Below are 57,671 nucleotides of genomic sequence, written 5' to 3'. Positions count from 1 at the left end.
AACACCCCATAAACTTAAAGTCAAATCCTGACTTGTATCAGACGTTCAGCTCTGCTACAATAAGAAACAAAAAAGCAGAAAGGACTTTTATTATGAAAAAAATTGCAAGTTTTACCATAGACCACATCAAGCTGCAGCCTGGCATTTACGTTTCCCGTAAAGATTACCTCGGCGATCAGGTCATTACAACTTTCGATATCCGCATGACTTCCCCAAATGAGGAACCAGTCATGAACACAGCCGAACTCCACGCTATGGAACATCTGGCAGCTACGTTTCTCCGCAATCATGCTGAATTCGGTCCAAAAGTAATTTACTGGGGTCCGATGGGCTGCCGCACTGGAAACTATCTTCTGCTGGCAGGCGATTATGAATCCAAAGATATCGTCCCTCTCATGACTGAGATGTTTGAATTCATCCGGGATTTTGAAGGTGAGATTCCGGGTGCTTCCGCAAAGGACTGCGGCAATTATCTGGATATGAATCTCGGTATGGCAAAATATCTTGCTGACAAATATCTGAAAAATGTTCTTTACGATATCAGGCCAGAACGTCTGACTTATCCGGAATAATCTTTCAATATCGTTACTTAGTAACATAAAAAAAGCTGAACTTCTGATCTGAAGTTCAGCTTTTTTGTAAAATATCTTACTACTGGGCTGTGGTCTGTGCTGCTGCATCTGCAGTGGCAGCTCCTGCCGGAGCTTCTGTAGATACATACTGTGCATTCACATAACCTGTCTGGTCATTGATGCTCACCTCTACCCATTGTCCATCTTCGCTCACACCTGTACTGGTCAGCTGCTGTCCAACAAGTGTTCCTGTAATGATATCCGCATCTGTACTGCAGTCAGAGCGTATGTTTACACCCTCTACAGCATAATAAGTTCCGCTTTGTTTTATGATATTCACACCACTTGCTGTCTGAGCCATTTCTACCGCCGGAGTTGGTGTTGCTTCCGGAGTCGGGGTTACTTCTGGTGTAGGTTCCGGGGTTGGTGTCGGAGTTGCTTCAATCACAGTCACAGTAGAGTCTTCTCCTCCCGTGCTATATCCACATCCGGATGCCACAACAGCCAATCCGGCCAGCACGATCAGTAATCTGGATTTCTTCATAGAAATAATTTCCTCCTTTATAACGCATAAGCCTATCAACACTATACCCCAATTCCGCTATATTATGCAAGTCTTTTTTTGTAGTCTCCTCTGTCTGTAACGACTTCACAGCCAATCCGCTCCATCCGTCTGCTGAGACACATTCTGCATTCCGCAGCTTCGTCACCTGTGCATATTTTTCCATCATACAACATGTATTTTTTTCTGACTGAAACAGGAGAAAGATTCGGCATCACAACATTGGCACCTGACAAGACACCCATTTCTCTTCCTCTTGGATGAATCGTCCCAAGGGCAGTCGTTGCAGGAAGCAGCACATTCGGGAGCATCAGACGCAACAATGCAAGATAAAACAGTGTATCATCCAGCGTTCCACTTCTTTCATTGCAAAATGGGGTATCCTGATGTGCAATAAACGGCCCGATTCCAACCATTTCCGGATCAAGCTCCTTCAGAAACAAAAAGTCTTCCACGAGGTCATCCACTGTCTGTAACGGTGAACCCACCATGAATCCTGCTCCCGTCTGATAGCCCAGTTTCTTAAGTATCCGAAGACAGCTTTTGCGGTTTTCTCCGGACATTTCCAGCGGATGAAGCCGCATATAATGACGTGGATCAGCCGTTTCATGTCGTAACAGATACCTGTCAGCCCCTGCCTCTCTGTATGCACGGTAGCTTTCTTCTGATTTTTCTCCTATGGAAAGAGTCAGTGCGCAATCCGGATATTGTTCTTTAATCTTTCGTACGATCTGTACGATCCTGTCATCTGTAAAAAAGCCGTCCTCGCCGCCCTGTAGAACAAAGGTACGAAAACCAATCTCATATCCCTGCCTGCAGCATTCCAGAATATCTTCTTCCGTCAGTCTGTAACGCTGTGCATTCTGATTGCTCCGACGGATTCCACAATAATAGCAGTCATTTTTACAGTAATTGGTAAATTCGATCAGACCACGTACATAAATCTTATTTCCGTACACTTCCTGCCGGACCTGATTTGCCAGCTCCCGTGCATACTGGTCTGTCTCTTCTGAACGATTCGCCAAAAGTCGGTGAAACTCTTCTGCAGTCAACATCTGTTCATGATGCAGTTTATCAATTAATCTTTTCATGTATTCTCTCCAGCAGAAATATTTACATTTGTTTTTTTCCTCTGGCAATATATTTTCCGAGTTTTTCTTTTACCAGCTGACCATCGTCTACCGCCAGATTACCTCTTAAAAATACTTTATCAATTCCGCAGCGCAGTCTGAATCCTTCAAATGGATTATTATCAGTGTTATAAGCATGTGTGGCAGCAGATATCACACTTTCTTTTTCCGGATCCAGTACTACAATGTCTGCATCACTTTCTGGTGCAAGCACACCTTTCTGAGGATAAACGCCATACAGTTTCGCCGGATTTTCGGATAAAAGTTTACACATCTGTTCCTGCGTAATCCTGCCTTCTTTTACCCCATATGTATAAAGTAATGTTCCACGTGTCTGAACTCCCGGAAGTCCTCCCGGAATCTTTGTAAAATCATCTTTGCCCAGAGCCTTCTGCGCAAGTGTAAAACTGCACTGATCCGTAGCTACTGTCTGGATATCTTCTCGTGACAACGCTTCCCACAGACAGTCCTGATCTTCTTTTTTGCGAATCGGAGGTGCACAGACATAAACAGCTCCCTGAAAATCTGGTTTCGCATACACACTATCATCAAGTAGCAGATACTGTGGACATGTTTCTGCATATACTTCCTGTCCGTTCGCTCTTGCACGCATAACTTCTTCAAATGCTTTTTTATTTGTAAGATGTACTACCATCACCGGTGCATCTGCCTCCTTGGCAATCACGAGCAGACGGTGAACAGCTTCCGCTTCCATCGTATCCGGACGCACCAGTGGATGATTTTCCGGTCCAAGTCTTCCCTCTTTTTTTGCTTCTGCGATCAGCGCATCGATCACGCCTGCATTCTCGCAGTGCACACCTGCAAAACAGCCACATTTTCCAAGTTTTTTCAGGATTTTATACATATCGCAGTCATTTACGATCATTGCCGGATATGTCATATACAGTTTGAAACTGGTGATTCCATGATCGATCATGTCCTGTATTTCCTGTTCTGTCTTTTCATTCCATTCCACGATTGACATATGGAAAGAATAATCACAGGAACATTTGTCATCTGCCTTCTTATGCCATTTATCAAGACCTTCCTTCAGAGTGTGTCCACCCTTATCCTGTGATGCATAATCAATGACAAATGTAGTTCCCCCGAGAATCGCTGCTTTTGTTCCAGTCTCAAAATCATCCGCCGTTACTGTACCTGCTACTTCCAGATCAAAATGTGTATGACCATCTATGAAACCTGGAAAAAGGAGTTTCCCACTGACATCGATTTCCTGTGCATCCTTGGATGGAAGATTTTTCCCAACCTGTACGATTTTTTCTCCTTCTACCAGAATGTCCAGCTGCTCTGATTTTTCGCCTGTTACAACCGTTCCGTTTTTCAATAAATATTTCATAGTTTTCACCCCCAAAAACAAATCCTTGTTTATGATATTAAATATATCATTCTTCCGCCAGAGCATCAACTACTATCTATGCATCCAAAAATATTTCGAACAATTTTTTTAAGGCATGCTTAATTTTTCTTTGAAAAAACTTTATCTCAAAAAAAATTTATGTTATATTAGTAATAATAACAATACAAACCACAACATGGAGGAGGAATAATAATGGGACGGCTGACTGTATTAAAACAGATTGCAAGAGATCTTGCTTCTCAATTTGGTCCTGATTGTGAAATCGTAATCCACGATCTCAAAACCAACGATCCGGAACATTCCATTGTCTATATCGAAAACGGTCATGTTACCGGAAGAGGAATTGGTGATGGTCCTTCTAATGCAGTTTTTGATGTAATCAGGCATAACAACAAAAAAGGAAGCGACTCAACAGACGAGATTCAGGATCATTCCGGATATCTGATGAAAACCTCTGACGGTAAAATTCTAAAATGCAGTACTTCCTATATCCGCGACGATGATGGCACCTTGCATTATGTATTTGGAATCAACTATGATATTACAAAGCTGACCATGATCGAAAGTGCACTGCACGCTCTGGTCACTCCCGTTAATAAGGAAGAAAAGCCAAAAGAGATCACCCACAGTGTCAATGATCTGCTGGATCATCTGATTGAAGAATCCGTAGCTCTGGTCGGAAAACCAGTCGCTCTGATGAACAAAGAAGACAAGGTGACTGCAATCCAGTTCCTGAATGATTCCGGTGCTTTTCTGATTACAAAATCCGGCGATAAAGTAGCTAATTATTTCGGTATTTCCAAGTACACGCTGTACAGCTATATTGATGTAAACAAATAATCTTTTACAACAAAAATCCGCTGAATATCATTCTCAGATGATATCCTGCGGATTTTTTATTGATTATTTCGTTGTTTATTTTCTACTGTGTCTGCTGATTCAGCAATCGTTTGATGACATCAATGGTTTCCTTGATACCATAATTCGCACTGTTGATACAAAGGTCATAATTTTCCGGTTTTCCCCATTTCTCTCCAGTGTAAAATTCGTAATATTTTTTGTGCTGTTTATCCATCTTCTTCAGGAAACGGACAGCCTGCTTCATATCCATATTACGAACATCCATAACATGTTGTGTGCGTACCTGGAATGGTGCGCTGATAAATATACTGATATGTGGAATATGGTTATTCTTAAGGATTGCATCTGCACATCGTCCCATGATCAGGCAGTCCTCTGTTCTTGCCAGTTCACAGATCAGATCGCTCATATTAAAGAAGACCGCATCCTGCTTGGAAAGTCCATGATAACGATTCAATTCTTTCAGTTTCGTCTTCAGGCTCTCATGCGTTTTCTTTCCATACTTATTGAAATCCGTAAAATTCTCTTTATCCTGAACATTATCTTTTTCTGCTTCCAGGCGTTTCATAACCTGGTCAAAGATTTCCACATCATAATAGTTAATTCGCAGTTTATCAGCAAGTTCAAAACCAATATCATTTCCTGCACTTCCCTGTGTACGGCTGATACAGATAACCAAATGGTCATTTTCTGAGATTTTCTCTCTTCTGACAGCCAGATTCAGTGCTGCTCTCTCTGCATCCAGAATATCCGTAGAACCAAACATGTTTGGAAGCTGCTCAATTGCTTTGAGGATCTCATCATACTCCGTCATCAGGCGGCTTTTTTCTGCCGGATCTTTAATCGTACGAGCCATATTACTGATCAGTGCAAGTTCACTTCGAAGAAGATGTCCGTCCGGTTTTGTATACATCAGCATACTCAACGTACGGATCGTCGTATCACGGTTTCCGGTAAACGTACGTCCAAGAGAAGATCCCAGAACACGATATACTTCTGCATCCAGATCATAAATACGATTGGCAAGTTCTGTATATATTTCACGATTGATATTTTCTGACATAACTCTCCCCCCTTACATAAAGAACACAAGCATATCCAGTATAAATACCGGAACAAGGAATACCAATGACCAGCCTATGTATCCGAAGAAGGACGGCATATTGACACCATTCTCGTCAGAAATAGATTTTACCATAAAGTTCGGAGCATTACCGATATATGTGTTGGCTCCCATAAATACCGCACCACAGGAAATCGCAGACAAAAGTTTGACCGGAACTGTGCCAAGACTTGTTGTAACTCCATTCAGGAAACCAAGGGTTCCTGCCGTGGTAAGAAATACCAGATAAGTTGGTGTATTATCCAGGAAACTGGACAGTGCACCGGTTGCCCAGAACATTTCACGCGGACTGGAAAGTCCGATATGAGGTCCAAGTGCTTTCAGAAGCATCAAGGCCGGTTGCATGGTAATAAAAATACCGATAAACAATACCGCAACCTCCTGGATAGCCCCCCAGGTAAAATGGTTTCTTCTACGGATGCTCTTATCCGTTGTTTTAAATGACAGAAATGCAGCCAGAAGGATCATAACAATCTCTATCAGTGCCGGGAATGTCAGTGTCACTTCACCGAAAATGTGGATTCCCATAACTTCTCCTGCCGCATTCTGGAACGCAGAAAGTCCCGGAAGTACCCCGCTTAGGATAACCGCTGCCACGATCATCACCAGGAAGATAATATTATGCAGTCCTTCAATATGAAATTCTGTACCAGGTTTACTGATATCCGGTTTACGTCCCTGTGCAATGTCTTTACGATATGCCAGCTTATCCACATGATAGAATACAAACAGCATGATCACCATGTTGAAGAGCAGGACCGGTAACAGATGCAGACTCCAGAAGAACGGTACTCCTCTCATAAATCCCATAAGGAGCGGCGGATCACCGATTGGTGTCAGACATCCACCCATATTAGATACCATAAAGATAAAGAATATCATGATATGGCTTTTTCTCTTCCTCCAGGAATTCATCTTGATTACCGGTCGTACCATCAGCATACTGGCACCGGTCGTTCCGATACAGCTGGACAAAAGAGTTCCGAAAGCGAGCAGGCAGGCATTTACCCTCGGAGAGCCTGCAAAATCACCTTCCATGGTAATATTACCCGAAACACAGAAAAGTCCGAAAAGAAGAACAATAAAAGTAAGATAATCATTTACAATACATTCAAGAACTGTCTCTGTTGCTTTGCCTGTACCATAAACCACTGCAAACGGAATCACCATCAGCAGAATCCACATAAGTACCACATGTGGCTGATGTGCTTCCCACCATTCAGCTTTGATCAGCGGCATCACGGCGATGCAGAGCAGCAGCCCCGCAAAAGGAATGCACAGCCATACCGGCACCTGAGTGGTTGTTTCTCCACTTCCTGCTGCCCAGACACCTGTCGGACACATCAGAAGCATGGACAGAAGCATTCCAAAAAATGTTACTGTTTTTTTCAAAGATGTCACCCCCACGTTTAGTTTTCAATCAGTGGAAATTATAACATACCTGTTGCAAATTACAATTGCACTTTCGTTCAATAAATCCTGTATCTCTCCTGTTCCTTTTGTGCATTTTTCCTATATATTGTATTTTTATTAGTGCATTGTTGTACTTCTGTAAAGTATTTCTATATCAATTTGTGCATTTTTGATGCAAATTAACTGTTTGTATAAAACAAAGTTTTTTTGTATTTTTATTCATAAATTAAGCCAACGGGCAAGTTCCCCGCTGGCTTAATTTTAGTAATCGCTGCTGGATCCCGAAAAACTCTCTCCACCACTTGAAAAGCTTCCTGAATCATTATTATCGTTTTTGACTTTTGCAGTCTGGCTTACCGTCTCATACAGGAAAATATCATGTTTTTCGCTCAATTCCAGTCCACTATCCGTCGTATATTCACTGGCATCCGGCTGCTGCACACGTGTTTTCATCTTACGTACCTGATACCAGGTGAGAACTCCCGTTGGAATGATCATGATCACAAATGCCATGAGAAGATCTTTCACGAACCGTCCGCCAACTGCTTCATCACTGAGATCCATCAACCGGATATTCTCTCCTTCCGAAATGCGGTCAAGTCCCGCCTCCAGATCATGAATCAATGACTGATATCCACCGAATGGATCATCATCCTTAAGATATGTCTTACATTTATCCAGCATTTCATCCTGGATTCTCGTAGAAAACTCATTCTGCGTGTCTCCGCGGAATACGATCGTAATGTTTCTGACACCCGGCTGATGGAAAATACACATACCTTCATGAGTATCTCCATAACCAATTTCATTAGCCTGCATAAATTCCGCAGCATACTGACGATAATCTTCGTCCTCTCCCACATCCTGTGAGATCCAGAGAACGGCATCATATCCATATGTATCATATATAGTCGCAAGTTCATCATTAAGCTCTGTGATCTCATCATCACTCAGAATCCCGCAATCATCAAAAACCCAGGACATTTCTCCATTTTCATCTTCCTGTGCCGTCTCTGTCTCAGCACCTGCATACACCACAGCCGGTGAAAGCACACCAAGGCTCATCACAAGCAGTGATCCGCTTAAGATAAGATTCATTTTCTTCATTCAGATCACCCCCATAAATCGCAGTGCTGTAACGATTGCTGTCATAGCAATTGTCAGCGGGATATGACATTTGAACCAGTATTTTACTGCCAGATCTTTTCCCACCGGAAGGTCACCGATCAGACGTCCCGTCTGTCCATTCATTGCAAACGAATATGTTTTTCCATTCCATTTTGTATTCAGAAACCATACCGGAAAAAGGCCATATTTTACCTCGCCTTTATTCGTTACAGTAACCTTCTCCTGCTTCGGCGTAACAGTTGCATATCCTTTTACACTCGCTTCAAAACAGTCTTTGACGCTCTGTTCCATACGTTCATAGACACGTCCGGTCAGTTCATCCGGTTCCTGATCATATTTATCTGCCATATATCCGGACAGGTAGGACATATTAAATTCTGTCAGATCCTGATACTCATATGGTTCGATTGCCTCCATCATGGTATCATCGATTGCCTTTGAACCATCCACTGGTATTTTTCGGAAGTTTATCTTTCCGGCACGGGCAACATGATAAAACCTGGTTGCTGTATAGTTATAGTCATCGTCTTCCCATACTCTGGTTTTTGTCGCCTCATAGCTGAATCTTCCTGCAGTATCCAGATCAAACAACCAGAACGGTACATAAACTGCCCTAATCTCTTCGAGATGATTTTCATCTTTAAATACTTTCGGAAGAAGCGGTTTTCCTTCGTAATGTGCCTTAAGTGCCTGTTTCGCTTCTTTTTTTGATTTCATAAACGGAATGATGTAATCCGGACGATAACTGTCTTTAAACTGTTCCGGCATGATCATTGGATTGTCACAATACGGACACACCGTTGATCCTGTTGTCTTTTCGGCCAATATTTCAGCTCCACAGGACGGACAGTTCCACACTGCCATATTTGACTTCTCATCTGACTGCCACTGTTCCGGTTCAAACCCTTTCCATTTTTCGGTCTTATCTTCTTCTACCGTATCCTGCTGTTCTGCCAGTTTATCCAGTTCTTCCAGCGAATACGTACTTCCGCAAAATTCGCATTTCATCTTCTGTTCTTTACTGTCAAACGTAAGTCCAGCCGAACAGTTTGGACATTTATAGTTTAATGTATCCACCCGGTCACCTCCTCAGGTTATGGTCTTGGTCGTCCACATTCCGAACAGAATTTACCCGTATTAGCAGCTCCACAGCTGCAGGTCCACGGTCCTGCCGGACGCGGCTGTCCGCACTCTGAGCAGAATTTACCTGTATTAACAGCTCCGCATGCACATGTCCATCCACTGCTCTGCTGAGACTGTGGCTGCATCTGCGGCTGTGCCTGCTGCCCCATTGCAAACAAATTCTGTGCATTCACTCCACCGGCATTAGATGCCATATTCATACCTGCAAACGCCATTACCGGAGCGGCATTCTGATTAGATGCAGCTGCCTGCATAGCACTTGCCTGCGCTCCTACCATATGTGCTGCTGCCATTGTCGGATTACGGAACGCAGCATTTCTCTGCAGTTCTTTGATCATCGCTTCATCTTCTTCGGATGCTTTCACACTGGACACACCAAGTGAAACAATGCAGATACCTCTTAAGTTATTCCATTTTTCAGTAAGTACCTGATTCAGTGCATCAGAAAGTTCCTGTGTATGTCCCGGAAGTGCGCTGTAACGGATACCCTGTTCCGAAATTTTCGCAAAAGCCGGCTGCAATGCGGTCATAAGCTCACTCTTCAACTGACCGTCAATCTCTTCCCGTTCATAATCCTGTTCTACATTACCACATACATTTGTATAAAAAAGAATCGGATTGGCAATTCGATAGCTGTATTCCCCAAAACATTTAATAGAAATATCAATATCCAGTCCGATATTGTTGTCCACTACACGGAAAGGAACCGGATTCGGTGTTCCATATTTATTTCCCACGAGTTCTTTTGTGTTTACAAAATATACTCTCTGATCTTTTGGTGCTTCTCCACCAAAAGCAAAACGCTTGCCGATCTGTTGAAAAACACTTTTGATTCCCTCGCCCAGATCACCACAGAAAAGAGATGGTTCTGTAGACATATCGTAAGTGTATTCTCCTGGTTCTGCACAGACATCTACAACTTTTCCCTGTTCTACGATCAGCATACACTGTCCGTCGTTCACTGCGATTACAGATCCGTTGGATATGATATTTTCTGATCCATGTTTGTTTGATGATCTCCCAGAAACTTTTTTATGTGCTTTTGTAACCAGCACATCGGCTGGCATAGCCTCACAGTAAAAATACTCTTTCCACTGATCTGCCAGTACCCCACCGGCTGCTCCAACTGCTGCTTTGATCAATCCCATACGTAATTCCTCCTTTTCTGAAAACTGCTCTGTATCAGAGCTTATTATTATGAAAGTTTATGTATAAACAGACCGCTTCGAAGTTTCGGTTCAAACCAGGTAGATTTCGGCGGCATGAGTTTATTTTCATCTGCAATCTGCATCAGATCTTCCATTGCCGTCGGAAACATGGCAAATGCAACTCCACCAGTCTTATCTGCAATCTCGGCAAGTTCACTCAACTTATGGCTGCCACCTACAAAACGGATTCTCTGATCCGTACGCGGATCACCAATGCCAAGAATCGGTGTAAGAACTTTTTTCTGAAGGATAGACACATCCAGCTGACCTACTACATCTTTCTTCTCATAAACATCTTCCCATGCTTTTAAATGATACCAGTTTCCGCCCACATACATGCCCATGCAGTGTTTTTCTACTGGTTTACACGGGAATCCCGGCATGATCATAAGTTCAAAATTAAATTTCAGACTGGCAATAAAAGCATGTTCATCCATTCCATTCAGGTCATGCACCACTCTATTATATGCAAGGATTTTGAGCTGATCATATGGAAATACTACAGAAAGGAAATAATTAAATTCCTCTGTTCCATCATAATCCGGATGCTCTTCTCTTCGTTTAAGTCCCACTTTCACTGCCGATGCTGCTCTGTGATGTCCATCCGCAATATATATAGACGGGATATTTTCAAACTGCTCACGTATCGTCTCAATCTCCTCATTCCCGTCGATCACCCACACGCGATGCCCAATTTCATCATCTGCAACAAAATCATATACTGCTGCGTGAGATGTTTTCCATTGTTCCATCAAATCAAGCAACTGCTGTGGATAGCGGCACGCAAGATAAATCGGTCCAGTATTCGCATCACACACATCTACATGACGGATACGGTCCTGCTCCTTATCTTCTCTGGTAAGTTCATGTTTTTTTACGATTCCCTTCATATAATCATCGATTGAACAGCATCCAACCAGACCTGTCTGTGTCTTTCCCTTACGGGTAAGTTCATAAATATAATAGCACGGTGTTTCATCCTGTTTCATCACACCATTTTTTTCCATATTCAACAGATTCTGTCTTGCGCGTTCATATACTTTCGAGTCATACAGATCTGTATCATCCGGCAGATCCATCTCAGCACGATCTACGTGCAGGAAAGAATCAGGATTTTTATCTCCAATCGCTTTCGCCTCTGCACGATCTACCACATCATATGGAAGTGCAGCTACATCTGCTGCCTTCTCCGAAACAGGACGCAATGCCCGAAACGCCTGAAAAATAGCCATATTCATTGTCTCCTTTTCTGTCTCATCACTTATGTATAAAGATAGTTTCATCTTATCACAGCAATTGTTTATTTTCAACAAATGACACTTTTTTTTTGGTGTGCTAACTTTTTTTGTAAAAACCTAAAAGTTTTTGTATTTTCTCTTGCAAATTTACATATTTATGATATGATAGTTTTAGAAAGAAAAGAAAAATTATGAGTTCAAAATAAATTTTTTAAGGAGGGTTTTCAAATGACAGAAGGTTTAAAATGGACTGTCAATCACGTTGCCAGATCTGACGACAAACATCTCGAGTTAATGTCCGAAGAGAACGTAAAAAAGGCCAATGAATTTCACAAAAGTTTTCCTCAATATACAGTAACTCCTCTTCAGGATCTTGCTGAACTGGCATCCTATCTTGGTGTTAAGAGCATCCATTGCAAGGATGAGTCCTATCGTTTCGGACTGAACGCCTTCAAAGTTCTTGGTGGTTCCTACGCAATGGGACGTTACATAGCAAAAGAAGTTGGGAAAGATATCAGCGAACTTCCATATGCGGTTCTTTCTTCTGAAGAATTAAGAAAAGAATTCGGACAGGCTACCTTCTTCACAGCAACAGATGGAAACCACGGACGCGGAGTTGCATGGGCTGCCAAACGTCTCGGACAGAAAGCAGTTGTCCGTATGCCAAAAGGAACAACGAAAACACGTTTTGACAACATTGCTAAAGAAGGTGCGACTGTTACCATCGAAGAAGTTAATTACGATGACTGCGTAAGAATGGCTGCAGCTGAAGCCGCCAAGACAGAGCATGGCATCATCGTTCAGGATACTGCCTGGGACGGATATGAAGAAATCCCGTCATGGATCATGCAGGGATATGGAACTATGGTTATGGAAGCTGACCAGCAGCTCAAGGAAGCCGGAATCGACCGCCCGACACATGTATTTGTCCAGGCAGGTGTTGGTTCTCTTGCAGGCGCTGTCGTTGGTTACTTCGCACATAAATATAAAGAAAATCCACCAGTAATGGTTGTCTGCGAAGCAAGTGCTGCTGATTGCCTGTACCGTTCTGCTATGAAGGAATCCGGTGATCTTGTAAACGTAGGCGGTGACCTTCAGACGATTATGGCCGGTCTCGCATGCGGCGAAGCAAACACCATTGGATGGGATATCTTAAGGAATCACGTTTCTGTGTTTGCATCCTGCCCGGACTGGATGAGTGCCAAAGCAACACGAATCTATGCGAATCCGCTCGGTAATGATCCGCATATCGTTTCTGGCGAATCTGGTTCTGTTCCGCTTGGTCTGTGCTTCACTGCCCTTCACGATGAAGATGCAAAAGATCTCAAAGAAGCTCTGAAACTGGATGAAAACTCCAACGTTCTCGTAATCTCCACAGAAGGTGACACCGATCCGGTTCGTTACCGCGAGATCGTATGGGATGGACTGTACGGAACAAACGAATCTTTAAGCAAGTGATGATACCAGGGGCAAAAATTTCAAATGATGTTCGTGCTTGCACGATAAAGCATTTGAATTTGGGGACCTCCAAACATGAGGAAGTAGCGATTTACATAGTAAATCAGCGGATTCCGAATGTTTGAAGGATTGTGGGAGCAGTTTACTGCGGAACAATCCGTAAGTATCATCAAGTAATCAAAAACTCAAAAATTATTTCATATACATGGGAGGAACTTTAAAATGGATTACGGCAAAATCAAAGAAGCTGCTCAGAATTATCAGGAAGATATGGTCAAATTCTTAAGAGCAATCGTTAAAAATCCTGGAGAAAGCTGCGACGAAAGAAAACATATCGAAACAATCGAAGCTGAAATGAAAAAGCTGAACTTCGATGAAGTAACTATTGATCCACAGGGTAACGTCATCGGTTACATGGGATCCGGTGATAAGATTCTCGCTTTTGATGCCCATATCGATACGGTTGGTATCGGTAACATCGAAAACTGGAACTTCGATCCATACGAAGGTTACGAAACAGAAGAAGAAATCGGTGGACGTGGTGTCTCTGACCAGTGCGGTGGTCTCGTATCTGCTGTATACGGTGCCAGAATCATGAAAGACATGGATCTGATTCCGGAAGGATATAAGATCATGGTAGTCGGAACGGTTCAGGAAGAAGACTGTGACGGTCTCTGCTGGCAGTACATCATCAACGAAGACAAGATCCGTCCGGAATTTGTAGTTTCCACAGAGCCAACTGACGGTGGTATCTACAGAGGTCAGCGTGGACGTATGGAAATCCGCGTAGATGTAAAGGGTGTTTCCTGCCATGGTTCTGCTCCGGAACGTGGTGACAACGCCATCTACAAAATGGCTGATATCCTTCAGGACGTACGTTCCCTTAATGAAAACGATGACGCTGACGAAACAGAGATCAAAGGTCTTGTTAAAATGCTCAATCCAAAATTTAACCCTGACTGGGAAGAGGCTCGTTTCCTTGGACGCGGTACTGTAACTGTATCTCAGATTTTCTACACCTCTCCTAGCCGTTGTGCAGTAGCTGACTCCTGTGCGGTATCTCTTGACCGTCGTATGACATTCGGAGAAACATGGGAAAGCTGCCTGGATGAGATCCGTGCACTTCCAAGCGTTCAGAAATACGGTGATGACGTTGTTGTATCCATGTATAACTATGATCGTCCTTCCTACACAGGCTGCAAATACGAAATCGAGTGCTACTTCCCGACATGGGCTATTCCGAAAGATCACAAAGTAACAAAAGCTCTTGAAGACGCATACAAAAACCTGTACGGTGAAACCCGTCTTGGAAATGCTGAAACAGAAGAAATGCGAAAAGCACGCCCACTTACAGATAAATGGACATTCTCCACAAACGGCGTATCCATTATGGGACGTAATGGAATCCCTTGCATCGGATTCGGTCCTGGAGCAGAGGCACAGGCACATGCACCAAACGAAAAGACCTGGAAAATCGACCTCGTAAGATGCGCAGCGGTTTATGCAGCTCTGCCTGCTTCTTACTGCAAGTAAGAAAGAACAACAAAGAACGGGATTCTTTGAACTTATAAAGGACGAAGTCCTTTGAACCTTGCAAAGGGAGCGAAGCCCCGCTCCCTCTGCACACCCTTGGGGCTAAAAGCACAGTAGTAATACACTGTCAGATCAGAAGGATATTAACTTAACTAATTATAAGCTCTTTGTGTTGCAAGTATAAACTAATAGATAATTAGCTGCTACAGACAGAGTGAACAATATCTATAATGCTTCAGGCCGTAAGATGAACAAATAGTCAATAAACGAATAACCACACACGAAATGTGCTAATTAAGGCGTTTTTTCTTCTCAGTGTGGGGAATAAATATTTCATAAGGTGATGATCTGAGACGGCCGGTACTTAGTGACCGTATTCTGGTCACTTATGTACCGCTGCCAGTCGAAGTCAGCGAGAGCGTGTCACCGTTGAAATATTTGATTCCATCACACGTTAAAGAAGAATAATCTTAGTCACACATTTCCCACAAAAAGGAGAAAAACATGAAAACTTTACAGGATTACATCGACAAACTCAACAAACTTAACTTCAAAGAAATGTATAACAACGATTTCTTCTGGACATGGGACAAAACCGACGAAGAACTCGAAGCAGTATTTACCGTAGCAGATGCACTTCGTTTCATGAGAGAAAACAACATTTCCACAAAAGTATTTGAAAGTGGTCTTGGAATCTCCATCTTCCGTGACAACTCTACACGTACCCGTTTCTCTTTCGCTTCTGCCTGCAACCTTCTTGGTCTGGAAGTACAGGATCTCGATGAGAAAAAATCGCAGATTGCGCATGGTGAAACTGTTCGCGAAACAGCAAACATGGTATCCTTCATGGCTGACGTAATCGGTATCCGTGATGATATGTATATCGGCAAAGGACATGCATACCAGAAAGAATTCATGGATGCAGTTACTGAGGGAAACAAAGATGGTATCCTTGAACAGAGACCTACTCTTGTAAACCTGCAGTGCGACGTTGACCATCCAACACAGTGTATGGCTGATATGCTTCATATTATCCATGAATTTGGTGGTGTAGAGAACCTCAAAGGCAAAAAAATCGCTATGTCATGGGCTTACTCTCCATCTTACGGCAAACCGCTCTCTGTTCCTCAGGGTGTTATCGGTCTGATGACACGTTTCGGTATGGACGTTGTTCTTGCTCATCCAGAAGGATACGATGTAATGCCGGAAGTTGAAGAAATTGCTAGAAAGAACGCAGAAGCAACAGGCGGATCCTTCACAAAAACAAACAGCATGGAAGAAGCCTTCAAAGATGCTGATATTGTATATCCAAAGAGCTGGGCTCCTTTCGCTGCTATGGAAAAACGTACCAATCTCTATGCAGAAGGCGATTTCGAAGGAATCGACAAACTTGAAAAAGAACTTCTTGCTCAGAATGCCGAACACAAAGACTGGGCTTGCACAGAAGAACTCATGAAAACAACAAAAGACGGAAAAGCTCTCTATCTGCACTGTCTGCCAGCTGATATCACAGGTGTAAGCTGCGAAACAGGCGAAGTCGATGCATCCGTATTTGACCGTTACAGAATCCCGCTTTATAAAGAAGCAAGCTTCAAACCATATATCATTGCAGCTATGATCATGCTTTCCAAATTTGAAAATCCGCAGGATATCCTGAAGAAACTGGAAGTAAAAGCTGCACCAAGAATCATGAAATAATTTTTTATCGGGTAGGTTTTTACAATGTATAAAAGAAAAAGAATTGTGATTGCTCTGGGCGGAAACGCCCTTGGCAATACACTCCCGGAACAGATGCAGGCCGTCAAAACCACAGCAAAAGCCCTGTGTGATCTGATCGAAGAAGGGCATCAGGTTGTTGTTGTTCATGGAAATGGCCCACAGGTAGGTATGATCAACAATGCCATGGCAGCTCTTTCCAGAGAAGACGCAAACCAGCCAAACACGCCTCTCTCCGTCTGTGTTGCCATGAGCCAAGCATACATCGGATACGACCTGCAGAATGCGCTTCGTGAAGAGCTTCGCAAACGCGGATTTATGCGCACACCGGTCGTAACTGTTGTTACACAGGTACGTGTCGATGAAAATGATCCGGCCTTCCAGAATCCAAGCAAACCAATTGGACATTTCATGACCAGAGAACAGGCTGAACATGCAGAAAAAGCATATGGTTATGTTATGAAAGAAGATGCCGGTCGCGGATACCGCCGTGTCGTTGCTTCCCCGAAGCCAGTTGAAATCGTAGAACAGGATGCGATCAACAGTCTTGTAGATGCAAACAAAATTGTTATCTGCTGCGGCGGTGGAGGAATTCCTGTCACATTACAGGGCGACCACCTCAAAGGTGCATCAGCTGTTATTGATAAAGATTTTGCAAGTTGCTTACTCGCTAAAGAACTTGATGCCGACATGCTGATCATCCTGACTGCCGTTGAAAAAGTTGCCGTAAACTTCGGTAAGGAAAATGAGAAATGGCTGGATGAGATGACAGTCGAAGAAGCCCAGAAATATGTAGACGAAGGTCAGTTTGCACCAGGTTCCATGCTTCCCAAAGTACAGGCGGCCATGGATTTTGCCTCTTCCAAAGAAGGACGCTCTGCCATGATTACGCTTCTCGAAAAAGCCAAAGACGGTATTCAGGGCAAGACCGGGACTAAAATCCATATTTAAATATCAATGCCATGATATAAAAAAGTAGTATAATCTGGTCAAAAAAACAGATTATACTACTTTTTCTCTTTTAGCTCTGGCAGGATTGTGGCAATCATTGTAATATTCAATCCAACAAAAAACCACAAATAAAAGCCACAAAAAATCATATTTTTTTCTTGTGTTTCAACGAAAAAAAAGGTATAATTATATTAATATAAAAATGTATAAAATCATATTTTATATAATGATTGATGGAGGTATTATGGCTGAGAATTATAATGGCATGGCAGTTGGTATCTTTGAACTTGACAGTCTTGCTGCCTGCTTCGTAGCACTTGACGCTGCTTCCAAAGCAGCCAATGTAAAAATTCAGAATGTTGAGCGTAATCGTCTTGGTGCCGGTGCATGCGTAAAAATGCGTGGATCTGTATCCGATGTAACTGCTGCAATGGATGCAGCCCTTAAAGTAGCTGAGCCGCTGACAAAGATTTTTTCTCATACGATCATTGCTTCTCCTGCTCATGACACAGAACCGGCTATGTATATGACAGCAGGTAAATAATAACCCTGAATATTTGATTAAAGTGAGGATCATACTATGAAATACGGAGCATTCGGATTAGTTGAAGTATTAGGAAGCTGTAATGCAGTCATGGTCATTGACCAGATGCTCAAGACAGCAGACGTATCTTTTCGTACCTGGAACGGCAAATGCGGTGGACATGAAGTTGTTTTTATGAGCGGTGATGTATCTGCTGTTACTGCTGCTGTAGAGTCTGTAAAACAGAATCCACCATGCGACATTATTCTTGCGGCAGTGATCTCCAATCCTTCTGAAGAAACTGTACGTCTTGTAGAAGAAGATGCTGCTACTCATCATTTTGCATAATCATTGTTTATTCAGAGACCTGTCTGTATCAGGTCTCTTTTTTATTTCATTGCCAAAAAAGCAACAAAAAACCACATCGAAAATATCACTAATCCGATGTGGTTTTCTGATTTAAAATTTCATAGGAATTTCCTTAGCGATTAAACACTGCAATACCAAGACCCTCTTCACGTACTACAGTCCACATAGCCTCATTGATCTCCTCTAATTTATATCTATGTGTAATCAGTTTATACAGAGGAAGTTTCATTTCTGCTGCTTTTGCCAGGAAATTCATGCAGTTTTCATAATCTCTTGCTGCATAAAATCTTCCACCAGCCGGCATGCTGTCTTCAAAATATCTCGCTATAGGAGTTCTTCTCCATCCACAAAGAAATCCCATTTCGCAAATGCTTCCGCTGTTTTTCATAAATCTTCTTGCTACATTTCTTCCCATAGGCGAATCTGTACAGATAAATACTGCATCTGCCATATCACCTGCTGCTGCACGAATCTTGTCCTTCACACCTGCAACACCATTTTTTCCATGGGAACCAATAAATTCCCATGCTCCAAATTCCATTGCACGAGATTTTTCACTTTCTTTGTCAATTACAATAATTTTATTGATTCCAAGTGTTTTTAATGCAGCCACGGTCAGAAGACCTTCCATTCCACATCCAAGTACAACTGCTGTTTTATCAGCATCCAGTTTACACATTTTGGACATGCGTTCTACTTCTGTATAAATAGAAATACTTCTCGTGATCAGCAGTCTGGATTCCAGATCCAGACCGTTTACCTGATATACCTGCTGTCCGGCCGGCAATACGATGTAATTTGCAAACCATCCATTCGGTGCAACTGTATTTGCCTTTCTGCCGCCATATGTAGAAACACCACCAAATCCGGCTTTCTTTGCCGCAATGACTTTGTCTCCTACTTTCAGGACATTTCCTTTGGCATCCTGAAGATTCTCACTTCCAACCTTTACGATGATACCGGTTCCTTCCTGTCCCTGTGCAGAAGAACCTGCTGCTCTTCTTTCTTTCAGAAATTCCGTAACATCAGAAGGAGAAATCATGCATCCCTCCACACATACAAGAATTTCTTTTGGTCCGACTTCCGGAAGAACATAATTTTTGATCATATAATCTTCCTGAGAATCGAGAACCGCTGTTTTTCCAACTTCTCTTCCAGTCAGTGCCGGTGTTTCCTCTAATACAAAGGTCGTTTTCGGCTGCACCGGTCTGGAAGGAGTATCTATCTCAGACAGAACCTGCTTTACAATTTCGTCAATCTTTATATCCATCTTCTATCTCCTTTGCCATAGACTGCTGTTCTTTCCATTGTTGGAACACCATGAAGCAGCTTATCTATTTTTATCTTCACAACAACCTTACGATAAGATGTCTGTTCTTTCTCGTGGCAACATGGTTTATGTCCGTCATCCGGATAAACCAGATAAAACATTCCCGGTTTCATCTGAATTCTGTTTCCACACCCGGAAAGCCACTCAATATCAGCTTCCGGATCATAAGGAGTCTTTACCGCCAGATCTGCCCGGTCTGCATATTCCCACATTTCAGATCCGTCCAGAAGGATCTGTACATCCAGGTAATTACGATGTACCTCAAAATCTGCTTCTTCGAAGCTTCTTGTATTCCCTTCCTGTACAAAAGCAAATCCTTTACCAACCGGATATTTGCCCGGAGGAAGCTGTTCTTTCTGAACACGTTCCGCAAAACGTACGGCATCCCATAATTCCGGAACACTTCTCTGGTAACAACGGAAGCGTTCCAATCGATCCATTATCATTATCGCCAGCTCCTGTCTCTTTATAAAAGTTCCAGATCTCTCATTTTATTGTAAACATTTGCCTTCGCTGTTGCATCAAGTGAAAGTGCAGGAAGTCTTTCCTGACCATCATGATGCAGCACTCTGTAGTACATAGCCTGTTTGCAAGCCAGGAACAAAGGTGTGCTATATGCATAGATATCCATTGCCTCAACCATTTTGTTGAACCATTTTGCAGCTTCATTAAAATCGCCGCGTTTTGCACTCTGATACGTATTAACCGTATATTCCGGTGCAAAGTTTGCAGTTGCATTGATGAATCCATCCACACCACATACCAGTAGACCCATTGCCTGATTTTCATATGCTGAAAATACAGAAAAGTCCGGATTAATTTCTTTTACTTTCTGCATGCTGAGTACATGATTGAAATCTGCAATCGTATCTTTGATTCCGACTACATTCGGGTTTGCTTTTACAATTCTGGCTACAACATCTGCATTGAAGCAGTATCCGGTAAGATCCGGGAAGTTGTAGATAATGATCGGCAGCGAAGTATGAGAAGCAACATATCCAAAGTATGCTTCAACCATGTCTGTACTGTATACACTGAAATAAGGGTTGATCAGAAGTACTCCGTCTGCACCGGCCTGCTCAACAAATTTCAACAGATCCATCGTATTTTCCAGACAGGTATCTCCGACACCAACGATTACATTTACGCGTCCATTTACATATTTGATCATCTCATTGATGAAGTTTTTCTTTTCTTCAACAGTCATGATACTGAACTCACCGGATGTTCCCAGATAAGCAAGACCATCAACACCTTTTGAGATCAGAAAATCTGCCTGGCGTTTGCTGGCTTCAATATCAACCTTGTGATGTTCGTCAAAAATAGTGATCACTGGTGGATTCACTCCGCACAATCTTTTCATTTTAATTCCTCCTTATAATATCCCAGATCTCTTGACAGATCACGGGCTGTTTTTAACATTTCAGTTTTTAAAAGTTCCTTTTTTTCTACCATTCGCTGTTTCAGACCAGATACACTGATCGCAGCTTTCATATGGCCGGTATTGTCATAGATTGGCACGGCCATACACCACAGTCCCTGTTCAATCTCCTGATTATCTACTGCATATCCCTGGTTGCGGAACTGTGCGATCTCCTTCTTAAGTTCCAGTTTGTCTGTAACCGTATGCTCTGTAAATGCTTTCAGTTCAATGCGGTCAATAATCTGAGAGCTTTCTTTTTCCGGAAGAAACGCAAGAAATGCTTTTCCAAGTCCTGTACAGTATACAGGTTTTCTGGATCCAATACTCGCATTTGTGGTAATGGTACGTTCACAGTTTTCTTTCGCAATATAAACAATCTCATCACCGGAAAGAACTCCAAGGAAACAGGTTTCTTCCACTGTCTGCATAAGTTTCTTGAGATATGGCGTACCGATCTTGTTCAGATCAATTCTGGATGCGGCAACTGCACCAAGGCTCATCAGTCTGCCTCCAAGATAATATCTTTTCTGTTCATCTGCTGACAGATAACCATTCTCTTCCATCGTCTGCAAAAGTGCAAGCGTACTGCTTGGAGCAAACCCCAGAAGGCTGCTTACTTCTTTATTCGTCAGGCCCTCCGGGCTTTGTTCCAATAATTCAAAAATCCTAAAAACTCTTTCCGCTGATTTAACTGCCATAGATCTACCTGCTTTTCTTTTTTTCATACGTAACTATTTCTTCCGCTCTGAATAGTTACTCCTACTGTTTATTATACTACAAAGAAAATCTTACTGTAAACTGTTTACACAGGCTATTTGCTGATTAATCTGTTTCACAGCAGTTTCTTTTATAAAACAGGAGCCCACGACGTATGTCTGAGGACTCCTGCTTGAATTACATCTGTTTATTAGAACAGGCAGGAAATACATCCTACTACAATGATCAGAATGATTCCGACTACAGACGCAATAGCCTGTCCCAATGTATAAGTCTTAACGCCACCTGATAAATTCAGGCCGGCCATATTGGAAACGATCCAGAAACCAGAGTCGTTTACAGTTGCACCGAACAGTGCACCGTCAAGGCAGGCAAGAGCCAGGAATACCGGGTGACATGCAATTGTTGCAGTAACACTCTGCATGATCGCAAATGTTGTCAGTGATGCTACTGTACCGGAACCGGTGATCTGACGGAATGCCATACCGAGGAACCACGCAATGAACAGAATCAGTGCTGTATTTCCTGAAATACCGGAAACAAGATTTTTGATCGCATCACTTACACCTGCTGCTGTAATAACAGCTGAGAAGGAGCCGCCGGCACCAGTAATCAGGAATACCATACCTGCTGAATGCAGAGCATTGGCAGCTGATGCTTCTGCTTTCTTGAGGCCCATTGTCTTCATCGCAATGATCATTGCCACAAGAGTACCACAGAGCATGGATGTCGTCTTCTGTCCCAGGAATGTGAGCCATGCCGGAGTGCTTCCGACCGCTCCAACAATTGTATTCAGAAGGATCAGGACGATCGGAATGATAATTGGAAGTAAAGATACTCCAAAGCTCGGAAGTTTTTCCGGTAATTCAAGTTCATCTACGTTCAGTCCGTTACCGTTTTCATCTGTTTCTGCATTCCAGAGACCTTTTTTCATGAGCATGCCATGAATAGTAACAGAAATGATCATCATCGGGATACCGAAAAGAAGACCAGCTGCAATCATGACACCAAGGTCAAAGCCGAAGTACTCCGGTGCAACCAGAGGGTTGGGAGTAGGAGGCACCAGAGTATGTGCAATACCAGCACCAATAGAAATTGCCCCGACAATGTATCCAATTCCTTTGTTGAGCTTTTTCATAAGAGCTACACCAATTGGAATGAGGATAACGAATGTAACATCGAAAAATACCGGGATTGACAGGATAAATCCAGCAAATCCTACAGCATACATAGCATATTTTTCAGGGAACAGAGACACCAGCTTATCTGCAATAACAGTAGCTCCGCCGGTATCACTTACAAACTGTCCAAGGATGATACCAAGACCGATCGGGAAACCAATGCTTCCCATCATGTTTCCAAAACCATTGTTGATAACTGTGATCAGACCGTTTGTTACTGTTCCGTCCGCTGCTGTAATATCATTGAGCGGCACCTTGGTCAGTACTCCGAGAAGCAGAGAACCAAGAATAAGTGCGATTGCCGGATTCATTTTCACTTTTGTACAGAAAAGAACTACAAGAGCGATAGAAATGATCAGGCAGATGATTAAATATGTTGCTGACATAATTTTCCCCCTGCATTAGCTTCATGCTAACTTCTATAAGTTTTTTTATTACAATCTTAAATTATAATCTTGTACCTTTTTTAACCTCAACAAGTGTCTTATCTTTATTCAGTTCAACACCAAATCCAGGTTTGTCGCTGACTTTCAGTTTACCGTTGACTGGCATTGGCTCGTCTTTCAGCAATGGATAATACTGCGGAACAACCTTATCAGCTTCAGGAGCCATCATCAGGCACTCTGTGATCGGTGAGTTTGTCTTGGTTGTAACGTAATGATAGCTGTATGTACCGCTTCCATGAGGAATGACATACTTTCCATGAGCTTCAGCCATATTACCAATTTTGATAAGTTCGGTCATACCACCGCACCAGCCAACATCCGGCTGAATAACATCAAGGTCACAGTCCTCGATCAGCATACGGAATCCGAATTTGCTTGCCTCATGCTCACCACCGGTTACCATGATCTGGTTGCCGGCTGCTTTCTTCAGATCTCTGTATGACCAGTAATCATCCGGGTTGAAACATTCTTCGATCCAGTTAAATTTCAGATCAGCAGATGCCTGCATGAGACGTTTTGCATACTGAAGATCCAGTGCCATCCAGCAATCCCACATCAGAAGGAATTCATCACCGCATTTTTCTCTCATATCAGCTGCAAGTTCAATGCTCTTTTTGAGTCCTTCCATTCCATCAGCCGGTCCATATACAAGCGGAATCTTTCCACCTACAAATCCCATTTTCTTAGCAAGATCCGGTCTCGGGCCAGTAGCATAAAATGTAAGTTCTTCACGAACTTTACCACCCAGCATTGCATATACAGGCTCTTCACGAAGTTTACCAAGAAGATCCCACAGTGCAAGGTCGATTGCAGAGATTGCGTTCATTACAACACCTTTTCTTCCATAGTAAAGAGATGCACGATACATCTGATCCCAAATCTTTTCAATTTCATTTGCATCTTTACCAACTACGAAACGATCCAGATGATTCATAACCAGCCATGCTGCCGGATATCCACCTGTTGTGATACCAAATCCTGTTACTCCGTTGTCTGCTTCTACTTCGACAACCAGAGTCTTTAATGCGTTGATACCAAAGCTTGTTCTTGTAGCTTTGTACTCCGGATAGATACTCATCGGAGTTGCAATCTGTTTTACGATCCAGTGCTCTGCGGACTGGTCATGGTAGTCAGCTCCACCGCCTTCAACTACATACGCTCTGATTGCTGCAATTTTTCTGCCCATTAATGCCATTGAAAAATACCTGCCTTTCATATATATTTGTTTTTTATTGATTATTAGTTTTATCCGGTCCATGTTTCAATTCATATATGTGAATCGGATTCTTGTTTTATGAATTCATCATACACTCTTTTCCAGTTATCGTCAATATCCTTTATTATTTTCTATATTTTATTCAAAAATAATTTTCTTTTTTTGTACAAAATAAACAGTACCTGTCTATTGATTTTTGCATTTGCATCAGGTATTCTAGAGAAAGATTTGTATTAGGAAGGGGTATTTTCATGTTTATCTTAATTTTTAATCAGCTGGTAAAAATGCTGATTATCCTTATCGTTGGCATCGTCTGCGTAAGAATCGGGCTTGTTTCCAAAGAAGGAAGCAAAACCATTTCCAATCTTCTGCTGATGCTTGTTAACCCGATTCTGATCATTATGGTCTATCAGACCGACTATGATCCCATTCTCGTAAAGGGACTTCTGTTTTCTTTTGTCGCCGCATTTATCTCTCACATCCTTGCAATCCTCGTATCCAAACTCCTGTTTCGTGATAAAGAGGATCCCAATAACATGATCAATCAGTTTGCCGCTGTATATTCCAACTGTGGCTTTATTGGTATTCCTCTGATCAACAGTGTTCTCGGAAGTGAGGGTGTTTTCTATCTGACCGCATACATGACTGTATTTAACATTCTTACATGGACGCATGGACTTTCTCTTATGAAAGGTCACTTTGATCCAAAGCTGCTCAAAGAGGGGCTGACTGCCCCAATGGTCATAGGCACTTTTATTGCTATGATCTTATTCTTTACACAGATACATATTCCAGACACGATTGCAGCATCCATGCAGTACATTGCCGATATGAATACTCCTCTTGCCATGATGGTTGCCGGTTTTTCTGTTGCAAATTCGGACATAAAAAAGATCTGCACAAATGTACAGATCTATCGTATTGCTCTTACAAAACTCATAATTGTTCCTCTTGTGGTTCTTCTCTTTCTGTGGATCGCACCATTTAATGCTGACATCGCATATCCGACGCTGATCGCATCTGCCTGTCCGACAGGAACTACGATCACCATGATGTCTATCCGTTTTGATAAAAATGCAGCCTATGCCTCCGAGATATTTTCATTCACAACAGTTCTGTCTATTATCACAATTCCGCTGATCATTTTTATCGCAGGTTTCCTGCTGTAAAAACATCCGGTTCATCTGCATCCTGAAGTTCCCTGGCATTTCTGATCTGAAGATATGCCACATCTTCAGGATGTTTTTTTATAATTTTTTTGCCGCCTTTATCTCCCGATATCTCCATCAGTTCTTCGTAATATTTCTGTCCAAAAATGCAGGGATTTCCAGTCTTTCCATTCCATCTGATACAGGCCATTCCCTTTTTTTCATTTTCAAACAGTTCTGTAAGCGCAACAACTGTATCCGCTTCTAACCACGGTTGATCCGACACTGTAAAAAGGCATGCATCTGTATCTCTTACACTCATCAGTCCAATCTGCATGGAAAGTGAAATTCCATCTTCCGGTCGTGGATTTATAAAAACAGGGATTTTCATTTCTCCTGCCTTTTTTACGATTTCTTCATACTGGGTAACAACAATAATCTCACTTTCCGGAATTTTTTCTGATGCTTTCTTCAGTTTTTCCAGCGTTAGCAGATACATAGGCTTTCCTTCAATTTCATATAATAATTTGTTGCTCCCAAAACGGCGGCTGTTTCCAGCCGCCAGCATAACAAGTGCAATTTTCATCTGTAATATTCTCTCCCCTGAAGGCTTCCCCAGGCAGCATGGACTCCCTGCTTCTGCAGTTCTTTTCCAATTCTTTCCGCTGATTCATACTTTCCCATGAGGTCCGTCTTATTCAGAAATATTTTATATGGACGCTGTCCGACTGCTTTTTTTAAAGCCTTTTCAGACACCGCAATACGTATGACATCCGCTTCTGTAACCGGGTCCGTTTGCTCCTTATTCAGAAAAGCAGCTACCCGCTCCGGTCTGTGACAGCTTTCTCTGATCATCTGCCCTACTGCATCCATTCCGATCACTCCAACTACCAGATCTGTAAAATCCGGAATAACAGGCTCCCATTCACCTGGCACTTTCAGTGGTAGCCTTTTAGCCCCGTCTGCTTCGATCAATATACAGTCTGCCTGCCCTTTCAGCCGTACAAGAGCTTCTTCTGTCAGACTTCCGATCTTACTTTTGTTCTGATCCAGGCTGGCAGCAACCGTATATCCATACTCTTCTATATTCTGCTGGATCTGCTGAGCATTTCCCTCTTCCGCAAATGGCCGTTCAGGCTCATAAGCCATATGTGTCGTTGTCGTAACAATCACTTTTTTTCCTGTAGAAACCATTTCTTCACATAAGCGAAAAATCAGACTTGTTTTGCCTCCACCGCCAACCACGGCAATCGACTGCCTTCTATCCGGCACAATCGTAAGTGCATTCCACAAAAAAAACGTCTGCATCACGGCAGTACACCTTCCGAAAGAAGGATTTCCACAACGCTTCCTGCAATACAGCGTGCTTTATCTGAAATCGTATCACAGTTCTTTTTCTGTTCCTGCCGTGGATCAATATCTGCTATTTTCATCCCTTTTGGGACTTCATAACCATCTCGGATAATCCCTCTCAGTACACCGGTCAGAGATGCATAGACCGGCACATCATCCACCCTCGCCAGAATCTGGTCTTTCTCCACGATATCCCCAATCTGCGAAAGATTGTGCATGATTCCTGCTGCTGGCGAATGAATCACACGCTCTTTGCCATATCCTGCGATCACCCCCGGAATTCCCGTGTTTGGTGTCGCACTCCCTTTCCGGATCACACGTCCAAGATTATGACCTCTCTGTGTCTCAATCACAAAATCAACATCTTTTCCAGCTTCAAATCCCGGTCCCAGTGCAACAGTAAGCGATGCCATATTCCTGTTCGTTCCAAGATTCTTTTTTGCCAGAATTGCATCGATCAGTGCAGCTGGTTTCAATTTTTTTGCGGTTTCTCCTGTTTCATCCACCAAAATCGGAATTTCTTTCGCTTCCCAGATTTTTTCTGCATCAGCGATATCACTGATCAGACGTCCCGTAACTCCCTCTACCGCTGATGTGCCATCAAATACAGCCTCTCCGAAGGAAACCTTTCTGCGGATTGCACTTGGTTTGTGACATTCCAGCACCAGTACCCGATATCCACAGCAATAAAGTCTGTGTATCACTCCACTGGCAAGATCACCTCCTCCGCGAACAATCAGTATTGATTTTTGTTCCATTTATTCTATTCCATCCTTTTCTGTATTTTCATGCATAACTTTTTCCACTGCATTGACAATATTCTGATATCCGGTACAACGGCAGAGATTTCCAGACATTTTTTTCTTAATTTCCTCTCTGGTCAGTTCTTTTCCCTGTTCCAGAAGGACTGTCGCAGACATAACAAAACCCGGTGTACAGAATCCACACTGAATTGCACCCTCTTCAATAAAGGCTTCCTGAATTCTTGTCAGTTCTCCGTTTTTTTCAAGACCTTCCAGTGTACGGATATTTTTTCCTTCTGCCCAGACAGCCAGATAAATACAGGAATCAATCGTTTCGCCGTCAATGATCACGGTACAGGCTCCACATTCCCCTACTTCACAGCCTTTTTTGACGGAAGTAAGGCCGAGATGATTACGGAGCATATCCAGCAGAGATTCTCTCGGATCCACATACTCTGCAACCTCTTCTCCGTTTACCACGCATTGAACAAGTACTTTTTCTTTTTTCATGCGTTTTCACCTCCCTGCTGCTTTGCACTTTCTGCAAGTTCCACAGTACGGATCAGTGCTCTCCGTGCAATTTCTCCACCAATCTGCAGACGAAAATCTCTGGAAGCTCTCCATGAATCTCGCGGATGTATCTCGCTTCTGACACTCTCCTCAAGATTCTGATAAAGAGACGCATCCAGTTTTCTGCCTTTCAATAAAGCTTCTGTCTCTGTACAGCGATATGGCACTGGTGCTGCTACGCCAAATGTAATACGAACATCCTCCAGAATATTTTCTGCAGTATCAACTTTACTTACCACACTGCAACTCAGCGTCGCAATATCCATGGCATTTCGCATGGAATATTTGATATAGTGTCCATGATATCCTTCATATTCATACTTTGGAATGATCACATGTGTAAGTACTTCCCCCTGTTTAAGAGCTACACGTCCGGGACCAAGATAAAATTCTCTGACAGGGACACTTCTTCCGCCTTCTGCATTTGCAATATGCAGCAGCGCATTATAGGAAAAGACTGTCGGAACACTGTCAGCACTGACTGCTCCATTACAGATATTTCCTCCAATCGTTCCGATATTGCGGATCTGTGGACCGCCAACCTGGTCAACAGCTTCTCCCAGAACCGGAATATATTTCTGAATGATCGGATCTGCTGTAATATGTGAAAATACCGTTCCTGCACCGATATAAATATCGCCGTTTTCTTTTCGCTCAATTCCTTTCAGTTCTTCAATATCCCGAATAGATACCAGTGAGGTTCCTGCCATCCTGCCCTCACGGATCTTGATCAGAACATCACTTCCTCCTGATATGATCCTGGTGTCCGGATGTTCATTCAGAAGTGTCACTGCCTCTGAAACGGTTCCTGCATTATAGTATTTCTCTATATCATACATTCTCTGCGCCCCCTCTCAGATCAATCCTGCTTTTTTGAATCCGTCGATCAGTCTCTGCGGTGTCAGCGGATTTTCATAAAATGCCACCCCGGTCGCATGAAGTACTGCATTTCGGATTGCCGGTGCACATGGAATTGCCGGCGGTTCTCCTAATGCTTTGTTTCCATATGGTCCCATCGGATCACACAATTCCACGAAATCCGCTTTGATATCCGGCGTATCCAGCATCGTCATCAGCTTATAATCCAGCAGATTGCCATTCAACGGACGTCCGGTCTTTTCGTCCAGAATCAGCTGTTCACTGATTCCATACCCCATTCCCATAGACATACCACCATGGACCTGCATCTCGGCAAGCTGTGGATTCAGCAGCTTTCCACTGTCATGTACATTGATAATATGAAGAATCTTAATTTTACCAAGTTTTATATCCACTTCAACTTCTGCAAAACAGCATCCTGTTGCAATCGTATTTTTTTTCACCTGTTCAGAAACTTCTGCTGTCAATACGGATGAATTTGTAAGGCTGTAATAGCTCTCTTCTGCCAGAGCCGCAAGAGAGATTGCCTGCTCATCACCTGCCCAGATCCAGTTATCTTTAAGTGTCAGTTCTCTGGTGTCGATTTCCGGAAGGAGCGTCTTCGCATAGGCAAGTATCTTATCTCTCAGAATCTCTGCACAATGCCGCACTGCTGTTCCGGTCACAAAAGACTGTCTGGATGCATACGCCCCCGTATCAAACGGTGACACATCTGTATCCTGCACCGTTTTAATATGTACATGTTCCATATCTGTGTGAAGTGTCTCCGCAACCATCTGTGAAAATACAGTATCTGCTCCCTGTCCGATTTCCGTTGCCCCAAGCATGAGCTGAACACTTCCATCCTGGTTCAAAGAAAGTCTGGCTCCTGCAATCTCCAGAGAAATCGGCCATACACCTGTCTTGTAAGAAAACAACGCCATGCCAACACCTTTCCGTACATCTCCGGCCTGTTCTGCATATTCTTTTCGCTTTTCATCCCAATGAATATATTCTGCACCCTTCTCCAGACATTCAAAAATTCCGTTTGTATTAGCTGCGATTGGTTTCAGATAAGCATCTTCATAATATCCCTGAATCAGATTTTTGCGCCGAAATTCCAACGGATCCATATGAATCTCATTTGCCACATCATCCATAAAACTTTCAATAGCAAAACATACCTGCGGGATTCCATACCCTCGCATGGCTCCACCAACCGGCGTATTGGTATAGATTGTATAAGCTTCTCCCCGGATATTCGGACAGGCATACTGCAGCCGCCAGGAAGTCAGTCCGTTTGCCGCAATCGCATGACCATGAGAGGCATAAGCACCCTGATTTGAATAAGAATGCATATCTTTTGCCAGAAGTCTGCCGTCCTTGCCTACCCCGGCTGCCAGATCAAATTCAATAGAATGGCGGGTTCTTGTATTACAGAATGTCTCTTCCCTGCTGATATCCAGTTTGACCGGTCTGCCTCCGACCTGCGTTGTCAAAAAAGCATTCAATGGCTCATAAAGCACATCCTGTTTATTGCCGAATCCCCCTCCAATATATGGTTTAATAACCCGTACATTGCCCCACGGAATTCCCAGTGCCTGACCAATGACACGACGGACGATGTGTGGAATCTGTGTCGATGTCACCACTACGATCCTGCCTTTTTCCATATAGGCATAAGAAATCGGATTTTCAATATGACAGTGCTGCACGATTGGTGTTTTATATGTGCCCTTTACAATTGTTTCAGCCTGCTCCATCCCCTTATCTACATCTCCGATAAAATAATTAGAACGGGCAAGGACATTATCTTTTTTATCAAAATGAATCGGCGGATTACTGCCATACATAGATTTGCGTGGATGGATTTCCACCGGATATTCCTCATATTCTACTTTGATCAGCTTCAGTGCTCTGGCTGCAATGATCTCATCTTCTGCAACAACAGCCGCAATATCATCTCCATAATACCGCACACGACCAGTCAGAAGATTACGGTCTGCCACATCCTGATGTGCCAGTTCCACAGACCACGGATGCCCTGGTGTCGGATAACAGTGGTCTGGCACATCATAAAAAGTCACTACTTTTACAACCCCTTCCAGTGCCACTGCCTCACTTGTATCGATAGATTTCACAATTCCATTTCCAATCGTTGCATGAAGAACTTTTGCCACGAGACATCTGGGCGGTACCAGATCATCTGTGAATTTGGCTCTTCCGGTCACTTTTTCATAGGCATCAACTCGGGGAACGCTTTTTCCTATCATGATCTCACCTTCTTTATAGAATTTTGTCAACTGGAATCCTGTCACTTTGTCTTTGTAAATATTCCACGCAGATCATAAATTGCATGACGCGGGCATTTCACTGAACACATGCCACAGCTTAAACACATATTTTCCCGGATCACTGCATGATTGTCCATAATCCGGACAGCACCTGCCGTACAGGTCTTTTCACAGATTCCACAGCCAATACAGCTTACCGCACACTGTTTTTTTGCCTCAGCTCCTTTGCTTTTGTTAGAACATTTGACTACAATATAATTGGCACATTCATGGATATGGATAATTTCCTGCGGACAGACTTTCATACATTTTCCACAGGCAAGGCATTTATCTTCATCGACTTCCGCCACACCATATTCATTCAGGGAAATTGCGCCAAATTTACATACGCTGACGCAAGCTCCACAGCCAATGCAACCATCTGTACATCCTTCTTCTCCCTGTACCGCCCTGCATCCACCATTACATGCTACAAGGGCGGATCTGTATGGAAATCTTTTTTTTGCTGCCATATCAACCCTTCCTTTCGTATGGTGTATCTGTAAGCGGCAGATTATATCTGCGAATTCCATCATAACGGAAATATGCATCTGCAATTGCCGGTGCAGTAGGAATGGATGTGATCTCTCCAATGCCGATGGCACCGCATGCAACCTTCAGTCCTGGTTTATCTACAACGATTGCTTTTATTTTGGGAACTTCATGTGAACGGAATAATCCCAGTGAACCATATTTCTGAATTGGTTTACAATTCTCATCAATCGGATACTGTTCTCTGAGCGCGTATCCCATAGACATGACAACACCACCCTCGATCTGTCCCTCGCAGGACAGCGGATTCACTGCCTTTCCTACATCGTGAGCGGCAACTATGCATTCCAGCTTCCCGCTCTTCTTATCCAGAACGCACATCTGTGTTGCATATCCATAGGCCACATGTGATACCGGATTTGGTACATTGGCGCCAAGCGGATCTGTTTTTGCGAGGTATTCTCCGTAGTATACCTTCCCCTTCATATCTTTCAGCTGTTTTCCGGCAGTGCGGTCTTCCATCAGTTTTTCGCATGCTCTGCGGCAGGCTTCTCCGGTGACCAGTGTCTGCCTGGATCCCGATGTTGTTCCTGAATCAGGAGAGATCCATGTATTACTTCTTTCATACACAATATCCTCATGTTTCAGATCTGTATTTGTAACGACCATCTGCACCAGAACTGTTCCAAGTCCCTGTCCAATACACGATGCTCCTGAATAAATATGCAGTTTTTCATCATCCTCTACGATCAGTTTAACGCGTCCGGTATCCGGAATTCCAACTCCTACACCGGCATTTTTCATCGCACATCCGATTCCAACCGGTTTTCCCGCTGTCATTGCTGCATCATAATCTTCTTTTACTGCTTCCAGGGTTTCTACCAGTCCGGTCGATGCATCTACGATCTGACCGTTCGGAAGCACTTCTCCCGGACGGATTGCATTACGGTAACGGATCTCCCACGGTGTGATTCCAACCTTGTCAGCCATCATATTCAGCAGCGTCTCTGTTGCAAAACAGGTCTGTGTAACGCCAAATCCCCTAAACGCTCCGGCCGGTGGATTATTGGTATAATATGCAGTCCCTTCGATATCAAAATTTTCATAATGATATGGTCCTGCCGCATGCGTACAGGCACGTTCCAGTACCGGACCACCAAGTGATGCAAAAGCCCCCGTATCTGAAGACACAATTGCTTTTACTCCCATAATATTTCCTTCTTCATCGCATCCCATCGTCATATCCATATAGAACGGATGTCGTTTCGGATGTATCAGAAGGGATTCTGCTCTGGTAAGTTTGACTTTAACTGGCTTCTTTGTCACATAGGTCAGCAATGCAGCCAGATGCTGTACGGTCATATCTTCTTTTCCACCGAATCCACCTCCAACCAGTGCATTCTGTACTTTCACCTTATCTGTTCCCAGAAGAAGTGAACATTCGTGTCTGGTCTGATGTGCTGACTGGTCTGCAGAATAAATAAAAACATCCCCATCTTCATCATAAAAAGCAACCGCACATTCCGGTTCAAGAAACGCATGCTCTGTCCACGGTGTTTCAAAATGATGTGAGATCACATATTTTGAATTTCGGATTGCTTCTTCTGCATTACCTCTGCTGATGTGCTTATGTGCACAGACATTACTGTCTTCTTCATCAAACACCTTCGGTGCATCCAGAGCCGCAGCTTCTTCTATAGTATGTACATGCGGCAGTACTTCATAGTCTACCTTGATCAGTTTTTTTGCTTTTTCTACTGTTTCCCTGTCCTTTGCCGCTACCAGAGCAACTGCATCTCCCAGATAATGTACCAGACCACCAACCGGTATCAGCGTATACTGATCATGTTTTAAATGTCCGATTTTGTTTTCTCCAGGAATGTCAGCAGCCGTCACAACTGCCTCCACTCCCGGAAGTTCTTTTGCTTTGGATGTATCAATAGAAAGTACTCTTGCACGGGCATATCTGCTTCGAAGAGCAGAGCCGTACAGCATTCCATCGAGATAAAAATCATCCGGATATTTTCCCGTTCCAAGTACTTTTTCTGCAACATCAATTCTTGCTACGCGATTTCCAATCGTCCAGTTTGGATCTCCGTCATCTGGTATCTCACCTTTTTTCAGGATCTTTGCTGCAAGACGGACGGCATCCATGATCTTCACGTATCCCGTGCAGCGACAATAATTATTACGCAGCGCATAACGGATCTCATCATCCGTAGGTTCCATATTTTCATCAAGAAGTGCTTTCGTACACATTACCATTCCAGGAATGCAGAATCCACACTGTACTGCCCCGGCCTTTCCATATGCATAAGTATATACCTGACGTTCCCATTCTGTCAGCCCCTCTACAGTTATAATTTCTCTTCCGCTCAGAGAATCCGTATCCGGTACACATGCTTTACATGTCTTTCCATCAATGATCACTGTACAGGCTCCACATGCGCCCTCACTGCATCCGTCTTTTACAGATGTCAGCCGAAGTTCATCACGGAGAAATCTTAAAAGTTTCTGATTTTTCTCCGAACAAACATTTTTTCCATTTACTTTAAATGCTGCCATAGTGGACTACTCCTTTTCCTGTTCTGCTACAGATTGCATTTACATCAGCAAATAAGCATATTGATCAATCACTGTGCAGATAAGCTGCGCAAGGCCTTTATTCAAAATACCTGACGGCTGATCTGCTCTTACAACTTCTTCTTTTTCCCCAATGCGTATTTTTATTTCTTTATTTTTTGCATCCAGTACTGTAAATCCATTATTTATACTGTCTTTCATATCTTCTTCATTTGCAAACAATGTAAACTTATCTTTATATGGAGCTCCTGCATACTGACAGAACGAACGACAGTTTCCACATTCATTGCACATATAATCCACATGAATGATCTGCAGTAATTCCATCTCCGGTACTTCGATCAGTACATTTGCACGATTTGGACATACATCTGCACAATTTCCACAGACACGTTTGTGTACTGCAAACTCTTTCCTCTCCGAAACATCTTCTTTTCTCAGACAGTCAAGCAGCGGGGATTTTTCTTCCTTTCTCTTTCCTGCTTTCTTACTGTTTTTCTGATAATTTGCATTTTCAAGTGCATCTGCCGCCAGTTTCGTTACTCGCTCTACATGAACCTCTCCGCTCTTACCGATCTGACAGGCAGCTGTTTTTTCTGCAATGTGTGTCATCCATTTATATCCGCCTGGTTTGAGAAGGAGCGTTGCAACTGTGACCGGCCAGATTCCACAATCTACGATCTGATCAATATTTTTCTGATCAGCACCTCCTGAGAAAGACATCGGAAGCTTTCCATCAAAGGATTCTGCCAGACGCGCAGCTACAGAAATAGAAAGTGGAAACAGAGCCTTACCAGACATGTACATTTCCTCTCCCGGAAGTTCCTGTCTCTTGATATCTACCGGAAAGGTATTCGTCAGCTTCACACCAAAAGAAAGACCTTCCTGCGCCGCTACATCCATAAGACGTTTCAGCATTGGCACTGCATCTTCATACTGAAGGTCATCTTTGAAATGGAAATCTGTGAATGCCATATAGTCATATCCCAGATCATCCATTGCTTTGCGTACAAATTCATATCCAAGAAGTGTTGGATTACATTTTACATAGGTATGAATGTGTTTTTCTTTCAGAAGATACGTAACAATGTTTTCGATTTCCTGCGGAGGACATCCATGCATGGTGGAAAGCGTAATAGAGTTACAGATTTCTGACGGAATTGCCTCAATGTCTTCTCTGGTCACATGTTCAAAAAGATCCACATGTTTCAGAAGCCACTCCCTGCATTCTTTAAATATCGCCGTATCACCGGCATCTTTCATTCCCTCGATAAAATCATCGATTTTTTTGTCCTGAATTCCCTCCAGATTATAGCCGCACGACATATTAAACTGGAATCCATCCGGACTTCCAAGTCCAAATTCCTTTGCGATCACATGCAGGATCATCCAGCCTTTTATATACTCTTCCATCGCCTGCGGAACATAAAGCTCTGTGGACCATTCACAGTTATATGCCTCATCCTCTGCTACGATGCATGGTTTTGGAATACATGCGGAAAGTTCCGGTCCATCCATTTTCTGTACGGTCTTTAATTCAAAGAATCTTGCTCCTGCATAATAAGCTGCCACAAGGTTCTGTGCAAGCTGTGTATGCGGACCTGCCGCCGGGCCTACCGGATTCTCCAATTTTCTGCCAAATATTTCAACTGTTTTTGCCGGATCGGCAACATATGCCTTCTGGATGCCAAATATCTGTCCTGTTTTTTTATGTTCTTCCAGTATCCACTCCATCAGCTGACCAAACGGAATACTTTTCATTATATCACTCATATTTCATTTCCTCCCTGTAAATTTGTCAACAGTAAATCAGCCATTGATGGCATCTGCAAGTTCTTTTGCCGCCTGACGACAATCTGCCATGACCTTCTTTTCATCACATACAAGTACTTCTCGATCTTTCATAAGTACCTTACCATTACATACCGTTGTCTGCACCATACTTCCGTTCACCCCAAACAGAAGATGTCCGTTACAATTCGAAGCATCCATCGGTGTCAGCGGATCATAATCTACTACGATTACATCTGCTGCAGCTCCTTCTTTTAAAATGCCCAGAGTTTTTTTGAAATAGCGGTTTGCGATCTTCGCATTTCCATCAAACAGCATCTGCGGCACTTCGCTCCATGCTGCAGTCGGATCACAGAGGTTATGTTTGTGCAGAATATTAGCTACTTTCCAGGATTCCATCATGTCATGGGTATAGCCATCTGTTCCAAGTCCTGTCAGGATTCCCTTATGTACCAGTTCCATTGTCGGAGGACATCCGCAGGCATTTCCCATATTTGATTCCGGATTGTGCACGACCATTGTATCTGTTTCTTTGATCAACTCCATCTCATGTTCGTTGATATAGATGCAGTGTCCCAGAAGCGTCTTGGGTCCAAGAATATTCCAGTCATACAAACGATCCACGATACGTTTATTGTGTTCTTTCAGACACTGATGAAGATCATAGATTCCCTCAGCCACATGGATATGATATCCTACACCTTCCGGTTTCAGTTCATTGCACAGCTCCATTGTCTCGTCAGAGATTGTAAATGAAGCATGCATTCCCATCATCGCTGCAAGCATATCACTGTCCTCTTTCTGTACATGTCTGATAAAATTAACATTCTCCATCACTGACTCACGTGATTTTTCCATTCCATCTCTGTCTGATATTTCATAACAGAGACAAGTACGTACTCCAAGGTCTTTCGCCGCTTCTTCGATTGTACTCAGAGATCCTGTAATATGGCCAAAACTGGCATGATGATCGAATACCGTTGTCACACCGTTCTTGATCGAATCAATGTATGTTGCATATGCAGAAAGCTTTGTCTGCTCCAGAGTCAGATGGCGATCAATATTCCACCACATTCCATCCAGGATATCCAGAAATCCCTTCGGAGCATATCCATTGACACTCAATCCTCTAGCAAAGGCACTGTAGATATGTTCATGCGCGTTAATAAAAGCGGGCATAATGATTCCGCCGTGTGCATCCACAAATTCAGCGTCAGGATAAGTCTTCTTTACTTCATCAGTTACCCCCACCATCTTTATGGTGTTACCATCCATTGCTACTGCACCATTTTCAAAAAAGGCACTGGATGCGTCCCGTGTGATCATTCTTCCGTTTCCAATAACTAACATAACGTTCCTCCCTGCCTTGTGAAATTTTTCCAATTATTTGTGAAATTTTCCATAAGTTTTCGGTGTTTTATACTATATAATGTAGCATATTTTGCATATCATTTCAACCTGATTCGCAATTTCTTTTTGGTATTCAAAAAAAAATTGCTAATTAAAAATAAAAAAAGACGGAACACCTGTATGCTCCGTCGCTTTACTCAGTATAACATAAATTCTGTAATCTGAAAAGTCATAATATTACTGTTTATTTCTTGTCTCCAGCACCTGAAGGACTCTCCGGTCTTTCTTCCAGAGGGCCGGCTCCAGTTCCACCAGATAGCCGCAGCCATTACCGACATGCCACTCATAAAATTCTTTTTTCGGAAGAGCATATGCTTCCATGATATTCATGATCGTACCTCCATGAACGACAAGCGCTGCCTCAGAAATATTTTCCCTGATACAGGTCGTCACTGCCCTCTGAAATCCCTCCAGATTACGTGCCGCACATTCTTCTTTGCTTTCTCCTCCCGGAAATGCCATGATTCCATTGCTGTCGATCCATGCCTGGTATCTGGGATCATCGCTTAACTCTTTGTAATTCTTATTCTCAAAAGCGCCAAAATCACATTCCGCAAGCTGGTCTATAATACGGACTTTCTGCTCCGGAAAAAGAATCTCCGCAGTCTCCTGGCAGCGTCTGAGCGGACTCACAAATATTGCCTGTGGTTTCGGATATGTAATATTTTTCAGTCGTTCGATTCCTTCTGGACACAGCGGTTCATCCGTCACTCCAATATATCTCTGATGACGGTTTCCTTCTGTCATACCATGACGTATCAGCCAGATCTTAATCATGTTTGATCACCGTCCCGATTCCGCATACAACGCGTGTTACTTCATCACTGTACGCAGCAAGTTTTGTACAGATTCTGCCAACAGCCTCTCTGTAGGCGCGGTCAAATGCATCCATTGGTACAACTCCATATCCCACCTCGTCCGATACGAGGAGTACTCCCGGATTACACTGGATCAGTTTCTCTGCCAGATCACTGACATCCTCATTTTTTTTCATTTCAGCACGGATAAATTCATGGAAATTCACAACTCCCTTTGCATTCTGAATCGAATTCCAGTCTGCATCAGCGCCATTCACCCATTCAATCTCCGGATATTTTTTTTCTGCAAAAGCCGCCTTCCCCTGAAAAGCACCGCCAATGATCATCTTCATATGTTCTTTCCTCATCAAATTTTATAGACTACTGTAATAATCGCCAGAACAAGCACAATCCATACCTCACAGAGACACAGGAAATATCCAGAAAGATCTCCTGTCGTCCCACCAAAATATTTCAGAGCCTTGTGCCGGTAGAACCAGAATACAAGCAGGGCCGTCACGATTACTGCTGTTCCCCATACCGGCTGGATCCAGAACATAAATCCGGTGAGCAGCACAAGATAAATAATCAGTATATTCCGTACTCTTGTATCCTGTGCCTTACGTGAAAATTCAGCCACTGTACCGCTTGCATTTGCTTTCGGCAAAGTAATAACACCAATTCCCGACAGACATCTGGACACCATATAACCAGTTGCCAGAATATATAACATTTTACGATTATCCTGTTCCACGATCTGACTCATTCCGCCATACATAGTCAAAAAGTATACACATGCTGTAATGACCGCAAACGCACCTGCATGAGAATCTTTCAGAATCTCCAGACGTTTTTCTCTGTCTCTCCAGGAGCTCAGAGCATCAGATGTGTCCAGAAGGCCATCTACATGAATTCCTCCTGTTACAATTACCGGTACCAGTACCAGTGCCACTGCAATAAATCCATTACTCATTCCAAAATAACAGCAGAGCCATTCCATGCCAAGCATGACCACCCCGACAGCTGCACCGACAAACGGAAAAAAGCAGAGCATATAACGCATATTTTCTTCCGACCAGTCTGCCTGGGGCATCGGTATCTTTGAAAACATCGCAAAGGCAATCTTAAAACTGTTCCACAGACTTTTCATCATTTACACTTCCTTAACCCTCTCCAGAAAGGAGTTTATTTTTATGATATACAGGGATTCCATAAACTACTTCAACCACCTGATCTGCTATTTCAGCTATCTTCTGGTTAATCTGTCCGAGATATTCCTGATAAAGTTCTGTCTCTCCCTGATAATCTGCTGCCTCAGAAAATATCTCATTCGTAACGATCACCAGATTTCCCGCCTGTTCTCTGATATGCCGCACACCCTTTAACACCGCCTCAACAGTATTCTCATGTGCTCCTTCTTCCTGAAACATCTCATTTGCAACAAGATTCGACATACATTCTAAAAGCACTGTACAGTTTTCCGGGATCCTTATCTTATCAAGACCTGTATAACATTCGACTGTTTCAAATCCTTTTCCCTGCCGCATCTTCCGATGGCGCTGCACACGTTTCCTGCTTTCTTCATCAAAAGGATACATGGTTGCTATATAAATCCTGTCTGTTTTTCCAAAAGAAACAACACAATCTTCCGCAAAAGCAGACTTTCCGCTTCCGCTTCCTCCTGTGACAAGAATCATCATCTTTATACAAGCTCCTTCTTATATAAGTACACTTATCCGTTTTTATTTACACCAGTTCCTCATACTGTTCCACATGAATATCTTCAAATGTGCTCATGGAATCATACACAGCAATTCCCATATCCAGGAACGGAAAAAGTGTAACCGCTCCGCTGCCCTCACCGAGGCACATTTCCCCATGAATAACAGCTTCTTTTCCGAGAGCTTCCAAAATCAGACGTGCAGCCGGCTCCTTTGAAACATGAGATGCGATCATATATTCGCCCGCCAGTGGGCAGATACGCTGTGCGATCAATGCTGCAACACAGGAAATAAATCCATCGATCACCACCGGCACTCCAAGTGCTGCTCCGCCAAGGAACATCCCTGCCATACCTGCAATATCAAAACCACCAACTTTTGCAAGGACACCGATCGCATCTTTCGGATCAGGCTGATTCACTTCAATTGCTTTTCTGATTGCATTGATTTTTCGATTCAGTCCATCTCCGGAAAGACCGGCCCCTCTCCCTGTCATTTCTTCCACAGAACGATCCAGAAGCACGGATGCTACTGCACTGCTTGTAGTCGTATTTCCAATTCCCATTTCTCCGGTTGCCAGAAGCCCGTATCCTTCTTCTTTCAGTCTGCGAACCATCTCAATACCTGCTTCCAATGCCTGTACCGCCTGTGCTCTCGTCATCGCAGGTCCCTTTGTCATATTGGCTGTTCCATAAGCAACTTTCAACTCTTTTGAAACTTTTGTATCAACAGCCATTCCGATATCCACCGGAATAACCTTCGTTCCACACTGGCGGCTCATAACACATGCCGACGTATCTCCGGAAAGGAAATTTTCAGCAACGATCGCAGTCACTTCCTGACCGGTCTGGGTTACACCTTCTTCCACCACCCCATTATCTGCACACATTGGTACCAGAGCACGTTTTTGAATTTTCATATCCGGATTGCCGGTGATTCCCGCAATCTGAATCACCAGTTTTTCCATTTTTCCAAGAGAATGCAGGGGTTTCGCAATACTGTCCCAGCGTTTTGCGGCAACATCCATTGCATTTTTGTCCAAAGGCTTTATCTGAGCCAGTGTTTCTTCCAGTGTCATTTTTATTTCCTCCAGATCTGATCTGTATTTTATTATTTTCCTGTAGTAAATACAAAAAATTTGCTGAATACATAATTCAGTGCAAGTACAATAAACTGGGTACAGAATTTACCAACCATTCCATTCATTCCCATTTTTTCGCAAAGAAGCCAGACACCTCCAACCTCAATTACCATTGTCAGAAGACGTGCACTGATAAATTTGCAAAATGGCCGGATATGATCACGCAATGTCTCACATTTATCCTGAAATACATATTTTGAGTTAACTATGTATGCAAAAATAATTGCCACAATAATTGATATTACATTTGCGATATTCAGATTTAAGTGGCAGAGATTCCACAATATATAAAAACATACCAGATTCACCAGTGTGGTACATCCACCAAAAAACACATATCTGACCACATCATTCCCGTAGCAGAATGAAATCAGTTCTTTTATCTTTTTCATTTTATTTCTCCTGTATATTACACATCATGTCTGACACTGCCCGTTACATCTTTGTTTCCACGCACAATCTGTGACACAATATATCGCGGACGATGTTTCACTTCTTCATAGATCTTTGCAAGGTAATAACCAATCACACCAAGACTCAGCATAATCGCACTTCCGATCAGAAGCAGCAGCAAGATCGTTGTTGTATAACCTTCTATCGCCTGACCTCTGAAATATTGGATCAGTGAATAAATGATCATGATCAGAGAACACCCGAAACAGATTCCTCCACCAACCGTAACAAACTGAAGCGGAGCCGTCGTAAATGCAACAATGTTTGTAAAAGCATATTTAATCAGCGACCATGTAGACCACTTGGACTCTCCCGCTTCACGTTCATGCACTTCAAATTCCACATAGGTTGTCTTATATCCCACCCATGAAGATGTTGCTCTGAAAAACATATTCCGCTCCGGAAGTGACAGAATGCTGTTCACTACTTTTCTGTCCATCATCTTGAAATCAGAAGCATTCTGCATATCTACTTTTGTTGCTTTTGACATGATTCCATAGAAGAAGCCGGCACTTTCTTTATGAAGAAAACTCTCTTCTCCCCGACTCTTTTTTACACCTTCAATAACCTCGTACCCTTCTTTCCATTTCTGGTACATTTCAATCAGTGTTTCTGCCGGATGCTGAAGATCACAGTCCATAACTGCCACCACATCGCCGGATGCCTGTGCAAGTCCTGCAAAAACAGCTGCCTCTTTCCCAAAATTACGTGAAAAATGGACTCCAAGGATATTGGGATCTTTTTCCCCGGCTTTTAATATTTCATTCCATGTGTTATCTTTTGATCCATCATTGACAAGAACCAGTTCATAAGAAATTCCGGCGCCTGACAGGACTTCATGAAGCACCCGGCAGGTCTTGCCAACCATCTGTTCTTCATTATAAGCCGGAAGTACGACTGATAATATACTCATCCTTTTTTGTTTCCTCTTTTCTTTTTGTAAATCAACACCACACCAATGTAGCACAACAGTCCCGCACAAGTCAAGCAGAGCCCTGTATACAGATACGGTGTATGATAGGTAAGCCGGATCTCATGTTCTCCTTCTGCAAGGTTCAATGCCATATACATGGTATTTGCCTGTTTAATATCTGTTTTCTTTCCATCCACATAGGCAGTAAAGCCTGTACTGTATGGAAGTGCGATCACAAGCGCTTTCGGTTTTGATACAGAAATTTTTCCGGTCAGTTCATGTTCCTCAACTTTTACATCCTGTAGAGATTCTTCTCCTAGTTTCTTCACCTGTTCATCCACTTTTGTTACAGGCTGGCAGACCACTTTCAGATCATCATAAGAATACACTCCTGTATTCTGAAATGTCAGTGTAAGTGAATTTTTCCCCATCCGGCTGTATCCTGCATTGCAGAGGAAATTATGTTTTCCACTGTATGCATTATATTTATCTGTATAAATACGGATTGTCTTGTTTAAAAACTTTCCGGTCACATCAATATACGCTTTCTGACTTTTCTTCCAGTAACGCCAACTGCTGTTCTCATGAAGCACCTGATTCTGTTCGTAAATTGACATATTTTTCCATTTTTTATCACTGATCATTGCTCTCGGAGAAAGTGCCTCATAGTTTACCCCTTCTGTGATCAGGTAAGTTTCACTTTCGTCCAGACCATCAAACACCAGTCTTGCCTGCGCATTTTCTTTTGTAACGATCAGTTTTCCGTCTTTCTCCTGACAGCCTTTCCCGGTAATAATTTTAAACGGAACTTCACGATCATTAAGGGTGAGAACTGTCTCCGGAAGTGAACTTTCATCCAGCACAACTCCCTGCAGCAGTGCCTGTTGTTTCTCAATCACAGACATTTTTTCATATTTTTCTCTCGGAATATAAGAATCATACGTATAGCCAAATGGAAGTGCATTGTCACATTCGTATGCTCGATATGTTTTCCCATTTTTCTCTGCTTCGCCCGCCATTTTATTGTATCCATAAGGCAGATATTCCTCTTCTCCCGCACGGACAACAAAATATTTTACAGCAGCCAGACGATCTAGGATCGTTCTGCTGTCCAGATTATCGTACTGATCTTCTCTCGGCGTATTCAGATACATTTCATCAAAAAAATTACTGATATTTCCGATTGCGACGCTGAAATAATATGATGCACTGTTGGTTCCCATCTGCATGGACGAGTTTTCATAAGTATGCGTTCCCATCTGATCATAACGATACAGCGAAGAATCTTCTGTATCTAAGACTGCAAGATCTGTCCCTGTCTCCAGTTTATCCAATGCTTCTCCCTGCTCAGTGAATTCTGACAGATAATCTTTTTCATAAGAATACTGATAATAAATATTAAACAAAATTCCGGCGATCAGAAAAACAGACACCATAATCGTAAGATTTCTTTTTTTCACAAAAAAAGAACCAAACGACAATACAGTAAACGTTGCTGCTACCAGAAAAATTACCGCCATCATATTTCGCTGTGTGCGCGCCGCATCAGGAAGCAATGCAATTCCACAGTATATGAGAAGCATAACAAATATCTTTCTTTTTTCCTTCAGAGTCAGTGTAAACAATTCCGGATATATTTTTACAAAGATGTACGCGATCAGCATCCCATACGCCCAGATCCATCGATTTGAGACATAGGAAAATCCATTTAACACATGTCCGGCATAAGGCAGAAGCAAAAAAGCATTCAGCAATACAAATCCCACTTTCAATGCTGTATATTTTTTTCGCTTTGAAAACAGTACAAAGACACCTGTCATAGAAACTGCAGTAAATCCTGCAACTCCCCACTGGATCATGTTTTCTCCAATCAGACATCCAAGATATTTTTCATAATAAACTTTATCATATAATAACGGAACATAGTTTTGGGCTTTAAACCGGTCTGTTCCAAGAACCGGAAGAATTACCGGAAGAAGGATCACTGCTGCGATCAGGACTGCGATTATCGAATACACAAAAAAAGTCCCAAGCCATCTTCCTATATTTTTTAAGGAACGATCCTCAAACTGTTCAAAATATCGAACTGCTGCATAGAGCACCATAAAGATTCCGAGCATATAAAAGAAGTAAAAATTCGACAGACCTGCCAGTGCGACTGACCAGATAAAAATATATGGTTTTTCTTTTTTATATATTTTATCAATTCCCATCAGTATAAATGGCAGATAGATCATCGGATTCGAAAAGTACGGATGTTTCATGGCTGCATAAATCGTCCATCCGGCAAAAACATAAATCATAGATCCCATGAATACAGCCTGTTTTGAATTTTTATGATAAAAAGCATATCTGCTGAAGGCAATTCCTGCCAGATAGATTCTCAAAAAAATCAAAAATTCATACAAAAATTCTGTCTGTGATGATTTGAAAAATACCGACAGCAATGTCAGCGGATCACCGATCACATAATAATGTAATGTTGTCAGAATATCAGATCCATATCCAATATTCAGATCCCACATCGGAATTGACAGTTTATGTTCTATAAACAAGGTGTGCAAAATTTTTCTGAGATATCTTCCGTAATACGCAAGTGAATTCAGATGCTGAGGAACACCGTCATGACTCCATATCAGAGATTTCCCATTCAGGTAGAATCGCATATACAGAAAAAGGGCTATTCCTGCAAAAGCAATTGTATAAAGCAAATAAAAATCTGCATTTTTCCATTTGATGCGTGTTTCTTTATGTTTCATTTTACTCATGCTGTACCTGTCCTTTTTTTCTAAAGAAAAAAACCGCGGTACATAAAGTACCGCGGCTTTGACTCTGAATTATTCTTCTTCGCCGTACATAGCTACAAGTTTATTCAGATATGCATATCTAGCTTTTGCTTCAGATTCGTTCTTAGCAAACAGTCTAGCTGCTTTTTCAGGATTCTGACGCTGTAAGGAGTTGTAACGAACCTCACCATTCAGGAAGTCCATATAGTTTTCCATATCCGGTGTCTTGGAATCCAGAGCAAATTTCTTGTCTGCTGCCGGGTTGAAGCGGAAGTTGTGCCAATATCCACATTTAACTGCCAGTTCTTCTTCTGTCTGAGCTTTTGCCATACCTTTCTTGATACCATGGTTGATACATGGAGCATAAGCAATGATCAGGGATGGTCCCGGATAAGCTTCTGCTTCAGCAATTGCTTTAACAGTCTGGTTGAAGTCAGCACCCATGGAGATCTGTGCTACGTATACATATCCATAGCTCATTGCGATGGAAGCCATATCTTTCTTCTTAGTCTCTTTACCACCAGCTGCGAACTGTGCGATAGCACCTGTTGGTGTAGATTTAGAAGACTGTCCACCTGTGTTGGAGTAAACTTCTGTATCGAATACCATTACGTTGATGTCACGTCCACTTGCAAGAACATGGTCAACACCACCGAAGCCGATATCGTAAGCCCATCCGTCACCACCGAAGATCCACTGGGATTTCTTGGACAGATAGTTTTTCTGAGCAAGGATCTCTTTAGCAGCGTCGCATCCACATGCTTCCAGAGCTGCGATCAGTTTGTCTGTTGCTGCACCGTTGGTTGCTCCAACAGCGAATGTATCCAGCCATTCCTGGCCAGCTTCTTTAACTGCTTCGTCTTTGCCATCTGCTACAACAGCTTCAACTTTTGCTTTAAGGCCATCACGGATAGCTCTCTGTGCAAGAAGCATACCATAACCAAACTCAGCGTTATCTTCGAACAGTGAGTTAGCCCATGCAGGTCCCTGTCCTTTAGCGTTTGTTGTGTATGGTGTAGACGGTGAAGAGTTACCCCAGATAGAGGAACATCCTGTAGCATTTGCAATGTACATTCTGTCACCAAACAGCTGTGTGATCAGTTTAGCGTAAGGTGTTTCACCACAACCTGCACATGCTCCGGAGAACTCAAGCAGAGGCTGTTTGAACTGGCTTCCCTTAACAGTTGTTTCTTTGAATTTAGCGATAACATCTTCTTTGATCGGAAGTTCTCTTCCATAATCGAAGAATTTCTGAAGTCCTGCGTTTGCTTCCATGTTTTCCATAGCAAGGGCTTTTGCACCTTTCTTGCCTGGGCAGACATTTGCACAGGAACCACATCCTGTACAGTCATAAGCTGATACAGTCATGGTGAATTTATAATCTTTCATACCAGTCATAGGAAGAGTAGCCATTCCTTCTGGAGCGTTAGCTGCTTCTTCTTCTGTCAGTGCTACCGGACGGATTGCTGCGTGCGGGCAGACATATGCACAACGGTTACACTGGATACAGTTTTCTGGTTGCCATACCGGTACGTTTACTGCGATACCACGTTTTTCGTATGCAGCAGTTCCGGATGGTGTAGTACCATCAACATATTCTGTAAATGCAGATACAGGGAGTGTGTTACCTTCCTGAGCATTGATCTTGCACTGGATGTTGTTTACGAAGTCCTGAGCTTCCTGAGCACCGTGAGTTGCATGAGCCATGAAGAGACCTTCATCTTCTGCATCTTTCCAGCTTTCCGGAACTTTAACTTCTACAACCTGTTTTGCACCGGCATCGATAGCTGCCCAGTTTTTCTGAACAACGTCATCACCTTTACGTCCGTAAGTAGCTTTTGCAGCTGCTTTCATCAGTTCGATTGCCTGCTCTTCCGGAATGATTCCTGTAAGTTTGAAGAATGCAGACTGAAGGATTGTGTTGATACGTGTTGGTCCCATACCAGTTTCGATACCGATCTTAACACCGTCGATGGTGTAGAATTTGATATCATGGTTAGCGATGAATGCTTTTACCTGTCCCGGGAGATGTTTTTCAAGTCCTTCCATATCCCATGCGCAGTTAAGAAGGAATGTACCACCATCAACAAGTTCCTGAACCATGTTATATTTGTTTACATAGGACGGATTGTGACATGCAACAAAGTTTGCTTTGTGGATCAGGTATGTGGATTTGATCGGTTTCTTACCGAAACGAAGGTGAGACATTGTAACACCGCCGGACTTCTTGGAGTCATAATCAAAATATGCCTGAGCGTACATATCTGTATTGTCACCAATGATCTTGATGGAGTTTTTGTTAGCACCTACAGTACCATCAGCTCCAAGTCCCCAGAACTTACAGTTTGTAGTTCCTTCTGGTGTTGTAACAATCGGAGCACCTGTTTCAAGAGAAAGGTTTGTAACGTCATCAACGATACCGATTGTGAATTTTTCTTTTGTTGTGTTCTCATATACTGCAACGATCTGTGCCGGTGTAGTATCTTTGGAACCAAGTCCGTAACGTCCTGTAAAGATCTTAACATCTTTAAACTTGCTGTCTTTTAATGCAGCAACAACGTCAAGGTACAGAGGCTCGCCAAGTGCTCCTGGCTCTTTTGTTCTGTCAAGAACGCTGATCTGTTTTACAGAATCCGGAATAGCATCGATCAGTGCCTGTGCACAGAATGGTCTGTAAAGACGAACTTTAACAACACCAACTTTTTTGCCTGCTGCTGCAAGGTAATCGATTGTCTCTTCGATTGTATCGTTTACGGAACCCATAGCGATGATGATGTGTTCAGCATCCTCAGCTCCATAGTAGTTGAACAGTTTGTAATCTGTTCCGATCTTTTCATTAACTTTGTCCATGTATTCCTGAACTACTGCCGGAAGAGCATCATAGAACGGGTTACATGCTTCTCTTGCCTGGAAGAAGATATCAGGGTTCTGAGCTGAACCTCTCTGACATGGATGATTCGGATTAAGTGCATGGTCACGGAATGCCTGGATAGCATCCATATCTGCCATATCCTTCAGATCTTCATAATCCCATGTTTCAATCTTCTGGATCTCGTGAGATGTACGGAATCCATCGAAGAAGTTGATGAACGGAACTTTACCTTTGATTGCTGCCAGATGAGCAACTGGTGTCAGGTCCATAACTTCCTGTACAGATGATTCGCAGAGCATTGCACATCCGGTCTGACGACAGGCCATAACGTCGGAATGGTCTCCGAAAATGGAAAGTGCATGAGAAGCAAGTGCACGAGCGGATACATTGATAACGCCCGGAAGCTGCTCACCAGCGATTTTGTAAAGGTTCGGGATCATCAGAAGAAGACCCTGGGATGCAGTATAAGTAGTTGTCAGGGCACCTGCTGCCAGAGATCCGTGTACTGCACCTGCAGCACCTGCCTCAGACTGCATCTCTGTAACCTGTACTTCCTGTCCAAAGATGTTCTTTCTTCCCTGAGTTGCCCACTCATCTGTTGCTTCCGCCATAACAGATGAAGGAGTGATCGGGTAGATAGCAGCTACATCTGAATATGCATAAGAAGCATGAGCGGCTGCATGGTTACCATCCATGGTTTTCATCTTTCTTGCCATAGTTTGTTTTCCTCCTTAAAGGTATGATGAAAATTTTTATTTATTTCAGACCACTGAAACGGTCTAAAAGTCCATTGGTTATTATATCATACACTATTGCGATTGTCCAATCGGGATTACGCATTTTCTGTATCTATTTACATACAAAAAAGTTAGCCATTTATAAGTTTTTTCAGGGATTTTCGCTTCAGCATCCTGCACAGTTCTTCCTGAATTTCCGCGAGTTCACAGTGAACAGAACAGTTCTGTCCGTCTGCGCTGTTCCTGGCACAGTCATAGCCAGGTTCCAGGCAGTCAATGATAAACATTCCCGGATCGATCGTTGTATAAACATCATAAAGTGTTATCTGATCAAGATCACAGTTCAGAGAATATCCCCCATGAACACCACGATACCCTCTGACCATTCCTGATTTCTGCAGCTTTTTCAGGATTTTGTATGCAAAAGGTGCTGTGATCAGTTCTTTTTCACAGATTTCATTTACGCTGACTCTCTTTTCCTCTGCCATTGCGCGGAGCACCCGCACAGCATAATCGCATTCTCTGGTTATCAACATACTCCATTTCCTCTTTCTGTTACCCGTAACTCTCCAGCAAACTTTCTTAAATTATAGCAATTCCTCTGTGTAAATTCAATGTTTTTATGATTTAAGGCTTGCAAAATCTCCACTTTACTGTAAAATGGGAATGAATGGCCAAAAACAGGCCAGTTACTGTTCAATGATCGAAAACTTAATTCGAAACCATAATGAAGAAAAGAGGTACCTTATGATTTCAGCAAATAATATCACTTTACGTGTTGGCAAAAAAGCCCTCTTTGAGGATGTCAACATCAAATTTACCGAAGGCAACTGCTACGGTCTGATCGGAGCAAACGGTGCCGGTAAATCTACTTTCCTTAAAATCCTTTCCGGGCAGCTCGAACCGACCAATGGAGATATTGTGATCACTCCTGGCCAGCGACTCTCCTTCCTGCAGCAGGACCACTTCAAATATGATTCCTTCAACGTACTGGATACCGTTATCATGGGAAATGCCAGACTTTATGAAATCATGAAGGAAAAAGAGGCGATCTATGCAAAGGAAGATTTTACAGATGAAGACGGTATCCGTGCCAGCGAACTTGAGGGTGAATTCGCAGAGATGAACGGATGGGAGGCAGAGTCTGATGCTGCTACTCTTCTGAACGGACTTGGCATCGAATCCGAGCTCCACTATACACAGATGGCTGACCTGACCGGCAGCCAGAAAGTCAAAGTTCTTCTTGCACAGGCTCTGTTCGGCAATCCGGACATTCTTCTTCTCGATGAGCCTACCAACCATCTGGATCTTCCGGCAATCGAATGGCTCGAAGAATTTCTGATCAACTTTGACAATACTGTCATCGTTGTATCCCATGACCGTTATTTTCTTAATAAGGTCTGCACACATACTGCCGATATTGACTATGGCAAGATCCAGTTGTATGCCGGAAACTATGATTTCTGGTTTGAATCCAGCCAGCTTCTTATCAAACAGATGAAAGAAGCCAACAAAAAGAAAGAGGAAAAAATCAAAGAGCTGCAGGAATTTATTTCCCGATTCAGTGCCAACGCTTCCAAATCCAAACAGGCAACCTCCCGTAAGCGTGCACTGGAAAAAATCCAGCTGGATGATATGCGTCCTTCCAGTCGTAAGTATCCATACATCGACTTCCGTCCAAACCGCGAGATCGGCAATGAAGTGCTTATGGTCGAAAACCTCTCCAAGACTATTGATGGCGTAAAAGTTCTGGACAATATCAGCTTTACTCTCGGTCATGACGATAAAGTTGCATTTGTTGGTGCCAATGAACAGGCCATTACTACTTTTTTCCGTATCCTTGTCGGTGAACTGGAGCCAGACGAAGGAAGTTACAAATGGGGTGTCACCACTTCTCAGGCATATTTTCCAAAAGACAATACACAGGAATTTGACAATGATCTCACGATCACAGACTGGCTGACACAGTATTCTGAAATCAAAGATGCTACTTATGTCCGCGGTTTCCTTGGCAGAATGCTCTTTCCTGGTGAAGACGGCGTAAAAAAAGTACGTGTTCTTTCCGGTGGTGAAAAAGTCCGCTGCCTGTTGTCCAAAATGATGATTTCCGGTGCTAATATCCTGATTCTTGATGAACCTACCAACCATCTGGACATGGAATCTATTACTGCATTGAACAATGGACTGATCAAATTCCCGGGAGTTATCCTTTTTACTTCCCATGACCATCAGTTCGTGCAGACAACCGCCAACCGTATCATGGAAATCCTTCCTGACGGTAAGCTGATTGACAAGATCACCACCTATGACGAATATCTGGCAAGCGACGAAATGGCGAAGAAACGTCACGTCTTCCAGGTTAACGAAGAAGATGCTGCCGATAACTAGAATTTCATACTGCAGTTTTACTGCATGACAAAAGCTCCCGTTTTTAATGATCGGGAGCTTTTGCAGCTTACTGTTTACAGTATTTTTTATTTCATTGTGATATCCGCCAGTTTTCCATTTGTCACTTTCAAAAGTGCAGCAAGCGGAACTTTCAGCGTCAGTCCGACGCGGCCTCCACTTACATATATTTCTTCAAACCCACCCGCGGATGCATCAAACACGACCGGATATGGTTTTTTCATTCCAAGCGGACTGCAGCCGCCTCTTACATAGCCTGTAATTTTCAGAATATCTTTAACATGGATCATATCCACAGCCTTCTCTCCAACTGCTTTCGCAGCCGCCTTACGATCCACTTCTTTTTCGATCGGTACTACAAATACATAGTATCCGCCGCTTTTCCCTTCCATAACCAGTGTTTTAAAAGACTGTTCATATGGTGCCCCAATCAGATCTGCACTGTGAAGTCCATCAATAAACTCATCACATTCATATGGAAATGCTTCATATTTCACTTTCTGACGATCCAGCATTCTCATCGCATTTGTCTTAGCTTCTTTTGCCATGTTGTCCTTCTTTCCTGCCTTCTACCCGGCATCTTTACTATTACTTTCTTTTTTTATGTGTATCATCACGTCTGGATATCTTTTTCCAGAGTTCTTCTCCCTCCCGGTCGTCTTCGTCCATCATTTCTCTCAGCACTTCCTCATCCAGTTCATCCTCATCAATTACAACCGGTTCTTCATAGTCATCATTCATTGGATGATAGGAATCTTCTGTATCAAAAGATCCCAGCGGAAGATCAATTTCTTTCTGTCTGCTCTTTCTCGGTCGGTACGGAATTGTTTTTTCTGATTCAGGTGCCACCGCATCCTTTTTATGTTTTCTTCCTTTATTTTTTTCAAGTCTGAAATCTACCTGCTGCGCACTCCGAGATGCTTTATGAGAACTGTTCTGCGCTCTTCCCGGCGTATGCTTCACATTTTGTCTCTGTGCCGATGTTCTTCTGACTTCTTTCTGCGCCTTTCTTTCTGATTTCTGTGGCATATAATCCCTGAAATCCACATAATCAGAACTGTCCTGTCCATCGTTATACGCATCCTCTTCGTACTCTTCTTCCTCGTCATCATCTTTGCGCCTGTTTGTCGCAAACTGAATCAGCATTCCAAGAAGTGCAAATCCTGCACTCAGTCCCAGACCATACGGAATATCCGCCAGTCCGCCTAATTTTGCAGCAGAAAAACCTGCCATCGCACCTCCCAGAAGGCTTGTCCCAATGATCAGAACTTCTCTCGCCTGCTTCATAGCCAGCACACCAAGGCCCACTCCCAGAAGGAGACAGAAAAAGAATACCAACGAAGTAGTTGGATGAAAAACATAAATACCAAGTCCAATTCCAATGCCTGCTCCCAGAATAAAAATTCCAATCTTATAGCTCACAAATGCGATCACGGCCAGTAGTACACCCGCTCCAACCATAAAAACCGCATACATATATTTCTCTGTCACACCACCGGTATACGCTGCACCAAATCCAATTCCAGCTCCAATGACAAAACCACAGAGCATCATCCAGAAACGCAGAAGCCGATATCCCAGAATACAGTTGATCACTCCAAAAATCAGCAGTACTGTAAAACCGATCATCGAAAAACTGGATATAGACGGTACTGTCCGCGTATTCTCAATCATATTCATAATCTGCTGCAAAATATCATTCATAAAAATATCTCCTCTAAAACATAAAATATATCGTTTTCAGATTATCCAGAATACCATAATGATACTCTACTGTACTGAGCCCATACATTTTCAGATAGTATTCAGCAACTTTCTGAACATATCCTTCCTGTATCCACTGCTGACATGCTTCGTCAAAAGCTTCCTGCGAAGTAAATTTGAAACGTACTACCGCAGCTCCGTTCTCAAGACGCATACAGCAGAAATCATAAATCTGCTGTTCATCATATGTATCAAAACATGCCTGATTCAGCACATAAAAATTAAGATCCGTCGCAGTACACTCCGGAACCGGAAATTCATCGGATGCTGTATATAATTGCTCATATTCCTGTGGAAAAGGACACAGATAATCATAAATTGTTGTCTTATGTTCTTCCAGAGAAACCGCACCGCCTTCCAGAAATGCCGGCTGATCCCCGTTTGTAGCATCTACATAATATTGCTCACCGTTAATTTCTACGATATTCCAGGCATGTCCTTCATCACTGTCCCTCGCATTTCCCTCTACATAAATACACGGAACTCCAAGCTGTTCCAAAAGATACTGTACCGCCCTCGCATATCCGGCACACACAGCTTTCTTTTTCCAGAAAATGCCTGCAATATTCTGGTCATCCCCCGATGCTTCATACTCTGCATGATCTATCAGATACGTATAAACTGTTTTGACCTTATCATAAGCAGACATATCCTGTGTAATCTGCTCTTTCACTTCTTCCAGCGCATGTTCCATGAATGCCATAATTTCCTGAATTTCCTGATCTGTATACGTATATCCAGGTGAAAATCTGCAATAATCAGTTCCTTTATACGCAGTCGTATATACTTCCTCACGATTATGCACCCAGAAAAGTTCCGGATGATCCTTCAGCAATGCATGGTAAACTTTGCTGATCAGCTGTTCATTCGAAGATGTCAGATAAAACTCATCTTGTCTCTCCTGTATTCCACTCAGCATTTCACGATATATTTTCTTCTCATCTTCTGTCAGCAATCCAAAATAATATTCCCTGTAATTGTCATCGGTCTGCAGGATCTCCTGTTTTCTTAATGACCTGACTTCAGCAGGTTCCTGAGAAAGAAGATCACTCTGCCAGATGACACCCATAAACAGGACAATCAAAACGCAGAAAACTCTGCGTCCAAATCTTCTTTTTTTCTTCATCTGTCACTCCCTTATCTTCTGTACAGTCTTATATTATCAGACTTCTGCCATCAATAAAAGAGCTTGCTGTAAAAAACCGAACGACTCTTTCGAATCGTCCGGCCTTGTTTATCATCAATCTTCAAAAGTAACCTGAATATCACTGTTATCCGGTTTTTGCGGAAGAATTTCCGCAGAACTTCCGGAAACCGAAACATTCTGATTCAGGATTTCATCCAGCGTATCTGTCACTTCCACACTACCCGTCGCATAATTGGAAGTCGTCTGATTTTCGGATTCATCACTCATATCCTCAAATGTTATCTCAACATCCTCAGCCGCATCAGCAGGTGCTGTAATTGTTTCCGCTGTATCATGTGTTGCTGTATCCTTCACATTCAATCCATCACTGAGAGAGTTTGTTGTTTCTGCCACAAGTGTTGCTGACGTTGTTATATTATCCGTTATCAGATCTGTTTCTGCATTGTCTGCACTTGCACCCTGGTTTTCCATCTCTGCAACTTCCGTCTGTGTAGGATAGAAGGAAGGCTGACGGATATAACGGAAACTTGCACCATAAGCTTCTCCAACTGTTACTCCATTCTTACTAGAAGAACAGTGTACTGCGATCCAGTCGCCTGCATCTGTCTTGCCACAGATAATACCTACATGGTTATTACTGCCTGCTTCCGGTCCATTCTGGAATACAAGATCACCCGGCTGTGCATCCTGTTCACTGACAACATTGGCATTCTCCCACTGTTCAGAAGTACCGTCTCCCACACTGCTCTGCATACCCTGATTCAGATATCCATTGATCACTGACCATGTAACAAATCCACTGCAGTCAAGACCATATGCACGGACAGTTCCACTGCTGGCACTGCCTGCTGCAGATACTTTTTCGGCAGAACCCCAACTGGAGTCTTTACCTATCTGCGTTGATTTGCCGCCCCAGAAATATCCAACTTCACCTACCAGTGAATATGCTGCAGTAATGACATTTACACGTTCTTCAGAAACATCATCCCCGACACTCTGACGTACAAATCCTTTCGCATCTGTAACAATCGCACAGAGCAGCTTGCAATCTGTTTCTACATATTTCTTAAGTACTGTCCTGTTTTCCTGTGAAATATTATTCTGTTTAATATAATGGTTAATGTGATAGTTTCCATAAGAAACATGTGTAATGCTTTCTTTATCACGGACAACCGGATTCATCTCAGCAAAGATCTTTGCCAGTTCATCCTTCGCTGATGAATCAAGAGTGAACTCCGTGTTTCCTTCCTGGCTCTGCTCATAAACATAGATTGCCAGGATATCCTGCCAGTTACGCACGAGCAGAGAATCTGCTGAAGTCGTCAGGCCGTCAGCCCTGCTGTCGCTAACGTCTGTCAGTTTGTTTTTTTCTTTATATTCTTTTTCAATTTCATCCATCACAGAAGAAAAATCATCAGAAAAAGAAAGCTGATAATTATTTTTCAGACTGTCCAGATAAAATTCTTTGCCTGCATGAAGGTTCGACACATAATAAACCGGTGTTCCTGTCTTGCCTGTAACATTTCCACTTCCATCAGAAATATCTGTTGCATTCCCCGCATCCTTCTGATTCTTCTGCAATTCTGCAATCTTGCTTTCAAAACCAACAAGAAGATCGTAATTTGTAACAAACTTCTTCTGGTCTTCCGGCAGGCTGTCATATTCTGCTCTGAGTTCTTTTACCCTTGCCGCATGATTTACTGTAAGTGTCTCCTTCGCAAGTGCATTGATCTTTGCTACCAGATTCTTTGCAGCTTCAGATTCTGTTACATTTGTCGGTGCCGGACTCGGTGTTGCAGTTGGATCCGATGGTGTCACAGTCGGCTCCGGTGTTGCAGTTGGATTCGATGGCGTCACAGTCGGTTCCGGTGTTGCAGTTGGATCCGATGGCGTCACAGTCGGCTCCGGTGTCGGCGTATCTGGTTCCGGTGTTGGTGTATCCGGTTCTGGCGTCGGCGTATCTGGCTCCGGTGCCGGTGTGTCCGGTTCTGGTGCCGGTGTGTTCGGTTCCGGTGCCGGTGTATCACTTCCATCAGAGATTACCTCACCACTTCCATCGCCCAAATCGCTTGCAGTTTCTATATGCTCATCCGCAGCCATGACTGACATCGGACTGGATAAAACCATTGCAGATAAAATTGTTACACATAAACTTCTGGTCAGATATTTGTTCTTCATTCTGGTAAAATTGCTCCCTTCTGTCAAGAACATATCTTTATTCCCCTTATAAAGGTATGTTTCTCACTGCTAACTCACTTACACAATAACTGTGGTTAGTTTAGCATAAACTTCCATAAAAATCAACCGCCGGGATAAATACCCCGACGGTTTCTGGATAAAATTCACATTCTTTTCATATTTACATAACTGCATAAGCATAATCTGCTATGCCATTCTTCCTGCATAACTGAAACAGTCCCTGAAATACCTGATAGCACACAGTGAGGATATAATGAATATCATCATCTATATTTCTCTTACAGTTCAGATATCTCCTGTGATGTTCCTTAATGTACTGTAGAAGCTGATTCAGCGTCTCAAAATGGATTTCCTTCTCCGTATACACATCAGCCTTACCTTCCAGAACAAATGCTTTCAGCTCGTTCTTCAGATGCTTTTCATAGGTGTTGTGCTGATAAAGTGTACCATCAAACGTCTTATTATGTGGAAAAGTAAAATAATCTGCTATATAATGCATGACCTCTCCGGATCTCCGCCAGAATACCCTGTCATTATACCCGGCCCCTGACTGAACCAGTCGTCGTATCTTACCCTGAACCTCATCAAAAGTACCGAAATACTCATGTCTCTTGGTTACAAATGAAGGCTGGATGTCTGGCAGGATATTGCCAAGACAAAATGCTTTTCTATGTGACTGTAAACTTTCATTAGCCGGCATCTGATCTGCCAGATACCTTGCCAATAATATGTGTGATTTCTTACGCACAATAAACACTTCTTTCTCTGATAAAAAACAGTTTACCGTAACCATATCTACTATAGCAGATTTACTTTTTTAATTCAAATAAAGTTT

Annotated in this window: 49 protein-coding genes and 1 pseudogene; 10 read left to right on the top strand and 40 right to left on the bottom strand. The window is 42.8% G+C overall.

Annotation, left to right across the window (positions count from 1 at the left end; all coding sequences use genetic code 11):
* The first annotated feature begins 92 nt into the window (after positions 1–92).
* Positions 93–572, top strand: a complete 480-nt coding sequence (locus NQ503_RS07000) for an S-ribosylhomocysteine lyase (protein ID WP_005422460.1) — start codon at positions 93–95, stop codon at positions 570–572.
* A gap of 79 nt (positions 573–651) precedes the next feature.
* On the opposite strand, the gene NQ503_RS17525 is transcribed toward NQ503_RS07000, so the two are convergent.
* The 3 genes from NQ503_RS17525 to hydA all read right to left on the bottom strand — a co-directional run bounded on the left by NQ503_RS17525 (position 652) and on the right by hydA (position 3,621).
* Positions 652–1,116, bottom strand: coding sequence for an SH3 domain-containing protein (locus NQ503_RS17525; protein WP_005422459.1), 465 nt, complete (start codon positions 1,114–1,116; stop codon positions 652–654).
* Positions 1,117–1,178: 62 nt separating this feature from the next.
* Positions 1,179–2,225: a [FeFe] hydrogenase H-cluster radical SAM maturase HydE gene (hydE, locus tag NQ503_RS06985; RefSeq protein ID WP_005422454.1), complete on the bottom strand. Its 1,047-nt coding sequence runs from the start codon at positions 2,223–2,225 to the stop codon at positions 1,179–1,181.
* Positions 2,226–2,247: 22 nt separating this feature from the next.
* Positions 2,248–3,621 carry a dihydropyrimidinase gene (hydA, locus tag NQ503_RS06980; RefSeq protein WP_005422450.1) on the bottom strand — a complete coding sequence of 458 codons (1,374 nt, stop codon included), beginning with the start codon at positions 3,619–3,621 and terminating at the stop codon, positions 2,248–2,250.
* A 213-nt stretch (positions 3,622–3,834) separates the two neighbouring features.
* Here hydA and NQ503_RS06975 point away from each other — a divergent pair, with 213 nt between their 5' ends.
* Positions 3,835–4,482, top strand: coding sequence for a helix-turn-helix transcriptional regulator (locus NQ503_RS06975; RefSeq protein WP_005422449.1), 648 nt, complete (start codon positions 3,835–3,837; stop codon positions 4,480–4,482).
* Positions 4,483–4,564: 82 nt separating this feature from the next.
* Here NQ503_RS06975 and NQ503_RS06970 read toward each other — a convergent pair whose 3' ends face one another.
* The 6 genes from NQ503_RS06970 to NQ503_RS06945 all read right to left on the bottom strand — a co-directional run bounded on the left by NQ503_RS06970 (position 4,565) and on the right by NQ503_RS06945 (position 11,750).
* Positions 4,565–5,566: a cytidylate kinase-like family protein gene (locus NQ503_RS06970; RefSeq protein WP_005422447.1), complete on the bottom strand. Its 1,002-nt coding sequence runs from the start codon at positions 5,564–5,566 to the stop codon at positions 4,565–4,567.
* Between the two features lie 12 nt (positions 5,567–5,578).
* Positions 5,579–6,979 (bottom strand): sodium:proton antiporter, encoded by a 1,401-nt coding sequence (locus NQ503_RS06965; protein WP_005422446.1) that lies wholly within the window; start codon positions 6,977–6,979, stop codon positions 5,579–5,581.
* A gap of 321 nt (positions 6,980–7,300) precedes the next feature.
* A complete protein-coding gene (locus tag NQ503_RS06960; RefSeq protein WP_005422445.1) occupies positions 7,301–8,146 on the bottom strand; it encodes a TPM domain-containing protein in 846 nt (281 codons plus the stop codon).
* Positions 8,147–9,244, bottom strand: a complete 1,098-nt coding sequence (locus tag NQ503_RS06955) for a TFIIB-type zinc ribbon-containing protein (protein WP_022388473.1) — start codon at positions 9,242–9,244, stop codon at positions 8,147–8,149.
* 17 nt (positions 9,245–9,261) lie between these two features.
* Positions 9,262–10,458, bottom strand: coding sequence for an SPFH domain-containing protein (locus tag NQ503_RS06950; protein WP_005422440.1), 1,197 nt, complete (start codon positions 10,456–10,458; stop codon positions 9,262–9,264).
* A 47-nt stretch (positions 10,459–10,505) separates the two neighbouring features.
* Complete coding sequence (locus NQ503_RS06945) at positions 10,506–11,750, bottom strand: DUF1015 domain-containing protein (RefSeq protein ID WP_044924878.1); 1,245 nt, start codon at positions 11,748–11,750, stop codon at positions 10,506–10,508.
* A gap of 234 nt (positions 11,751–11,984) precedes the next feature.
* On the opposite strand from NQ503_RS06945, the gene dpaL reads away from it, so the two are divergent.
* From dpaL to NQ503_RS06915, 6 genes are all read left to right on the top strand, one after another.
* Entirely contained in the window at positions 11,985–13,214 is a 1,230-nt protein-coding gene (gene dpaL / locus NQ503_RS06940) for a diaminopropionate ammonia-lyase (protein WP_005422435.1), read from the top strand.
* Between the two features lie 222 nt (positions 13,215–13,436).
* The gene (locus tag NQ503_RS06935) at positions 13,437–14,747 is read left to right on the top strand and encodes a YgeY family selenium metabolism-linked hydrolase (RefSeq protein WP_005422434.1); all 1,311 of its coding nucleotides are present in this window, start codon (positions 13,437–13,439) and stop codon (positions 14,745–14,747) included.
* A 504-nt stretch (positions 14,748–15,251) separates the two neighbouring features.
* A complete protein-coding gene (gene ygeW, locus NQ503_RS06930) occupies positions 15,252–16,445 on the top strand; it encodes a knotted carbamoyltransferase YgeW (protein WP_005422433.1) in 1,194 nt (397 codons plus the stop codon).
* A gap of 24 nt (positions 16,446–16,469) precedes the next feature.
* Positions 16,470–17,414, top strand: coding sequence for a carbamate kinase (arcC, locus tag NQ503_RS06925; protein ID WP_005422432.1), 945 nt, complete (start codon positions 16,470–16,472; stop codon positions 17,412–17,414).
* A gap of 244 nt (positions 17,415–17,658) precedes the next feature.
* Positions 17,659–17,958, top strand: a complete 300-nt coding sequence (locus NQ503_RS06920) for a BMC domain-containing protein (protein ID WP_022387895.1) — start codon at positions 17,659–17,661, stop codon at positions 17,956–17,958.
* Between the two features lie 36 nt (positions 17,959–17,994).
* Positions 17,995–18,285: a BMC domain-containing protein gene (locus tag NQ503_RS06915; RefSeq protein ID WP_005422428.1), complete on the top strand. Its 291-nt coding sequence runs from the start codon at positions 17,995–17,997 to the stop codon at positions 18,283–18,285.
* A gap of 133 nt (positions 18,286–18,418) precedes the next feature.
* Here the strand turns inward: NQ503_RS06915 and NQ503_RS06910 are convergent, their stop codons facing one another.
* The 6 genes from NQ503_RS06910 to rhmD all read right to left on the bottom strand — a co-directional run bounded on the left by NQ503_RS06910 (position 18,419) and on the right by rhmD (position 24,598).
* Entirely contained in the window at positions 18,419–19,576 is a 1,158-nt protein-coding gene (locus NQ503_RS06910; RefSeq protein ID WP_005422427.1) for a zinc-binding dehydrogenase, read from the bottom strand.
* A complete protein-coding gene (locus tag NQ503_RS06905) occupies positions 19,567–20,082 on the bottom strand; it encodes a NanQ anomerase/TabA/YiaL family protein (RefSeq protein ID WP_005422425.1) in 516 nt (171 codons plus the stop codon). The genes NQ503_RS06910 and NQ503_RS06905 overlap by 10 nt, the downstream gene beginning before the upstream one ends.
* A gap of 20 nt (positions 20,083–20,102) precedes the next feature.
* Positions 20,103–20,999: a dihydrodipicolinate synthase family protein gene (locus tag NQ503_RS06900; protein ID WP_005422423.1), complete on the bottom strand. Its 897-nt coding sequence runs from the start codon at positions 20,997–20,999 to the stop codon at positions 20,103–20,105.
* Positions 20,996–21,757, bottom strand: a complete 762-nt coding sequence (locus NQ503_RS06895; RefSeq protein ID WP_022387892.1) for an IclR family transcriptional regulator — start codon at positions 21,755–21,757, stop codon at positions 20,996–20,998. Before NQ503_RS06895 ends, NQ503_RS06900 begins: the two co-directional genes overlap by 4 nt.
* Before the next feature lie 209 nt (positions 21,758–21,966).
* On the bottom strand, positions 21,967–23,343 hold the full coding sequence (locus tag NQ503_RS06890) for a GntP family permease (RefSeq protein ID WP_005422419.1): 1,377 nt from the start codon (positions 23,341–23,343) through the stop codon (positions 21,967–21,969).
* 61 nt (positions 23,344–23,404) lie between these two features.
* Positions 23,405–24,598, bottom strand: coding sequence for an L-rhamnonate dehydratase (rhmD, locus tag NQ503_RS06885; protein ID WP_022387890.1), 1,194 nt, complete (start codon positions 24,596–24,598; stop codon positions 23,405–23,407).
* A 272-nt stretch (positions 24,599–24,870) separates the two neighbouring features.
* Between rhmD and NQ503_RS06880 the strand changes: the two genes are divergently transcribed.
* Positions 24,871–25,788, top strand: a complete 918-nt coding sequence (locus NQ503_RS06880; RefSeq protein WP_005422415.1) for an AEC family transporter — start codon at positions 24,871–24,873, stop codon at positions 25,786–25,788.
* Here NQ503_RS06880 and NQ503_RS06875 read toward each other — a convergent pair.
* The 20 genes and pseudogenes from NQ503_RS06875 to NQ503_RS06780 form a co-directional block, all read right to left on the bottom strand.
* On the bottom strand, positions 25,766–26,353 hold the full coding sequence (locus NQ503_RS06875) for a nucleotidyltransferase family protein (protein WP_005422412.1): 588 nt from the start codon (positions 26,351–26,353) through the stop codon (positions 25,766–25,768). The two genes, NQ503_RS06880 and NQ503_RS06875, sit on opposite strands and share 23 nt — an antisense overlap.
* The gene (gene yqeC, locus NQ503_RS06870) at positions 26,350–27,075 is read right to left on the bottom strand and encodes a selenium cofactor biosynthesis protein YqeC (protein WP_117738922.1); all 726 of its coding nucleotides are present in this window, start codon (positions 27,073–27,075) and stop codon (positions 26,350–26,352) included. The genes NQ503_RS06875 and yqeC overlap by 4 nt, the downstream gene beginning before the upstream one ends.
* Complete coding sequence (gene yqeB / locus NQ503_RS06865) at positions 27,075–27,878, bottom strand: selenium-dependent molybdenum cofactor biosynthesis protein YqeB (RefSeq protein ID WP_005422406.1); 804 nt, start codon at positions 27,876–27,878, stop codon at positions 27,075–27,077. Before yqeB ends, yqeC begins: the two co-directional genes overlap by 1 nt.
* A complete protein-coding gene (gene xdhC / locus NQ503_RS06860; protein WP_005422404.1) occupies positions 27,879–28,373 on the bottom strand; it encodes a xanthine dehydrogenase subunit XdhC in 495 nt (164 codons plus the stop codon). It lies immediately after the preceding gene.
* Positions 28,370–29,272 carry a xanthine dehydrogenase subunit XdhB gene (xdhB, locus tag NQ503_RS06855; RefSeq protein ID WP_005422403.1) on the bottom strand — a complete coding sequence of 301 codons (903 nt, stop codon included), beginning with the start codon at positions 29,270–29,272 and terminating at the stop codon, positions 28,370–28,372. Before xdhB ends, xdhC begins: the two co-directional genes overlap by 4 nt.
* Positions 29,273–29,287: 15 nt before the next feature.
* Complete coding sequence (gene xdhA / locus NQ503_RS06850) at positions 29,288–31,564, bottom strand: xanthine dehydrogenase subunit XdhA (protein ID WP_005422402.1); 2,277 nt, start codon at positions 31,562–31,564, stop codon at positions 29,288–29,290.
* A 41-nt stretch (positions 31,565–31,605) separates the two neighbouring features.
* Entirely contained in the window at positions 31,606–32,097 is a 492-nt protein-coding gene (locus NQ503_RS06845) for a 4Fe-4S binding protein (protein ID WP_117628514.1), read from the bottom strand.
* A 1-nt stretch (position 32,098) separates the two neighbouring features.
* Positions 32,099–34,681: a selenium-dependent xanthine dehydrogenase gene (gene xdh / locus NQ503_RS06840; RefSeq protein ID WP_117638742.1), complete on the bottom strand. Its 2,583-nt coding sequence runs from the start codon at positions 34,679–34,681 to the stop codon at positions 32,099–32,101.
* Between the two features lie 549 nt (positions 34,682–35,230).
* Positions 35,231–36,472: pseudogene (locus NQ503_RS06835) on the bottom strand (selenate reductase); the annotation flags it as partial.
* Positions 36,473–36,508: 36 nt separating this feature from the next.
* A complete protein-coding gene (gene ssnA / locus NQ503_RS06830) occupies positions 36,509–37,840 on the bottom strand; it encodes a putative aminohydrolase SsnA (protein ID WP_005422396.1) in 1,332 nt (443 codons plus the stop codon).
* 237 nt (positions 37,841–38,077) lie between these two features.
* On the bottom strand, positions 38,078–38,677 hold the full coding sequence (locus NQ503_RS06825; RefSeq protein WP_005422395.1) for a histidine phosphatase family protein: 600 nt from the start codon (positions 38,675–38,677) through the stop codon (positions 38,078–38,080).
* A complete protein-coding gene (locus NQ503_RS06820) occupies positions 38,670–39,050 on the bottom strand; it encodes a bifunctional adenosylcobinamide kinase/adenosylcobinamide-phosphate guanylyltransferase (protein ID WP_022388897.1) in 381 nt (126 codons plus the stop codon). The genes NQ503_RS06825 and NQ503_RS06820 overlap by 8 nt, the downstream gene beginning before the upstream one ends.
* A gap of 14 nt (positions 39,051–39,064) precedes the next feature.
* On the bottom strand, positions 39,065–39,850 hold the full coding sequence (cobS, locus tag NQ503_RS06815) for an adenosylcobinamide-GDP ribazoletransferase (RefSeq protein WP_005422393.1): 786 nt from the start codon (positions 39,848–39,850) through the stop codon (positions 39,065–39,067).
* A 10-nt stretch (positions 39,851–39,860) separates the two neighbouring features.
* Complete coding sequence (locus NQ503_RS06810) at positions 39,861–40,397, bottom strand: bifunctional adenosylcobinamide kinase/adenosylcobinamide-phosphate guanylyltransferase (protein WP_005422392.1); 537 nt, start codon at positions 40,395–40,397, stop codon at positions 39,861–39,863.
* A gap of 46 nt (positions 40,398–40,443) precedes the next feature.
* Complete coding sequence (gene cobT, locus NQ503_RS06805) at positions 40,444–41,496, bottom strand: nicotinate-nucleotide--dimethylbenzimidazole phosphoribosyltransferase (RefSeq protein ID WP_005422389.1); 1,053 nt, start codon at positions 41,494–41,496, stop codon at positions 40,444–40,446.
* 32 nt (positions 41,497–41,528) lie between these two features.
* Entirely contained in the window at positions 41,529–41,951 is a 423-nt protein-coding gene (locus tag NQ503_RS06800; RefSeq protein ID WP_005422388.1) for a GtrA family protein, read from the bottom strand.
* Between the two features lie 17 nt (positions 41,952–41,968).
* Positions 41,969–42,925 carry a glycosyltransferase family 2 protein gene (locus NQ503_RS06795; RefSeq protein ID WP_055056721.1) on the bottom strand — a complete coding sequence of 319 codons (957 nt, stop codon included), beginning with the start codon at positions 42,923–42,925 and terminating at the stop codon, positions 41,969–41,971.
* Positions 42,922–45,693, bottom strand: a complete 2,772-nt coding sequence (locus NQ503_RS06790) for a YfhO family protein (RefSeq protein ID WP_005422383.1) — start codon at positions 45,691–45,693, stop codon at positions 42,922–42,924. The genes NQ503_RS06795 and NQ503_RS06790 overlap by 4 nt, the downstream gene beginning before the upstream one ends.
* Before the next feature lie 69 nt (positions 45,694–45,762).
* On the bottom strand, positions 45,763–49,299 hold the full coding sequence (nifJ, locus tag NQ503_RS06785; RefSeq protein WP_005422381.1) for a pyruvate:ferredoxin (flavodoxin) oxidoreductase: 3,537 nt from the start codon (positions 49,297–49,299) through the stop codon (positions 45,763–45,765).
* Between the two features lie 152 nt (positions 49,300–49,451).
* Positions 49,452–49,856 (bottom strand): RrF2 family transcriptional regulator, encoded by a 405-nt coding sequence (locus NQ503_RS06780; RefSeq protein WP_005422380.1) that lies wholly within the window; start codon positions 49,854–49,856, stop codon positions 49,452–49,454.
* Positions 49,857–50,067: 211 nt separating this feature from the next.
* On the opposite strand from NQ503_RS06780, the gene NQ503_RS06775 reads away from it, so the two are divergent.
* Positions 50,068–51,708 carry an ABC-F family ATP-binding cassette domain-containing protein gene (locus NQ503_RS06775; RefSeq protein ID WP_044924867.1) on the top strand — a complete coding sequence of 547 codons (1,641 nt, stop codon included), beginning with the start codon at positions 50,068–50,070 and terminating at the stop codon, positions 51,706–51,708.
* Between the two features lie 86 nt (positions 51,709–51,794).
* Here the strand turns inward: NQ503_RS06775 and ybaK are convergent, their stop codons facing one another.
* The 5 genes from ybaK to NQ503_RS06750 form a co-directional block, all read right to left on the bottom strand.
* Entirely contained in the window at positions 51,795–52,274 is a 480-nt protein-coding gene (gene ybaK, locus NQ503_RS06770; RefSeq protein ID WP_005422377.1) for a Cys-tRNA(Pro) deacylase, read from the bottom strand.
* Between the two features lie 40 nt (positions 52,275–52,314).
* Entirely contained in the window at positions 52,315–53,430 is a 1,116-nt protein-coding gene (locus NQ503_RS06765) for a TM7S3/TM198-like domain-containing protein (protein WP_005422375.1), read from the bottom strand.
* A gap of 13 nt (positions 53,431–53,443) precedes the next feature.
* Positions 53,444–54,616, bottom strand: a complete 1,173-nt coding sequence (locus NQ503_RS06760) for a transglutaminase domain-containing protein (RefSeq protein ID WP_005422373.1) — start codon at positions 54,614–54,616, stop codon at positions 53,444–53,446.
* 114 nt (positions 54,617–54,730) lie between these two features.
* Positions 54,731–56,815, bottom strand: a complete 2,085-nt coding sequence (locus NQ503_RS06755) for a C40 family peptidase (RefSeq protein ID WP_044924903.1) — start codon at positions 56,813–56,815, stop codon at positions 54,731–54,733.
* A gap of 181 nt (positions 56,816–56,996) precedes the next feature.
* Positions 56,997–57,584: a zinc dependent phospholipase C family protein gene (locus NQ503_RS06750; protein WP_044924864.1), complete on the bottom strand. Its 588-nt coding sequence runs from the start codon at positions 57,582–57,584 to the stop codon at positions 56,997–56,999.
* Positions 57,585–57,671 lie beyond the last annotated feature (87 nt).

Source organism: Blautia obeum ATCC 29174, from assembly GCF_025147765.1.
GTDB classification, from domain to species: Bacteria; Bacillota; Clostridia; order Lachnospirales; family Lachnospiraceae; genus Blautia_A; species Blautia_A obeum.
This window is presented reverse-complemented; position numbering and strand designations above follow the sequence as displayed.

What these genes read in the sequence shown, in the direction of transcription:
- xdh (WP_117638742.1), bottom strand. Translation starts at nt 34,681, where the DNA reads ATGGCAGCATTTAAAGTAAATGGAAAAAATGTTTGTTCGGAGAAAAAT.
- xdhB (WP_005422403.1), bottom strand. Translation starts at nt 29,272, where the DNA reads ATGTATGATATAGAGAAATACTATAATGCAGGAACCGTTTCAGAGGCA.
- NQ503_RS06755 (WP_044924903.1), bottom strand. Translation starts at nt 56,815, where the DNA reads ATGAAGAACAAATATCTGACCAGAAGTTTATGTGTAACAATTTTATCT.
- NQ503_RS06960 (WP_005422445.1), bottom strand. Translation starts at nt 8,146, where the DNA reads ATGAAGAAAATGAATCTTATCTTAAGCGGATCACTGCTTGTGATGAGC.
- NQ503_RS06915 (WP_005422428.1), top strand. Translation starts at nt 17,995, where the DNA reads ATGAAATACGGAGCATTCGGATTAGTTGAAGTATTAGGAAGCTGTAAT.
- NQ503_RS06845 (WP_117628514.1), bottom strand. Translation starts at nt 32,097, where the DNA reads ATGGCAGCAAAAAAAAGATTTCCATACAGATCCGCCCTTGTAGCATGT.
- NQ503_RS06965 (WP_005422446.1), bottom strand. Translation starts at nt 6,979, where the DNA reads ATGCTTCTGATGTGTCCGACAGGTGTCTGGGCAGCAGGAAGTGGAGAA.
- NQ503_RS06810 (WP_005422392.1), bottom strand. Translation starts at nt 40,397, where the DNA reads ATGATGATTCTTGTCACAGGAGGAAGCGGAAGCGGAAAGTCTGCTTTT.
- ssnA (WP_005422396.1), bottom strand. Translation starts at nt 37,840, where the DNA reads ATGTTAGTTATTGGAAACGGAAGAATGATCACACGGGACGCATCCAGT.
- NQ503_RS06780 (WP_005422380.1), bottom strand. Translation starts at nt 49,856, where the DNA reads ATGTTGATAACCAGAGAATGCGATTATGCTGTGCGGGTGCTCCGCGCA.
- NQ503_RS06945 (WP_044924878.1), bottom strand. Translation starts at nt 11,750, where the DNA reads ATGGCTATTTTTCAGGCGTTTCGGGCATTGCGTCCTGTTTCGGAGAAG.
- yqeB (WP_005422406.1), bottom strand. Translation starts at nt 27,878, where the DNA reads ATGGAACAAAAATCAATACTGATTGTTCGCGGAGGAGGTGATCTTGCC.
- NQ503_RS06975 (WP_005422449.1), top strand. Translation starts at nt 3,835, where the DNA reads ATGGGACGGCTGACTGTATTAAAACAGATTGCAAGAGATCTTGCTTCT.
- xdhA (WP_005422402.1), bottom strand. Translation starts at nt 31,564, where the DNA reads ATGATAGGAAAAAGCGTTCCCCGAGTTGATGCCTATGAAAAAGTGACC.
- NQ503_RS06905 (WP_005422425.1), bottom strand. Translation starts at nt 20,082, where the DNA reads ATGATAATGGATCGATTGGAACGCTTCCGTTGTTACCAGAGAAGTGTT.
- rhmD (WP_022387890.1), bottom strand. Translation starts at nt 24,598, where the DNA reads ATGGCATTAATGGGCAGAAAAATTGCAGCAATCAGAGCGTATGTAGTT.
- arcC (WP_005422432.1), top strand. Translation starts at nt 16,470, where the DNA reads ATGTATAAAAGAAAAAGAATTGTGATTGCTCTGGGCGGAAACGCCCTT.
- hydE (WP_005422454.1), bottom strand. Translation starts at nt 2,225, where the DNA reads ATGAAAAGATTAATTGATAAACTGCATCATGAACAGATGTTGACTGCA.
- NQ503_RS07000 (WP_005422460.1), top strand. Translation starts at nt 93, where the DNA reads ATGAAAAAAATTGCAAGTTTTACCATAGACCACATCAAGCTGCAGCCT.
- NQ503_RS06950 (WP_005422440.1), bottom strand. Translation starts at nt 10,458, where the DNA reads ATGGGATTGATCAAAGCAGCAGTTGGAGCAGCCGGTGGGGTACTGGCA.
- NQ503_RS06920 (WP_022387895.1), top strand. Translation starts at nt 17,659, where the DNA reads ATGGCTGAGAATTATAATGGCATGGCAGTTGGTATCTTTGAACTTGAC.
- NQ503_RS06970 (WP_005422447.1), bottom strand. Translation starts at nt 5,566, where the DNA reads ATGTCAGAAAATATCAATCGTGAAATATATACAGAACTTGCCAATCGT.
- NQ503_RS06765 (WP_005422375.1), bottom strand. Translation starts at nt 53,430, where the DNA reads ATGAATGATATTTTGCAGCAGATTATGAATATGATTGAGAATACGCGG.
- cobS (WP_005422393.1), bottom strand. Translation starts at nt 39,850, where the DNA reads ATGATGAAAAGTCTGTGGAACAGTTTTAAGATTGCCTTTGCGATGTTT.
- NQ503_RS06800 (WP_005422388.1), bottom strand. Translation starts at nt 41,951, where the DNA reads ATGAAAAAGATAAAAGAACTGATTTCATTCTGCTACGGGAATGATGTG.
- NQ503_RS06825 (WP_005422395.1), bottom strand. Translation starts at nt 38,677, where the DNA reads ATGATTAAGATCTGGCTGATACGTCATGGTATGACAGAAGGAAACCGT.
- NQ503_RS06880 (WP_005422415.1), top strand. Translation starts at nt 24,871, where the DNA reads ATGTTTATCTTAATTTTTAATCAGCTGGTAAAAATGCTGATTATCCTT.
- NQ503_RS06820 (WP_022388897.1), bottom strand. Translation starts at nt 39,050, where the DNA reads ATGAAGATGATCATTGGCGGTGCTTTTCAGGGGAAGGCGGCTTTTGCA.
- NQ503_RS06935 (WP_005422434.1), top strand. Translation starts at nt 13,437, where the DNA reads ATGGATTACGGCAAAATCAAAGAAGCTGCTCAGAATTATCAGGAAGAT.
- NQ503_RS06775 (WP_044924867.1), top strand. Translation starts at nt 50,068, where the DNA reads ATGATTTCAGCAAATAATATCACTTTACGTGTTGGCAAAAAAGCCCTC.
- cobT (WP_005422389.1), bottom strand. Translation starts at nt 41,496, where the DNA reads ATGACACTGGAAGAAACACTGGCTCAGATAAAGCCTTTGGACAAAAAT.
- NQ503_RS06890 (WP_005422419.1), bottom strand. Translation starts at nt 23,343, where the DNA reads ATGTCAGCAACATATTTAATCATCTGCCTGATCATTTCTATCGCTCTT.
- NQ503_RS06790 (WP_005422383.1), bottom strand. Translation starts at nt 45,693, where the DNA reads ATGAGTAAAATGAAACATAAAGAAACACGCATCAAATGGAAAAATGCA.
- NQ503_RS06795 (WP_055056721.1), bottom strand. Translation starts at nt 42,925, where the DNA reads ATGAGTATATTATCAGTCGTACTTCCGGCTTATAATGAAGAACAGATG.
- yqeC (WP_117738922.1), bottom strand. Translation starts at nt 27,075, where the DNA reads ATGCAGACGTTTTTTTTGTGGAATGCACTTACGATTGTGCCGGATAGA.
- dpaL (WP_005422435.1), top strand. Translation starts at nt 11,985, where the DNA reads ATGACAGAAGGTTTAAAATGGACTGTCAATCACGTTGCCAGATCTGAC.
- NQ503_RS06760 (WP_005422373.1), bottom strand. Translation starts at nt 54,616, where the DNA reads ATGAAGAAAAAAAGAAGATTTGGACGCAGAGTTTTCTGCGTTTTGATT.
- NQ503_RS17525 (WP_005422459.1), bottom strand. Translation starts at nt 1,116, where the DNA reads ATGAAGAAATCCAGATTACTGATCGTGCTGGCCGGATTGGCTGTTGTG.
- ybaK (WP_005422377.1), bottom strand. Translation starts at nt 52,274, where the DNA reads ATGGCAAAAGAAGCTAAGACAAATGCGATGAGAATGCTGGATCGTCAG.
- NQ503_RS06875 (WP_005422412.1), bottom strand. Translation starts at nt 26,353, where the DNA reads ATGAAAATTGCACTTGTTATGCTGGCGGCTGGAAACAGCCGCCGTTTT.
- NQ503_RS06910 (WP_005422427.1), bottom strand. Translation starts at nt 19,576, where the DNA reads ATGGATATAAAGATTGACGAAATTGTAAAGCAGGTTCTGTCTGAGATA.
- NQ503_RS06895 (WP_022387892.1), bottom strand. Translation starts at nt 21,757, where the DNA reads ATGGCAGTTAAATCAGCGGAAAGAGTTTTTAGGATTTTTGAATTATTG.
- xdhC (WP_005422404.1), bottom strand. Translation starts at nt 28,373, where the DNA reads ATGAAAAAAGAAAAAGTACTTGTTCAATGCGTGGTAAACGGAGAAGAG.
- hydA (WP_005422450.1), bottom strand. Translation starts at nt 3,621, where the DNA reads ATGAAATATTTATTGAAAAACGGAACGGTTGTAACAGGCGAAAAATCA.
- nifJ (WP_005422381.1), bottom strand. Translation starts at nt 49,299, where the DNA reads ATGGCAAGAAAGATGAAAACCATGGATGGTAACCATGCAGCCGCTCAT.
- NQ503_RS06900 (WP_005422423.1), bottom strand. Translation starts at nt 20,999, where the DNA reads ATGAAAAGATTGTGCGGAGTGAATCCACCAGTGATCACTATTTTTGAC.
- ygeW (WP_005422433.1), top strand. Translation starts at nt 15,252, where the DNA reads ATGAAAACTTTACAGGATTACATCGACAAACTCAACAAACTTAACTTC.